Annotated in this window: 44 protein-coding genes and 2 pseudogenes (1 of these 46 running past the window's edge); 20 read left to right on the top strand and 26 right to left on the bottom strand. The window is 68.4% G+C overall.

Features of this window, described 5'->3' with window-relative positions; all coding sequences use genetic code 11:
* From NM2_RS53385 to NM2_RS11915, 7 genes are all read right to left on the bottom strand, one after another.
* On the bottom strand, positions 1–1528 hold the 5' portion of the coding sequence (locus tag NM2_RS53385; RefSeq protein ID WP_157121043.1) for a DHA2 family efflux MFS transporter permease subunit. Its footprint begins 860 nt before the window's first position; only the first 1528 of its 2388 coding nucleotides appear in the window; it begins with the start codon at positions 1526–1528; its stop codon lies beyond the left edge, outside the window.
* Between the two features lie 86 nt (positions 1529–1614).
* Positions 1615–2307 (bottom strand): PadR family transcriptional regulator, encoded by a 693-nt coding sequence (locus NM2_RS11940; protein WP_067667853.1) that lies wholly within the window; start codon positions 2305–2307, stop codon positions 1615–1617.
* A 254-nt stretch (positions 2308–2561) separates the two neighbouring features.
* Positions 2562–6380, bottom strand: coding sequence for a multifunctional oxoglutarate decarboxylase/oxoglutarate dehydrogenase thiamine pyrophosphate-binding subunit/dihydrolipoyllysine-residue succinyltransferase subunit (locus NM2_RS11935; RefSeq protein WP_084530813.1), 3819 nt, complete (start codon positions 6378–6380; stop codon positions 2562–2564).
* Between the two features lie 244 nt (positions 6381–6624).
* Entirely contained in the window at positions 6625–10482 is a 3858-nt protein-coding gene (locus NM2_RS11930) for an ABC transporter ATP-binding protein (protein ID WP_245717968.1), read from the bottom strand.
* Between the two features lie 77 nt (positions 10483–10559).
* Positions 10560–11378 (bottom strand): hypothetical protein, encoded by an 819-nt coding sequence (locus tag NM2_RS11925; protein WP_084530811.1) that lies wholly within the window; start codon positions 11376–11378, stop codon positions 10560–10562.
* Entirely contained in the window at positions 11375–12298 is a 924-nt protein-coding gene (locus NM2_RS11920; protein ID WP_067667625.1) for an ATP-binding cassette domain-containing protein, read from the bottom strand. Before NM2_RS11920 ends, NM2_RS11925 begins: the two co-directional genes overlap by 4 nt.
* A 43-nt stretch (positions 12299–12341) precedes the next feature.
* A complete protein-coding gene (locus NM2_RS11915; RefSeq protein WP_067667844.1) occupies positions 12342–13055 on the bottom strand; it encodes a hypothetical protein in 714 nt (237 codons plus the stop codon).
* A gap of 285 nt (positions 13056–13340) precedes the next feature.
* Between NM2_RS11915 and NM2_RS11910 the strand changes: the two genes are divergently transcribed.
* Together NM2_RS11910 and NM2_RS11905 are read left to right on the top strand one after the other, a co-directional pair.
* Positions 13341–14228, top strand: coding sequence for an AraC family transcriptional regulator (locus NM2_RS11910; RefSeq protein ID WP_067667841.1), 888 nt, complete (start codon positions 13341–13343; stop codon positions 14226–14228).
* A 5-nt stretch (positions 14229–14233) separates the two neighbouring features.
* Positions 14234–14659 (top strand): VOC family protein, encoded by a 426-nt coding sequence (locus tag NM2_RS11905; RefSeq protein WP_067667838.1) that lies wholly within the window; start codon positions 14234–14236, stop codon positions 14657–14659.
* On the opposite strand, the gene NM2_RS11900 is transcribed toward NM2_RS11905, so the two are convergent.
* A complete protein-coding gene (locus NM2_RS11900; protein ID WP_067667623.1) occupies positions 14660–15928 on the bottom strand; it encodes a class I adenylate-forming enzyme family protein in 1269 nt (422 codons plus the stop codon). It abuts the gene before it with no gap.
* Positions 15929–16023: 95 nt separating this feature from the next.
* Entirely contained in the window at positions 16024–16821 is a 798-nt protein-coding gene (locus NM2_RS11895) for an enoyl-CoA hydratase/isomerase family protein (RefSeq protein WP_067667621.1), read from the bottom strand.
* A 69-nt stretch (positions 16822–16890) separates the two neighbouring features.
* On the opposite strand from NM2_RS11895, the gene NM2_RS11890 reads away from it, so the two are divergent.
* Entirely contained in the window at positions 16891–17910 is a 1020-nt protein-coding gene (locus NM2_RS11890) for a glutathione S-transferase family protein (RefSeq protein ID WP_067667619.1), read from the top strand.
* A 267-nt stretch (positions 17911–18177) separates the two neighbouring features.
* On the opposite strand, the gene NM2_RS11885 is transcribed toward NM2_RS11890, so the two are convergent.
* A complete protein-coding gene (locus NM2_RS11885; RefSeq protein WP_067667617.1) occupies positions 18178–18924 on the bottom strand; it encodes a tyrosine-protein phosphatase in 747 nt (248 codons plus the stop codon).
* 414 nt (positions 18925–19338) lie between these two features.
* Between NM2_RS11885 and NM2_RS11880 the strand changes: the two genes are divergently transcribed.
* Positions 19339–19800, top strand: coding sequence for a TetR family transcriptional regulator (locus NM2_RS11880; RefSeq protein ID WP_067667611.1), 462 nt, complete (start codon positions 19339–19341; stop codon positions 19798–19800).
* A gap of 84 nt (positions 19801–19884) precedes the next feature.
* Positions 19885–21054, top strand: a complete 1170-nt coding sequence (locus NM2_RS11875; RefSeq protein WP_067667609.1) for an alanine racemase — start codon at positions 19885–19887, stop codon at positions 21052–21054.
* 22 nt (positions 21055–21076) lie between these two features.
* Here NM2_RS11875 and NM2_RS11870 read toward each other — a convergent pair whose 3' ends face one another.
* Entirely contained in the window at positions 21077–24892 is a 3816-nt protein-coding gene (locus NM2_RS11870) for a bifunctional RecB family nuclease/DEAD/DEAH box helicase (RefSeq protein WP_067667607.1), read from the bottom strand.
* 290 nt (positions 24893–25182) lie between these two features.
* Here NM2_RS11870 and NM2_RS11865 point away from each other — a divergent pair, with 290 nt between their 5' ends.
* Genes NM2_RS11865 through NM2_RS11850 form a run of 4 tightly spaced genes read left to right on the top strand, consistent with a single transcriptional unit; the run spans position 25183 to position 28366 of the window.
* Positions 25183–25806 (top strand): alpha/beta hydrolase, encoded by a 624-nt coding sequence (locus NM2_RS11865; RefSeq protein ID WP_067667605.1) that lies wholly within the window; start codon positions 25183–25185, stop codon positions 25804–25806.
* Positions 25807–25824: 18 nt separating this feature from the next.
* On the top strand, positions 25825–26235 hold the full coding sequence (locus tag NM2_RS11860; RefSeq protein WP_245717967.1) for a hypothetical protein: 411 nt from the start codon (positions 25825–25827) through the stop codon (positions 26233–26235).
* A complete protein-coding gene (locus tag NM2_RS11855; protein WP_067667604.1) occupies positions 26228–27562 on the top strand; it encodes a PPE domain-containing protein in 1335 nt (444 codons plus the stop codon). Before NM2_RS11860 ends, NM2_RS11855 begins: the two co-directional genes overlap by 8 nt.
* 45 nt (positions 27563–27607) lie before the next feature.
* Complete coding sequence (locus NM2_RS11850; protein WP_067667603.1) at positions 27608–28366, top strand: ESX secretion-associated protein EspG; 759 nt, start codon at positions 27608–27610, stop codon at positions 28364–28366.
* Here NM2_RS11850 and NM2_RS11845 read toward each other — a convergent pair.
* Together NM2_RS11845 and NM2_RS11840 are read right to left on the bottom strand one after the other, a co-directional pair.
* On the bottom strand, positions 28310–29008 hold the full coding sequence (locus NM2_RS11845; RefSeq protein WP_067667602.1) for a phosphoribosyltransferase: 699 nt from the start codon (positions 29006–29008) through the stop codon (positions 28310–28312). The genes NM2_RS11850 and NM2_RS11845 overlap by 57 nt on opposite strands.
* Before the next feature lie 8 nt (positions 29009–29016).
* Positions 29017–29916, bottom strand: a complete 900-nt coding sequence (locus NM2_RS11840; RefSeq protein ID WP_084530805.1) for a carbon-nitrogen hydrolase family protein — start codon at positions 29914–29916, stop codon at positions 29017–29019.
* A gap of 62 nt (positions 29917–29978) precedes the next feature.
* Between NM2_RS11840 and NM2_RS11835 the strand changes: the two genes are divergently transcribed.
* From NM2_RS11835 to NM2_RS11830, 3 genes are all read left to right on the top strand, one after another.
* On the top strand, positions 29979–31766 hold the full coding sequence (locus NM2_RS11835) for a DEAD/DEAH box helicase (RefSeq protein ID WP_067667600.1): 1788 nt from the start codon (positions 29979–29981) through the stop codon (positions 31764–31766).
* 301 nt (positions 31767–32067) lie between these two features.
* The gene (locus tag NM2_RS47415) at positions 32068–32379 is read left to right on the top strand and encodes a hypothetical protein (protein WP_169816162.1); all 312 of its coding nucleotides are present in this window, start codon (positions 32068–32070) and stop codon (positions 32377–32379) included.
* A gap of 105 nt (positions 32380–32484) precedes the next feature.
* Positions 32485–33717, top strand: a complete 1233-nt coding sequence (locus NM2_RS11830; protein WP_067667598.1) for an FAD-dependent monooxygenase — start codon at positions 32485–32487, stop codon at positions 33715–33717.
* A gap of 17 nt (positions 33718–33734) precedes the next feature.
* On the opposite strand, the gene NM2_RS11825 is transcribed toward NM2_RS11830, so the two are convergent.
* Complete coding sequence (locus tag NM2_RS11825) at positions 33735–34463, bottom strand: hypothetical protein (RefSeq protein WP_067667596.1); 729 nt, start codon at positions 34461–34463, stop codon at positions 33735–33737.
* 228 nt (positions 34464–34691) lie between these two features.
* Here NM2_RS11825 and NM2_RS11820 point away from each other — a divergent pair, with 228 nt between their 5' ends.
* Together NM2_RS11820 and NM2_RS11815 are read left to right on the top strand one after the other, a co-directional pair.
* Positions 34692–35864, top strand: coding sequence for an acyl-CoA dehydrogenase family protein (locus tag NM2_RS11820; RefSeq protein WP_067667595.1), 1173 nt, complete (start codon positions 34692–34694; stop codon positions 35862–35864).
* A 9-nt stretch (positions 35865–35873) separates the two neighbouring features.
* A complete protein-coding gene (locus NM2_RS11815) occupies positions 35874–36995 on the top strand; it encodes an acyl-CoA dehydrogenase family protein (protein ID WP_067667594.1) in 1122 nt (373 codons plus the stop codon).
* Between the two features lie 27 nt (positions 36996–37022).
* On the opposite strand, the gene NM2_RS11810 is transcribed toward NM2_RS11815, so the two are convergent.
* The gene (locus NM2_RS11810) at positions 37023–37514 is read right to left on the bottom strand and encodes a hypothetical protein (protein WP_067667592.1); all 492 of its coding nucleotides are present in this window, start codon (positions 37512–37514) and stop codon (positions 37023–37025) included.
* Positions 37515–37793: 279 nt separating this feature from the next.
* Between NM2_RS11810 and NM2_RS11805 the strand changes: the two genes are divergently transcribed.
* Positions 37794–38045 (top strand): hypothetical protein, encoded by a 252-nt coding sequence (locus NM2_RS11805; RefSeq protein WP_067667590.1) that lies wholly within the window; start codon positions 37794–37796, stop codon positions 38043–38045.
* Between the two features lie 284 nt (positions 38046–38329).
* Here NM2_RS11805 and NM2_RS11800 read toward each other — a convergent pair whose 3' ends face one another.
* Positions 38330–39856, bottom strand: coding sequence for an FAD-dependent monooxygenase (locus tag NM2_RS11800; protein WP_245717966.1), 1527 nt, complete (start codon positions 39854–39856; stop codon positions 38330–38332).
* Positions 39857–39916: 60 nt separating this feature from the next.
* On the opposite strand from NM2_RS11800, the gene NM2_RS11795 reads away from it, so the two are divergent.
* Positions 39917–40642 (top strand): TetR/AcrR family transcriptional regulator, encoded by a 726-nt coding sequence (locus NM2_RS11795; RefSeq protein WP_067667588.1) that lies wholly within the window; start codon positions 39917–39919, stop codon positions 40640–40642.
* Positions 40643–40764: 122 nt separating this feature from the next.
* Here NM2_RS11795 and NM2_RS11790 read toward each other — a convergent pair whose 3' ends face one another.
* From NM2_RS11790 to NM2_RS11780, 3 genes and pseudogenes are all read right to left on the bottom strand, one after another.
* Positions 40765–41676 (bottom strand): hydroxymethylglutaryl-CoA lyase, encoded by a 912-nt coding sequence (locus NM2_RS11790; protein WP_084530801.1) that lies wholly within the window; start codon positions 41674–41676, stop codon positions 40765–40767.
* Positions 41676–42887 carry a CaiB/BaiF CoA transferase family protein gene (locus NM2_RS11785; protein ID WP_067667586.1) on the bottom strand — a complete coding sequence of 404 codons (1212 nt, stop codon included), beginning with the start codon at positions 42885–42887 and terminating at the stop codon, positions 41676–41678. The genes NM2_RS11790 and NM2_RS11785 overlap by 1 nt, the downstream gene beginning before the upstream one ends.
* A 369-nt stretch (positions 42888–43256) precedes the next feature.
* Positions 43257–44110 (bottom strand): annotated as a pseudogene (locus NM2_RS11780) (TauD/TfdA dioxygenase family protein).
* On the opposite strand from NM2_RS11780, the gene NM2_RS51520 reads away from it, so the two are divergent.
* Positions 44006–44245, top strand: a complete 240-nt coding sequence (locus NM2_RS51520) for a hypothetical protein (RefSeq protein WP_245717987.1) — start codon at positions 44006–44008, stop codon at positions 44243–44245. The pseudogene NM2_RS11780 and the gene NM2_RS51520 overlap by 105 nt on opposite strands.
* Before the next feature lie 82 nt (positions 44246–44327).
* On the opposite strand, the pseudogene NM2_RS51515 reads toward NM2_RS51520, so the two are convergent.
* The 3 genes and pseudogenes from NM2_RS51515 to NM2_RS11765 all read right to left on the bottom strand — a co-directional run.
* Positions 44328–44557 (bottom strand): annotated as a pseudogene (locus NM2_RS51515) (deoxyribonuclease IV); the annotation flags it as partial.
* A gap of 54 nt (positions 44558–44611) precedes the next feature.
* On the bottom strand, positions 44612–45541 hold the full coding sequence (locus tag NM2_RS11770; protein WP_084530799.1) for a TauD/TfdA dioxygenase family protein: 930 nt from the start codon (positions 45539–45541) through the stop codon (positions 44612–44614).
* Positions 45542–45683: 142 nt separating this feature from the next.
* Complete coding sequence (locus NM2_RS11765; RefSeq protein WP_067667581.1) at positions 45684–46454, bottom strand: deoxyribonuclease IV; 771 nt, start codon at positions 46452–46454, stop codon at positions 45684–45686.
* 268 nt (positions 46455–46722) lie between these two features.
* Between NM2_RS11765 and NM2_RS11760 the strand changes: the two genes are divergently transcribed.
* The 3 genes from NM2_RS11760 (at position 46723) to NM2_RS11750 (ending at position 51303) form a co-directional block, all read left to right on the top strand.
* Complete coding sequence (locus NM2_RS11760; protein ID WP_084530839.1) at positions 46723–47937, top strand: serine/threonine-protein kinase; 1215 nt, start codon at positions 46723–46725, stop codon at positions 47935–47937.
* 79 nt (positions 47938–48016) lie between these two features.
* Positions 48017–48784 (top strand): ABC transporter ATP-binding protein, encoded by a 768-nt coding sequence (locus NM2_RS11755; RefSeq protein WP_067667574.1) that lies wholly within the window; start codon positions 48017–48019, stop codon positions 48782–48784.
* Positions 48784–51303 (top strand): ABC transporter permease, encoded by a 2520-nt coding sequence (locus NM2_RS11750; RefSeq protein ID WP_067667573.1) that lies wholly within the window; start codon positions 48784–48786, stop codon positions 51301–51303. The genes NM2_RS11755 and NM2_RS11750 overlap by 1 nt, the downstream gene beginning before the upstream one ends.
* A gap of 405 nt (positions 51304–51708) precedes the next feature.
* Here the strand turns inward: NM2_RS11750 and NM2_RS11745 are convergent, their stop codons facing one another.
* The 4 genes from NM2_RS11745 to NM2_RS50190 form a co-directional block, all read right to left on the bottom strand.
* Positions 51709–52866, bottom strand: a complete 1158-nt coding sequence (locus NM2_RS11745; protein WP_067667572.1) for a VWA domain-containing protein — start codon at positions 52864–52866, stop codon at positions 51709–51711.
* Between the two features lie 100 nt (positions 52867–52966).
* A complete protein-coding gene (locus tag NM2_RS11740; RefSeq protein ID WP_067667570.1) occupies positions 52967–55528 on the bottom strand; it encodes a DUF5682 family protein in 2562 nt (853 codons plus the stop codon).
* A complete protein-coding gene (locus tag NM2_RS11735; RefSeq protein ID WP_067667568.1) occupies positions 55525–56646 on the bottom strand; it encodes an ATP-binding protein in 1122 nt (373 codons plus the stop codon). The genes NM2_RS11740 and NM2_RS11735 overlap by 4 nt, the downstream gene beginning before the upstream one ends.
* On the bottom strand, positions 56643–57671 hold a 1029-nt coding region (locus NM2_RS50190; protein ID WP_245717965.1), incomplete at its 5' end, for a DUF5691 domain-containing protein. The genes NM2_RS50190 and NM2_RS11735, both read right to left, overlap by 4 nt.

The raw sequence follows: 57671 nt of genomic DNA, 5'->3' as shown, positions 1-57671 counted from the left end.
CCGGGGCGAGCAGTGCGGTCGTGGCGACGGCCCCCGCCGCCTCGTTGACCGGCAGCGCCGCGGCGCCCTCGGTTTCGGTGGATCCGGATGTGGGCGCGGGCGCGTTGTGCCTGGTTCTGACGAACAGGGCCGAGGCGACGACGCCGATGAGCAGGATCGCGGCCGGGAGATACATCGACTGGCTCAGTGCGGTGCTGAACGGGTGCACGATGAACGACGGCAGTTTGGCCGTACTGGAGCCCTCGGAGAACTGGCCGCCACCGAGATGCTGGGCGGCCATCCGGTTGGAGACCAGGGCGGCGATCACCGCGCTGCCCAGGACCGAGCCGATCTGCCGGGTCGTGTTGTACACCCCGGCGCCCGCTCCGGCCTGCGCCATCGGCAGGTCGTGAGTTGCGGTCGAGGCCAGCGGAGCCCAGATGCAGGAGTTGGACAGACCGGCGACGCCGCCGAGCACGATGAACGCCACGATCGAGCCGTCCGGCTTCATCAACGTCGCGAATCCGAAGATCGACGCCGCGAACAGCGCGAAACCGATGGTCGGGATGATCCGCGGCGGCATCCGGTCGGAGATCTTGCCGATGATCGGCGCGCTGAAACCGGTGACGATCGCCATCGGCGCGAAGACCAGCGCCGCCCTGGTCGGCGAATACCCGCGCACCGCTTCGAGATAGAAGTAGGCGGGCACCATCAGGGCGGTGATCGCCGCCCCCATCGCCGCGATCGCCACACTGGACAATGCGAAGTTCCGGTTGCGGAACAGGCTCATCGGCACCAGCGGCTCGCCCTTGTTGAGCGCCTGGTTGACCACGAACAGGGCCAGTACCACGACACCCGCGATGATCATGGTCCAGATCCAGGCGTTCCAGTTGTGGGCGTTGCCCTCCTGAACACCGAAGACCAGCAAGAACAAGCCGATGGCCGACAGTGCCACGCCGACGAAGTCGAACCGGTGCTCATGAGTCTCCAGCGCCGGCACCAGCCACATCGCCAGGGCGAAGGCCACGACGCCGACCGGGACGTTGATGTAGAAGATCCAGTTCCAGCCCAGCTGGTCGACCAGGACACCGCCCAGGATCGGCCCGACCAGGGTGGCCAGACCGGCGACGCCGCCCCACACGCCCATCGCCGCACCACGCTTGTCCGGCGGGAAGGTGCGGGTGATCACGGCCATGGTCTGCGGGGTCATCAGCGCCGCGCCCAGGCCCTGCACGGCACGCGCCGCGATGAGCATCTCGATGCTGCCGGACAGGCCGCACCACAGCGAGGCGAGAGTGAAGACCACCAGGCCGATCAGATAGATGTTCTTGGGGCCGAAGCGATCTCCGAGCCGCCCGGTCACCAGCAGCGGCACCGCGTAGGTGAGCAGATATGCGCTGGTAACCCAGATGACCTTGGTGATGTCGGTGTTCAGGTCGCGCATGATGGTCGGATTGGCCACCGCGACGATGGTCATATCCAGCAGAATCATGAAGAAGCCCACGACCAGCGCGGACAGCGCCAGCCAGGGATTGCGTCGGGTGGTCATGCTCGTATTCCTATCCAGCAGGTATCGATCGGGGTGAACGACCGGTATGGCGTCGGGTGGATCGCGCACATCGCGGGAGATGCGGCTCATTGGTCGGCAGGGAGTACACCGCCCTCCCGCAGTTGGGCGAGCATGTCGTCGGTGACGGTCGCGCCCCAGTCGGGACCTGGATCCTCGGTATCGATTCGTTCGCCGTCGGGGGTGAACTGCTCCCACTCGAGCGTGCCGTCCCGTAGTTCGGTGGTGATGCGGTGTAGCCAGGTGATCTCGGCATGGGTCTGCCCCCGGATGTATTCGATCACCATCCAATAGCGGCGCGGTACCCGATTCGCGGGGAGCCACTTCATGAGGGCGTCGAGTTCGGCGATGTCGTTGTTCAGTCGGCCGATGCGCTCGGTGATCAGCTCGATCACCTGTTCCGCGGGCAAGTTGTGCGCCTCGGAGACGGCCAGCGGGAAGATCGGATACTCGCGGACGGGTTGACGGATGATGTCGGTGATCCGGATGCGCAGGGCCCTTCTACCGGCGGGATTGATCCGGTAGATGGTGCGCTCGGGCCGGTTACCGGCCCGGTCGATGCCCTCGGCGTGTACCAGGTCCTGCTCGGCCAGGCGGGTGATCGTGTGATAGAGCGAGCCCGGACGGACCTTGACCAGGTAGTCCTCGCGGCGCTGTATGAGCAGTTGATACATCTCGTACGGATGCATCGGCCGCTCCTCGAGCAGCGCGAGCACCGCGAGCGCCAATGGCGTCAACGTGGTACCCGGCTGCTTGGTCATCGTGATCACTCCTATTCGTCGATCGGGACTCTATTGGAGACCTACGACATCTTCCGCATCGAATATTCCACGCCGAATATACGACGCGGGAGAGGGGCAGACAAGGGAAATGATCGCCGTCACAGTCCGATCGTCTTCCGGCGAGCGGCTCGCATTCGCCGCACGCGACAGCGCCGGGCCGGAGCCGCTCGGAGGGAGCGATTCCGGCCCGGCGCTGCGGCGGACCGTATTCGGGTGAGCCCTAAGGCATTCGGTCAGGCCGTCGGGGCGAAGGCCTCGGCCAGGATCTCCGCCTGCTCGACCGCGTGCACCTTGGACGAACCCGAGGACGGGGCCGACATCGCGCGACGCGAGATCCGGCGCAGCTTGGTGAACCGGTCCGGCAGGATCTCCGGCAGGTTCAGCCCGAAGAACGGCCAGGCGCCCTGGTTGGCCGGCTCCTCCTGCACCCACGCGATATCGGTCGCGTTGGGGTAGGTCGAGAGCTTGTCGTTGAGCCGGTAGGACGGAATCGGGTACAGCTGCTCGATGCGCACGATGGCGACGTCGTCGCGCCCCTTCTTGGCCTTCTCCGCGACCAGCTCGTGATAGAGCTTGCCGCTGGTCAGCAGGATCCGCTTGACCTTGCTGCGATCACCGTCGCCGCTCTCGTAGGTGGGCTCCTCGAGCACCGAGCGGAACTTGTTGTCGGTGAAGTCCTCGACGTTGGAAACCACGGCCTTGTTGCGCAGCATCGACTTCGGGGTGAAGACGATCAGCGGGCGGCGGATGCCGTCCAGCGCGTGCCGGCGTAGGAGGTGGAAGTAGTTCGACGGGGTGGACGGAACCGCCACCGTCATCGAACCTTCGGCGCACAGCTGCAGGAACCGCTCGATACGACCGGAGGTGTGGTCCGGGCCCTGACCCTCGTGACCGTGCGGCAGCAGCAGCACGACCTCGGACAGCTGGCCCCACTTGGCCTCACCGGAGGAGATGAACTCGTCGATGATCGACTGCGCGCCGTTGACGAAGTCGCCGAACTGCGCCTCCCACAGCACCAGTGCGTCCGGATTGCCCAGCGAGTAGCCGTACTCGAAGCCGACCGCGGCGTACTCCGACAGCGCGGAGTCGTGCACCGCGAACCAGCCCGGGTTCGCACTGCCGATGTTGTGCAGCGGGGTGTACTCCGCACCGGTCTTGCGGTCTATGACCACCGAGTGCCGCTGGGTGAAGGTGCCGCGGCGGGAGTCCTGACCGGTCAGGCGCACCGCGCGACCCTCGTCGATCAGTGTGCCGAAGGCCAGCAACTCGGCGAACGCCCAGTCGACCTTGCCCTCGTAGGCCATCTCACGACGACGCTCCAGCACCGGCTTGACGCGCGGGTGCACGTTGAAGCCCTCGGGAACGTTGAGGAACGCGTCGCCGATGCGCTGCAGCACGGTCTTGTCCACCGCCGTGACGACGGTGCCCGGGACCTGCTCCTCCTCGACCGATTCGCTCGGCTCCGGCGGATACTTCTCCAGTTCCCGCACCTCGTTGAAGACCCGCTCGAGCTGGCCCTGGAAGTCGCGCAGTGCGTCCTCGGCCTCCTTCATCGAGATGTCGCCACGACCGATCAGCGCTTCGGTGTAGGACTTGCGGACGCTGCGCTTGGTGTCGATGACGTCGTACATGTACGGCTGGGTCATCGACGGGTCGTCGCCCTCGTTGTGGCCGCGACGGCGGTAGCAGATCAGGTCGATGACCACGTCCTTGTGGAACTTCTCCCGGAAGTCGGTCGCCAGGCGGGAGACCCAGGTGCACGCCTCGGGATCGTCGCCGTTGACGTGGAAGATCGGCGCGCCGATCGACTTGGCGATATCGGTGGAGTACTCGGTGGAACGGCTGTTCTCCGGCGCGGTGGTGAAACCGATCTGGTTGTTCACCACGATGTGCACCGTGCCGCCGACGCGGTAACCGCGCAGGCCCGACATGTTCAGCGTCTCCGCGACCACGCCCTGACCGGCGAAGGCGGCGTCACCGTGCAGCATCAGCGGCACGACCGAGAAGGTGCGCGCCTCCTCGCCCCTGGTGACCAGATCCTCCTTGGTGAGCAGGTCCTGCTTGGCGCGGACCAGACCCTCGAGCACCGGGTCGACGGCCTCGAGGTGCGACGGGTTGGCCGTCAGCGAGACCTCGATGTCGTTGTCGCCGAACATCTGGATGTAGGTGCCGTGCGCGCCGAGGTGGTACTTCACATCGCCCGAGCCGTGCGTGGCGGCCGGGTTCATATTGCCCTCGAACTCGGTGAAGATCTGCGAGTACGGCTTGCCGACGATATTGGCCAGCACGTTCAGGCGGCCGCGGTGCGGCATACCGATGACGACTTCGTCCAGGCCGTGCTCGGCGCACTGGTCGATGACCGCGTCCATCATCGGGATGGTGGACTCCGCGCCCTCGAGCGAGAACCGCTTCTGGCCGACGTACTTGGTCTGCAGGAAGGTCTCGAAGGCCTCGGCCGCGTTCAGACGGGACAGGATGTACTTCTGCTGGGCGACGGTCGGCTTCTCGTGCTTCTGCTCGACCCGGTCCTGAATCCATTGCAGCTGTTCGGTTTCCAGGATGTGGGTGTACTCCACGCCGACGTGGCGGCAGTACGCGTCACGCAGCACCGACAGCACATCGCGCAGCTTCATGCGCTCCTGGCCGTGGAAGCCCGCGACGTTGAATTCGCGGTCCAGATCCCACAGGGTCAGCCCGTGCTGGGTGACGTCCAGGTCGGGGTGGCTACGGAACTTGTCCTTGACCAGCCGCAGCGGATCGGTGTCGGCCATCAGGTGGCCGCGCGCACGGTAGGCGGAGATCAGCTCCTGGACGCGCACGCTCTTGTCGACACCGCGCTCTTTGATGTCCTTGCGCCAGCGGATCGGCTCGTAGGGCACACCCATGCCGTGGAAGATCTCGTCGAAGAACTCGTCGGAGATCAGCAGGTTGTGCACGGTGCGCAGGAAGTCGCCGGACTCCGCGCCCTGGATTATGCGGTGATCGTAGGTCGAGGTCAGGGTCATCAGCTTGCCGATACCCATCTCGGCGAGCTGCTGATCGCTCATGCCCTGGAATTCGGCCGGGTACTCCATCGCGCCCGCACCGATGATCGCGCCCTGGCCCGGCATCAGCCGCGGTACCGAGTGCACGGTGCCGATGGTGCCCGGGTTGGTCAGCGAGATGGTGACGCCGGTGAAGTCGTCGGTGGTCAGCTTGCCGTCGCGGGCGCGGCGCACGATGTCCTCGTACGCGTTGTGGAACTGCGCGAAGTTCATCGTCTCGCAGTTCTTGATGGCCGCGACGACGAGGGTGCGTGCGCCGTTCTTGCCCGGAAGGTCGATGGCCAGGCCCAGGTTGGTGTGCGCGGGGGTGACCGAATTGGGCTTCCCGTCGACCTCGGCGAAGTGCCGGTTCATGTTCGGGAACGCCTTGACGCCCTGCACGATCGCGTAACCCAGCAGGTGGGTGAAGGAGATCTTGCCGCCGCGGGTACGGGCCAGATGGTTGTTGATGACCAGGCGGTTGTCGACCATCAGCTTGGCGGGGATGGCGCGCACGCTGGTCGCGGTCGGGATGGTCAGCGAGGCCGACATGTTCTTGACGATCGCGGCGGCGGGACCGCGCAGCACCTGCGAGGCGTCGGCCGATTCGGCGGACTTGGGTGCGCCCGCGGCGGCGGCGTTGGAGGCCGGGGCCGGGGTGGTCTGCGGGGTGCGCGCCTGCGGCGGGGCGGCTGCGGCGGAGGTTGCGACGGCGACCTTCGGGGCGACCGGGTTCGGCGCTGCCGCGGGGGCGGCGGCCGGGGAGGGTGCGACCTCGGGGGCCGGGTTCGCAGCGGGAGCGGGCGCGGGGGCCGCGGCTGTGGTCGCGGTGGCGGCGGCAGTCGGGGTGCCGGCGTTGCTGGCACCGTTGTCGGACGGACTCTCCGGCGTGTAGTCGGCGAGGAACTCGTGCCAGCTCTCATCGACCGACGACGGATCTTGCTTGTACTTCTGGTACATCTCGTCGACGAGCCACTGGTTCTGTCCGAACTGGGATGTTGAGCTGCTCACAGCAGGTGTTCGCCTCATTTCGTTCTTCGCGCTGCGACGTTTGTGACGTGCTGGCACGGGTACCGGCTAATGCGCGCCGATGCGCCCTTTCTGAGGATAGGCCCAGCCCTGAACCGAGGCTTCATGGCGGTGCCCACCGGTCGCTGCCTGATTACCCAAGCTGCCTCCTTCGGGCCCGTCCCGACCTCCGCACCCCGCTGGCGCGAATCCACGCTGCCAGGAAATCTGCCGGACGTACCGACCTCATAGTTGACGACCCGTCCTATGTCGAGAATATTCCCTCACCAGCCCCTGCCGCTTCCCATAGTCGGCTGTAGATGCCGTTCGCCGCGACGAGTTCGGCATGGGTGCCGATCTCCGTGATCCGGCCGTCGGCCACGACGGCGATCCGGTCGGCCCGCGCCGCGGTGGCGAGCCGATGCGCGACGATCACCGCGGTTCGTCCCTCGGTCATCGCGGCGCTGGCGGCCAGGACCTTCTCTTCGCTGACCGGGTCCAGTACGGCGGTCGCCTCGTCCAGGAGCAGCAGATCCGGGTCGACCAGTTCGGCGCGGGCCAGCGCGATCAACTGCCGTTGCCCGGCCGACAGTCCGCGCCCGCCCTCACCGACCGGCTGCCGCATGCCGCGTGGCATGGACGCGATCATGTCCAGTGCGCCGACGGTTTCCGCGGCCCGCTCGATCTGCGCGGTTGTCGCGAATGGTCTGCCGAAGGCGATATTGGCGGCGATGTCACCGGTGAACAGGTGCGCCTCCTGGGGGACCACGCCAAGGCGGGCGCGGAAGTCCGCCAGGCGGTAGTCGCGCACGTCCGCGCCGTCGACCAGGATCGCGCCCGTGGGGCCGGATTGTGCGACGCCGTTGCCGCCCTCGTGGGTCGGCCCGGGTATCGCGGCCTGCTCGGGCGGCAGGTCGTAGAGGCGGGCGAGGAGTTTGACGATGGTGGACTTGCCCGCGCCGGTCTCGCCGACCAGTGCCAGGCTCGAACCGGCCGGGATGTGCAGGCGCAAGCCGTCCAGGGCGGTGGCGGCTGCCCCCGGATATCGGAAGCGCACCGTGTCGAATACCACATCAGCGGCTCTGCCTGTGCCTGCCGGGACCGGATCGGCCGGATCGGGTGCGATGGACGACGGTGTGTGCAAGAGCGTTTCGATGCGGCGTAGCCCCACTCGGGCCTGCTGGTAGCCGTCGAACACCTGGGACAGCTGCACGATCGGGTTGATCAGCAGGCTCAGGTACAGCACGAAGGCGACCAGCGTTCCGGGAGTGGTCACGCCGTGCGCGATATCACGGGCGCCGACGAAGACCACCGCGGCCTGGGCCAGGTCGGCCCAGGCGACGATGAAGCCGAAATACACCGCGATCGCCTTCTGCGCTCGCATCCGAGTCTTGCGGTAGGCGTCGGAGTAGTCGGTGAATCGCACCGCGGCGTGTGGCTCGGAGCGGTACGCCTGGGTGGTGCGCAATCCGGCGATGTTCTCCTGGAAATCCGCGTTCACCGTGGCCACTCGCTCGCGGGAGGCCGAATACGCCGAGGCGGAGATCTTCCGGAACACCAGCGTCGCGATGGCAAGCGGCGGCAGCGCCGCGAAGATCACCAGCGCGAGTCCGGCATCGCAGATCACCAGCGCCACCATGACTCCGGCGACGGTGGCGATGCCGATCAGCGCGGTGCCGAGCCCGGTCTGCAGGAAGGTCGACATCGCGTCTATGTCGGTGGTCATCCTGGTCATGATCCGGCCGGACAGTTCGCGTTCGTAGAAGTCGAGCCCGAGTCGCTGCAGATGCGCATAGCTGCGGATGCGCAGTCCGTAGAGGATCCGCTCGCCGCCGCGGGCGGAGAGCATCGTGCCCACGGCCTCGTCCAGCCAGCTCAGCAGGGCGAGAACCAGCGCACCCAGCGCCGCGGCCACCAGTGCGGCACCGCTGTGCGCGGCCACCCCGTGGTCCAGCGCGTAGCGGGTCAGCATCGGGAAGGCGACGCCGATGGCGCCATCCAGGGCCAGCAGCGTCACCACGGCCGCCAACAGCCACCGCACGGGCCGCAACAGTCCCAGCAACCGGAAATTCGGGTCGGGACGTTCGTGTTCACCCGGGTCGATGCTCGGCGGCTCATCGGCCGCGGGCAACCGCGCGAGCGACTCCCGCAGCTCCGGCGGCACATCGACAGCGGCGACGCCGGTCTCTTGCGACCAGCCCACCGCGGATTCGCCGGCCCGCGCAGGTTGCCCCGGCTGATCTGCGGTGTATTCGGTTGGCGCCGGCAGCTTTCGCGGTTGGCTCACGTCGGAGTCGTTGCGTGGCGGGAGCTGTCGTGCGGTGCCCGGGAATGCGTCGGCCGAGTGCGCGGTCGGGTCGGTGCTTGCTCCGGAAGCTGTTGCAGCAGTGGCTATCTCGTCCGGATTCGACCAGAGGTCCGGGATCTCGTGGCGGGCCGGTGCCGGTAGGCGGATGACGCGGTCTGCGTGGGCGAGGGTGGATTCGCGGTGGGCCAGGATGACGGTGGTGCGGCCGGTGTCGTCGGCGAGGCCGTCGAAGATGGCCGCCTCGGTGACGGCGTCGACGGCTGAGGTCGCGTCGTCGAGGACCAGGATGCGCGGGTCGGCCAGCAGGGCGCGGGCCAGGGCCAGACGCTGACGTTGACCACCGGACAGGGTCAGGCCTCGCTCGCCGACGACGGTGTCGTAGCCCTCGGGCAGGGCTGTGATGAACTCGTGCGCCGCGGCCCGTTCGGCGGCGCGCCGGATCTCCTCGGCGGTCGCCCTGGGACGTCCGAGTCCGATATTGGCCGCGACGGTGTCGGAGTACAGGAACGGTTCGTCGAAGACGACGCCGATCGCCGCGCGCAGGTCGGCGGCTCGCAGATGCTCCACATCGGCCCCGCCGTTCGTGCCGTGCAGGACGATATGTCCGCCATCGGGGTGATAGAAGCGCGGCAGCAGCATGGCCAGGGTGGATTTTCCCGAACCGGCGGGCCCGATGATCGCGACGGTCTCGCCTGGACGCACCGTCAGGTCGAAATCGTGCAGCACCGGGCGGTCGGGCTCGAATCCGAAAGTGAGGGAATCGATCTCGATCCCCAGCGGTCCTTCGGGCAGTGGCCGCGGCTCGGGCTCGTCGACGGTGTCGGGCGCGTCGTCGATCACGGCGAAGACCCGTTCGGCGGCGGCGCGGGTGAGCTGCGCCATCACGACGACGCTGGCCACCACCCGGGTGCTGCCCGCGAGCATGGTGACGTAGGCGGCGAAGGCCAGGAAGGTGCCGATGCCGATCGAGCCGCGCAGGGCGAGCATGCCGCCGAGCGCGATCACCGCGACCATGCCGATCTGCGGGATCGCCGCCACGGTGGGTGCGAACCGGGAGTCGATGCGCGCTGCGCGCATCCGCTCGCCGAACAACCGGCGCGCATGCCCCTCGAGCACGCCCACCATCCGGGCCTCCTGCCCGAACCCCTTGACCACCCGCACACCGGTGACCGTCTCCTCGACGTGCTGCGCCAGATCGGCCGCGCGCTGCTGGGCCGACCAGGTGGCCGCGTGCAGGCGCGGGCGGGTGCGATACACCACGAGCATGAGTGCCGGCACGGTCAACAGCGAGACCAGCGCCAACGGTGGCGACAGCACGATCATCACGATCGCGGCCAGCACGGCGAGCAGCAATTGCATCGCCGACATCGGCGCCATCGCCAGGAACCCCTGCACTAGTTGCAGATCCGAGATCGACCGGGACACCACCTGGCCGGTGCTCAGCCCGTCCTGACCGCGCCCGTCATAGCGGTGCAGCGCTGTCAGCAGCGATACCCGCACCTCGTGCTGCACGTCCAGCGCCATCCGCCCGGCCAGCCACCGCCGCCCGACCGAGGTGCCGAACCGCACGATCGCCAACGCCACCAGAACCGCCGTGACGCCGGTGATGGCCCGCATATCGCCGACCCGGGCGCTGTCCAGCGCCTGTTTGGCCGCCACCGGCACCGCCGCCTCGGCCACCGCGCCCAACGCCAATATGAGAATTACCGCGAACAGCAACCGCGGCCGCGCCCAACACGCCGCCCACAACCGGCGTAACCACCCGATCTCACCGTTCCGCACCGCACCCGCCCCCATTTCTACCGAGCTCCTCATCGGCCTCCGACATTACCGACCGGAACCGACAACCCCTCCCGCCCGCGAATCCTTCCCCGGTGAAGCCTGTGTGCGGACTACATGTCGCGCTCGCGCAGCTTCCACCAGGACAGCGCGCCGCCGGCGGCGGTCCAGATGATCAGCACGACGGCGGAGACGGCGCCGGGAGACAGGAACGAGCTGTGCGAGAAGGAGCCGACGGCGGCCGTGCCGATGGTGGCCGAGTCGGGGAGCAGAACCGCGATGCCGGGGATCCCGATACCGCGGACGATCAGCCACAGCAGCGGTTCGGCGACCAGGCACCAGCCGAGCATCGCGGTCACGGCGAGTCCCGTGGAGCGCAGCAGCAGCCCCAGACTCGCGCCGATCACTCCCCAGCAGACGGCCGCGAGCAGACCGCCCAGCAGAACTCCGGTCAGGCGCAGGCCGAACTGGACCTCCGAGTGCCCCAGTATCGCCAGCCCGATGCCCGCGCCGATTTCGGCGGCGAGTCCGAGCGCCAGCGAATACAACGCCGCCACACCGAGTTTCGCGCCGAACCGCAGATCGCGGTCGGGGACGAACAGCGCCGTCAGCGGCATGCTCTCGTAACGGTATTCCGCACCGGTCGCCGACGCGCCGCTCACCGCCGCGGCAACGACCGCCACCAGGACGGCCAGATACAGCCCGACCGTGACGGTTCCGGTGGCGATCTGCCCGCCGTCCTGCGGTGCGCTACCGGTTCCCGCGCTCACCAGGCCGGTGACCAGGCCGATCGCCGCGCAGAACGCCGGGAGCAGCCACCCCGAACGCTGGGTGGTCACCCGGCGGATCTCCGAGTACGCGGCCCGGCGCACGGGGAGCGGAATCTGCGACAGGGACGGCAGTTTCGGCAGCGTGGGCATGGTCAGGTTCATTGCGGCATCCCGTACGGTGTCGGCGCGGTCCTGGTCAGAGCGGTCAGCACCCGGTCCGGATGTACGGGCTCGGGGATCATCTCGGTCAGGCGCACTCGGGCGCGACCGGCGGCGGCCTCGATCTCGGCGCGTCCGGCCTCGGCGATCGCCAGCCGCCCGTCCGAACGCATGACCGCATCGGTGAAGCCGTCCGCGGCCAGCATCGTGGCCAGCGCGATCGGGCTCGAAGCCGCGACCACGAGGCGGTCGGGATGGCTGCGCCGCAGCGAGCGCGGACTGCCTTGATACACCACCGAACCGGCGCTGAGCACGACCAGATTGTCCGCGACCGCCAGCACGGCGGACAGACTCTGCGAGGTCAGCAGCGTGGTGCCGCCGCGGCGGGCGTGCCCCCGCAGGCGGTCGAGCAGCCAGGCCCGTTCGGGGCCGTCGAGTCCGGTGAGCGGATCGTCGAGGATCAACAGCGGCGGATCGCCCAGCAGCGCGATCGCCAACGCCAGCCGCGTGGTCATATTCGGCGGCAGTTTCTGTATCTTGCTTCCGGCTACCGAATCCAGGCGGGTCAGGGCAAGAATTCCGTCCACCTCGGCGTCGGGGACGCCCGCGGCCGCGGCGTAGACGAGCAGCTGCCCGCGCACGGTCCGCCCCGGCTGCAGCCCGTGCGGCTGCAACATCGCGCCCACCGGCCGGTTCCCGCGCACGCCGGAGCCGGGGCCGCCGACCGACGCGGTTCCGGACGAGGGCTTCAGCTGACCCAGTAGAACCTGCGTGACCAGCGACTTCCCGGCCCCGGACGGTCCGACCAGGGCCGCGGTCGTCCCGGCGGGCACCGAGAAACTCACCTCGCGCAAGACCGTGACGCCGTCGAATTTCACAGTCAGCCCGGTGACGCCGAGGGCAAGCGGTCGTGCCGCGTTCATCGTTCGCTCCTACGGGCCGTGGTGGTCGGTCGGGGCGGAAGGGTCACTGCTGCTCCTCCCGGTCCGGGGAGGGCAGGGGATCCGCGTCGATCACCACCGGAGTGTGCCAGACCAGCGGTGCCGGGCCGAATGCCCGGTGCGCGTTGGCGATCGTCTGTTTACCCAGCGCCCGGTTGCCGAATCCGCCGATGGCCGCGCCGATTCCGGCGGGCAGCACTTTGCCGAACATCAGCGGACTGCGCTTGGCCAGGAAACGCAGGATGAAGCGTCGCATGAGCGTGTCGTTGAGACTGCGGATTCCGGGAATCCGCTCGGTCAGCAAGGTGGCCCAGTTCTGCGCCGAGCGGCCGATGTTCTTCTCCACGATCTCCATCCCGCTCTCGCCGAGCACGACCGCCAGCACCAGTGCGCGGCGGCGTTCGGCGTCTTCGGGCGCGATACCGTGCACGGCCGCGACCGCGAGGGTGTAGACCGCGGAGGCCTCCAGGAAGAACGTGGTCTCCGCGCTGACGGCCGCGAGCGCGGCGAGCGTGCCGACCGCCGGTACCGCGGCGGTCGCGCCGACGGCGGTGCCGCTGCCGGTGACGGTGGTGAGAAACAGCGTCTCGATCCGCCCGATGATCTGTGCCGGGGACTCGGTGGGATGTGCGCGCCGGAAGCGGTCCACGTACTTGGCGACCGCGGGAGCCTGCAGCTGCGCGCCGTTGTCGAGCATGGACCGGATCGCCTTCTCCACCCCGGCCTTGAATATCGGCATATCACCCCTCTCGTTCGCGCCGAGTCTAGTGTGGCCGATCCCGGCGCCGCCGTTCCGTGAAACCGGTTCGCCGGGATTGTGCCGGTAGATCGGCACTTCCCGAAATTGTCGGTGGTCCGGCCTACCGTGGAGGCGTAAGTGAGCTCACGGAACTGTTCAGGGGGTGGACGCGTGACTGCGATATCCGTGGTGGAGCCGACCGAGGGTGGAACCGGCCGCACCGGATTGGGGCGGAATGCGAGCGTGGGCGAACTCGTGGACGAGTTGCTGGCCCGGCAGCGAGCGGTGGGCAGTGCGTTCGAACCGGATGGTGCAGGCGTCTCCGAGGGGGCTCGGGCCGCACCCGATCCGCGGTTGCGGCCTTATCTGGGGGATTACGCCGGTTATCGGCTGCGCGGTTTTCCACCCGGAGTGCATATCGGGATGCCGTCCACGGCGCTGACGGTGATCGTGACGATCGATGAGCCGATCGAGCTGCCCGTCAGCTGTCACCCCGCTCAGCCCGGCGGCCGGTGGGACGCGCTGGCCAGTGGGCTCACCGTGCGACCGTGCCTGATCGGGCACCACGGATATCAGCACGGCGTCCAGCTCGCGTTGACGCCACTGGGCGCGCGGGTGTTGTTCGGCGTGCCGACCGCCGATCTGGGGTCCTGGCTGGTCGACCTGACCGACCTGCTGGGGCCGCGGGCCGCGGAGCTGCGGGAACGCATGGCGGCCACCGCCGACTGGTCCCGCCGGTTCGCGATTCTGGACCAGGTCCTACTGGACCTGATGCGCGAGGCCACGATCGAACCGGAGCTGCGGCGGGCGTGGCAGTTGCTGACCGGATCGGCCGGGCGCGCCCGCGTGGCCGCGGTGGCCGAGGAGATCGGTTGGAGCAGAAGACATCTGGGCTCTCGATTCGCCGCGGAGTTCGGGATCACTCCCAAGGACGCCGCGCGGCTGGCGCGTTTCGAGTCCTCGCACAGACTGCTGCGTACGGTGGCCACCGAAGCCACCGAGCCCGGCACGGGCGCATCCCTCGCCGAGGTGGCCGCCGCGACCGGGTACTACGACCAGGCGCACATGGCCCGCGAATGGCGGGAGTTGGCCGGGCTGCCGCCCTCGCGGTGGCTGGAGTGCGAGGTGTTCCCATTCGTCCAAGGCCCGGTACCCGAACTGTTGGAAGGGTGATGAGCATGACAGATACAACCAGTGAAATCAGCACCCGCATCGCGACCCCGCTGTGGCCGTGCTTCGCCTATCGCGATGCTCCCGCGGCGATCGAGTTCCTGTGCCGCGCATTCGGTTTCGTCGAACGCGCCCGCTACGGCGAGGGTGATGTCATCCAGCACGCCGAACTCGGCTGGCCCGGTGGCGGCGGCATCATGCTCGGTTCGATCCGCGAGGACTCGGTGCACAGCGCGATGCCGACCGGCAGCGGGTCCGTGTACGTCGTCGTCGACAATCCCGACGAGCTGTTCGCCCGTGCCGAGGCCGCCGGAGCCACGATCATCCGCGGCCTGCGCGACGAGGATTACGGTTCCCGCGGTTTCACTTGCAGTGATCCCGAGGGCGTGATGTGGAGTTTCGGTACCTATGCCGGAGCCCCGGAAGGCGAGTGATCATTCGGCGTGGTGAACCAGGCCGTCCGCATCGATGTCGACCTGGTTGCCGGTGTGGAACCAGCTTCCGGTGAAACGGGATTCGGTGGTCTGCGGGTCGTTCCAGTAGCGCGGCGAGACATTCGGCCCGCGGCAGAGCAGCTCGCCGTGGCCGGATTCGGCCCGCGGACCCCACAGGGCCAATTCCGTTCCGCCGAAAGGAAGTCCGAGCAGATCGCGGCAGTGCGGTTCGCCGCTGTCGGCCAATGCCAATCCGATTCCGCTGGTCTCGGTGGCGCCCCAGACCGACCACTGGCGCGCCAGCGGGAACACCTCGCGTAGCGCGTCGGCCACGACCGCGCGGGTGCCGGGGTCGGTGGCGGCCAGTTCGGCGCGATGTCCGGCGCTGCACACCTGCCGCACCCCGTCGGCATGTAGTCCGGCCAGGTCGGGCAGGAGTCCGGCGAAGATGCGCGGCGTCGCGCAAACCGTGTCGATGCGTTCGGCCACAATGGTTTCCGCGATGAGCGCCGGATCCGGGGACAGGACGAGGGTGCCGCCGACCGCGAAGGTCGGCAGCATCTGATCCACACATCCGCTGGCATGGGCGAGGGGGAGCAGGACGAGATTGCGCATCCCGTCGGTGGGCAGATCGAGCGCGCCCACCATGGAACGAACCGCCGAGAGCAGATTCTCGTTGGTCAGTTCCACACCTTTGGGATAGCCGTGTGCGGGCGAATCGTCCGGGCAGAGCGCGCCGCTGGTGTAGCACAGCACCGCCAGCTCGCTCAGGGACGCGCCGTCGTCGATGAAGGCCGCGCCGTCGGGCAGATCCGCGTAGTGCGCCTCGGCCCCGCCGCCGTCCAGCACGAAATCCGCGGAGCTGTCCGAGAGCAGTTGGGCGGCAAGCGCATCGGGCAGCGAGTCGGGTACCAGCACCGGTACCGCGCCGGACAACAGCGCCCCCAGAAAGGCCTGCACCCAGCGCGCGCCGACGGGCATGCGCACCGCGACCCGGTCGCCGTAGCCGATGCCGTGCTCCTGGAGCCCGCCGGCGATCCTGGCGGCGCTGTGCCACAGCTGCCGGTAGGTCAGGCGGATCTCGCGTCCGCTCGCACCGCCGATCTCCACCACGGCCTCGCGGTTGGAGAATGCGTGTACCTGCACGTCGAGCAGTTCGGTGAGAGCCGGGTTGAGGTTGCCGTATCGCAGAACGCCATCGGCTCCGCGGGCAAGAGGGTTGGTACACCACGGATTTCGTGTTTGTGGATATTCGACGAGCTGTGGCATACATCCCTCCGAGTGCCTCGTATCCGGCAGGCACCTGTGACTATATGACTCAGCTCACAATCGTGGGTTGATTGTGGGCAAACGTGTCTCCGCTGTCACCGTCCGGAGTAGCTCGCCTTGCCCGGTCCGACGTCCAGGAAGCTGCGCACCGCACCGCGCAGATCCTCGGTCGCGAACAGTTCGCCCGAGACCCGCGGAGTACCCGAATCCGCGTGCGCGACGCCGCCGGACCGCCAGGCTTCGATGATCTGCTTGGTCGCCGCGTGCGCGCGGGTCGGGCCGTCGGCCAGCCTGGCGGCCAGGGCGCGGGCGGCGGTGTCCACGTCCTCGTGCACCGCGTTGACCACGCCCCAGTCGGCCATGGTGGCCGCGTCGTACAGATCGCCGGTCATGACGAATTCGCGGGCACGGCCCGAACCGGCGCGTTCGGCCAGTCGCTGCGGGCCGCCCATCGACGGTGTCAGCCCGACGACCGTCTCGACCAGTCCGAATTTCGCCTTCGGCGCGGCGAGAATGATGTCGCAGGCCAGCGCGATCTCGAAGGCGGCGGTGAGGGTCAGCCCGTGCGCGGCGAACACAACGGGGCACGGCAGCGCCTCGATCGGATGGATGATGCGGCTGAACAGGTTCTCCCACAGCTCGGTGCCCTGTTCGACCGACAGCCCCTCGAAGACGTGCACGTCCACGCCCCCGGAGACGACCTTGCCCTCCGCGCGCAGCAGCACCGCGCGCGGCGGCGCGGCGGTCAGCTCGGCCACATTCGCGGCCAGGGAGTCCAGTAGGGCCTGGTCGAATAGGTTCAGCGGCGGATGGTCGATGGTGATGGTCGCCAGCTGAGCCCCGGCGTCCGTATCGGTGCGGTTCAGGCGGGTGGGTTCGGGGAGCTCACTCATGGGCCGAATCTAGCCATCCGAGGCCGCGAAGAGGACAGCGACCCGGTCCGATCTGCCAGACTCGGAGATATGAGCGGCACTTCGAAGACGGCCGGTTATGTCGAGCCCGGCGAATACGAACGGGACACCAACTACATCACCACCCGCATCACGGCCGACGGCCGCGACGGGTATCCGGTCGAGCCGGGGCGCTATCGGCTGGTTGCGGCGCGGGCGTGCCCGTGGGCGAATCGGACGTTGATCGCGCGGCGGCTGCTCGGCCTCGAGGATGTGCTTTCCCTGGGGTTGTGCGGTCCCACGCACGACCAGCGCAGCTGGACCTTCGACCTGGATCCCGGCGGCGTCGATCCGGTGCTGGGCATTCACTTCCTGCGCGATGCGTATCTGGCCCGTTTCCCGGACTATCCGCGCGGTATCACCGTCCCCGCGGTGGTGGACGTACCGACCGGGCAGGTCGTCACCAACGACTACGCGCAGATCACCCTCGATTTCTCCACCGAGTGGGCGCGGTATCACCGCCCGGGTGCGCCGCAGCTTTATCCCGAACCGCTGCGCGCCGAGATCGACGAGGTGAACCGGCGCGTCTACACCGAGGTCAACAACGGTGTCTACCGCTGCGGATTCGCCGGTGACCAGGGCGCTTACGATGCGGCCTACGATCGGCTGTTCACCGCTCTGGACTGGCTCTCCGAGCGGCTGTCCGACCGGCGTTACCTGGTCGGGGAGACGATCACCGAGGCGGATGTGCGGTTGTTCACCACACTGGCCCGCTTCGACGCGGTCTATCACGGCCATTTCAAATGCAATCGGACCAAGCTGGCCGAGATGCCGGTGCTGTGGGCGTACGCGCGCGATCTGTTCCAGACTCCGGGCTTCGGCGACACCATCGACTTCACCCAGATCAAACAGCACTACTACATGGTCCACACCGACATCAATCCCACCCGGCTCGTGCCCAAGGGCCCCGAACTGTCCGGCTGGCTGACCCCGCACGGCCGCGAAACCCTACCGGGCACTCCCTTCGGCGAGGGCGCTCCGCCGCCCCCGCCCCGCCCAGCCGAACAGGTCCCCGACCAGTTCGCAGGTTGAGCCGCTCGGTCGGCCCGGCATGCGGTTACCTGCTCGGATCACGAGTCCGATCCGCGGCCGACCGAACCCGGTGACCGCGAGCGGAGTCGTACGCTCGCGCGCGCTGGTGGCCGCGCAGTGTTCTCGGGTTCGGATCACAGTGCGAGCCGTCCGGTCCCCGCGCTCGCAGCTGGGTTGTCGGCGGTGCGGATTTACCCGGTATCGGATAGCGGGCCCGGGTCATCCGGTGGGCCGGCACCCGGGCGTCGGGTCCGGCGTGCGCCGGACTCACTCGAGCAGGCGATCCCGCAGCCGGGCACGCAGATCCTCGGTGAGGCCGATGGCGGTGAAGTAGCCGTTCAGATCCGTGTGCAGGTCGTGCATCGAATCCGTTCCGGCGGCGAGGTATTCGGGCCGGACGCCGAGCACCTCGGGCGGCAGGCGGAGGCGGCCGCCGGAATTGCGTTCGACGTCGGCGGCCAGGGCCTCGGCTGCGTGATTGCTGAGCAGGAACTCTGCCAGGATGTCGGCCTCGGACACGCCGATCGCGCGCAGCAGGGTCGCGATCGCCCAGCCCGTGCGGTCCTTGCCCGCGGCACAGTGCACCAGCACCGCGCCGTCGCCGCGCAGGATCGATTCGGCGATGGCCAGCAGGGCCGCATGCGCCTCGGACATGCCGGGGAACGATCGGTAGACCGCGAGCATCTCGGCGAGCCCGTCGCGCTCCGCGGCCGCCTCGTGCGGCGGCTGTCCGCCGATGGCCGAGTCGAACGGGGTCAGCCGCAGGCGCACGTCCGCGGGCAGGGCATCCGCGCCCAGGTGATCGATCTCCCGCGGTCCGCGCAGATCGTGCACGGTGCGTACGCCGAGCTCGCGCAGCGTTTCCTGGCCTCGTGCGTCGATCCGGCACAGATGCGCCGAGCGCAACAGCACTCCGCTGCGCAGGTTGCGTCCGCGCGAGGTGTGTAGCTGCCCCACGTCGCGGTAGTTGAAGGTGCCGGAGATCAGAAAGTGGTCTGCACGCACGGTGTTCATCTATCAAGGCTACGGTCGCGCTGGTTTCCCCCGGGTGTCGTTGGTCGATCGAACCGGCGAATCTCCGGCGGCATGTGGGATCCGCCACAGGGATTCGGTGACGATTCCGTGGTTCACTGGAACTTCGGCCCGATCACCGAGCCGTCTCATATTTCGGCGGGGATGATGGGACGGATGTCTGTTGGATCGCAGCGTGGTTCCAAGGGGGTAACAAAACATTCCTTCAGTCCGTAAACCCGCACTGAACTCGGTCACCATTCCTGGAAACCTTCTATATTGAGGATTGTTGAACGGGTCGACCGGGCGCATGTTCGGTCCGATCAGCGAGGATCTGCAACCCGTTGAGCGGCCCGCGCAGGCGAGGTGCGTGTTCAGTTTGCCCAAAGGGAGTCTTCGTTGAGCGCTAGTGGAGAGATGACCGAGCTCCGGCCGAGGCCGGCGCTCGCCGACGCGGTGGAACAGGCATATGCCGAGCTCGATTTTTCGGGTACGCGTGCGTTGCGGGTGCTGTTACATGCCGGGGTGAGCGTGCTGTGGCCCGCGATCAGGGACACGCCGAACCGTCAGGTGCGCATCTACGAGGCGACCATCAGGGCATTGCGCCGCAGGTGGGACGGGCAGGGCGAATGCGCGGCCGATCAGTCGGCGATCGCGCTGTTCCGGCATCAGGAAGCGGAGGTCACGGCGTTTCTGCGGCTGTGCGCGGAGCGGTCCGGGACCGAGTGGCTCGAGCCGGTGGAGGCGATCGCCGCCTATGCGGTCGCGGTCGTGCAGGGTACGGTGCTGCGCTGGCTGGCCGACTGCGATGACGAGACGACGCTCGTGGTGCTCGACGATCTGGTCTCGAGTCTGTCGACCAAGGCCGTCGACAAGTAGTCCCGCGGCGAGGGCCCGGCGTGTGGGCCGCCGCGAAACTGGACGTATGACCAACTTCATGGTTCAGTGGAGGGTGTGACAGACGTGTCGTCCATCGCCGGCCTGCACGCGGCCACCGCCGACCTGGATCCGCCGCTGGCCGCCCTGGATCTGGCGGCGCTTCGCGCCAACGCCGCGGATCTGGTCCGCCGAGCCGCGGGTCTGCCGATCCGCGTGGCGAGTAAGTCGGTGCGCTGCCGCGCGGTCCTCGAGGAGGTACTCGGCTCCGGTCTGACCGCGTCCGGCGGATTCGCCGGGATCATGGGCTACTCACTGCCCGAGGCGATCTGGCTGGTCCGCCAGGGCGCCCGGGACGTTCTGCTGGGTTATCCGAGCGTGCATCGCGCCGCGCTGGCCGAACTGGGCGAGGACGAGGTCCTGCGCGAATCGGTCACGCTCATGGTCGACGACACCGCACAACTCGACCTGATAAAGACCGCCGTCGGCGCCGATCGGGTGCGCCCGCGCATCTGCCTGGACGCGGACGCCTCGCTGCGGATCGGCCCGCTGCATCTGGGAGTGCGCCGCTCGCCGATCCGCACCCCCGACCAGGCCGCCCGGCTCGCCCGCGCCGCACTCGATCGCGGTTTCGAGGTCGTGGGGGTGATGACCTACGAGGCGCAGATCGCGGGTCTGCCCGATACCAATCCCGCGGTGCGGCTGGTGAAACAGCTCTCGGCAGCGGAGATCGCCACGCGCCGGGTGCAGGTGCTGGACGCGGTCCGATCGGTGGTCGGTGAATTGCGGATCGTGAACAGCGGCGGCAGCGGTTCGATCGAGGTGAGCGTCTCCTCGCCCGGGGTCACCGAGGTCACCTCCGGTTCGGGGCTGTACGTGCCGACGCTGTTCGACGGATATCGCAGTTTCACTCCGCGTCCCGCCCTGTACTTCGCCGAGCCCGTCCTGCGCCGTCCCGCGCGCGATATCGCCACGGTGTTCTCCGGCGGATATATCGCCTCCGGACCGGCCGGTAAATCCCGTGTGCCGAAACCGGTGTGGCCCAGAGGTTTACGTCTGATCGGCACCGAGGGCGCGGGCGAGGTGCAGACCCCGCTCACCGGAGCGGGTGACCTGGCGATCGGCGACCGTGTCTGGTTCCGCCATGCCAAGGCGGGCGAGTTGTTCGAACGTTTCGACAGCGTGCAGATCGTCGCACCCGACGGCACCCGCACCACGGTCCCCACCTATCGCGGTGAGGGGAAGAACTTCGGCTGACGCCGGACCGGGACGGATTCCGTTACGGCTCGGCCAGTTCCAGGAATGCGGCCAAATCGGTGAGCTGCTCGGTGGTGTCGGGGAGGTACTCGGTGAGCAGGGCCGAGTGGACGATGACGGCGGTCCACATGGCTCGGGATACCGCCGTGGTGATCCAGTGCCGGGACAGCAGCGTATGGATCCCGTGGGGCGCGTCGGCGGGGGAGGAGGTGGTCATGGAGACCAGCACCACCGCGGCCTCCCGCCCGGCCAGGCGTTCGGGGGTCCCGACCAGGACGTCCTCGATGCGGGCCCGGGACAGCAGCGTGCGGATGCGCGCGACCTGGGCGTGATACGGGGTGACGACCAGGATGTCGTGCGGATGCAGGCGGCGGGTCACCGCGCCCTGATGCCAGGGCAGACCCAGCAGATTCCGCACCCGCCGGACGATCTCGCGGGCCTCCTCGGCGGATTCGGTGCTGTTGCCGTGATGTTCGATCGGCTTGGTCCGCACGCCCGGCGGGACGCCTTCGAGATCGCGTGCGAGAGTGACGGTTTCGCTCGAGCGGAGTCGTCCGGCGTAACGCAGCCGGGAGACCGGCCCGCACAGCTGCGGATGCATACGCCAGGTGCGATCCAGGAAGTAGCCGAATTCGATTGGCAGCGTGGGTAATTCGCCGAGCAGGCGGCCCAGTGTCGAATCGTGCACCGGCTCGGGGTGAATACCGTGTCCGGGCAGCGGGGCCGGATCGCCGAACAGCAGCAGATTGTGCGCGCTGCCCGCGACCGAGATCGCGTCGGCGAGCGAGAAATGCCCGGCGTCGGCGATCAGCAGCAGATCCAGCGCGCCCGGCGGCACCTGCGCGGCGTCGGCGAAATCGCCCGGCAGACCGCCGATCACGCAGCCGTTGACGGCATTGTCCAGGAAACGCGGGTAGCGGCCCGGCTCGATGGTCAGCCATTCCGGGGCTACCGCGTGGGTGTCGGATTTGGCGACCAGTTCCGGCAGCACCCCGACTCGCACGAGCGCGTCGAGAACCTGCTCGACCGCCCAGTGTGACCGGGCGACCACCCCGACACGCCACTTGTACCGGGTGACCAGCCGTTCCACCACGCGGGCGGCGGTGTCGGTCTTGCCGGTCCCCGACGGACCCTGTACCGCGACATAGGAATCGTCCAGGTCCAGCACCGCCGCGGTCACGGCCGCGGCGTGATCACCGAACACCTCGGGCAGCGCCGCCCCCGAACGCAGCCGCGGCGGACGCCGCAGCAGCAGGTCGAACGCGGCCGTCGCGGGCACCTCCGGCAGGCTCACCAGCAACTCGTGCGCCGCGGATTCGAGTGCGTCCGCGATGTTCTCGTCCTGGCCGGGCGGACCCGGCACGATCGCGACGGGCAGTTCGTCATAGGGTTCGCAGCCCTGCGGAAGCAACTCCTCGACGCGTACGGCGTCGTCGAAATTGACGTCCAGCGCGCAACCCAGGATGGTGGCGTGCCCGGTCGCGCGTCGGCCGGGTCTGCTGGTCATACCGGGTACCGGCCGGTCGTAGACGGTGAGCACCGGCGTCCCGGGACGTGGTGCGCCGCCGGTGCCCAGACGTCCGGTCAGCGTGAGATAGCGGCGCATCGGCGACTCGCCGGTGCTGTGCCACTTGGTGTCCACGGTGCCCCAGTCCGCGATGAGCACACCCGGGGCGTCCTCCCATTCGGCGATCGGCCGTCGCAGGCGATCCTCGTGCGCCCAGTGCAACGGCTGCCGCTCGCGCCGGTGATAGGCAAGGGTCGCGGCCGTCAGCGCCGCGGCCCGCTGTGCGGCGCTGCGGGATTCGTCGAAGTCGAAGGCGAATTCGCGCAGCGCGGCCTCTACCGCGGGCAGCGGTTCGGTCTCCGGGCGCGGGGTCTCCGGGGCGGGGCGGACATCGTGTTCGGCGGCCAGGTCGCGCAGCCACTCTCGCAGCCGCAGGGTGTGTGCGCACTCCGATTCCAGGTCCTCGCAAGGGATTTCGGTCCTCGTGTCGAACAGTCCGGCCAGATCGGACAGGCGATAGGAACGTTGCCCGATGATCAGCGCGGACCGCAGGATCGGGTACAGGTCCACCAGGGATCCGAGCAGATCGTCGATGATCTGCTCATCCGCGCCGTACCGGACGCACAGTCGCGCCAGCAGCTGCCGAACCGGCGAACGATAGTGGTAGATCCGCATGCCGGGGTGGTGCTCCTGGCGATCCAGGAGATATTCCAGGAGGTCGGGCGTTTCGTCTGCGGCGTCGAAACCCTCGTCGGCCGAATCGGTTCCGGCGATGGCGAAGGCGTGGAACAGCATCACCGGGTCCTCGCCGGCCTCGGCGTGATGCGCCGGGGCCACGCCGACGCCGACCGCCGTGGCGGGCGTGTCCGTCACGGCGAGGAAGACGTCCCCGGGCGAGGGCAGCGGCAGCGCACCCAGCGCGCCCGCATCGGTCACCGTATAGACCGCCGCCCCCGTGCGCTCGTGCTGCAACTGCACCTCGGCCTGCCGGGACAGCGCCGAAAAGGTATGTGCCGCAACGCCGGTGACCGCGGAGTCGGCGGCCGCGAGGCGATCGACGGTGGTGATACCGGCATCGCGCAGCTGCGCCCGCACCCCCGGGCGCATACCGGCCACCAGCAGCAGATCGCGACCGGCCACCAGCTCCGCGGTGCAGATCGGGCAGTGTCCGCAGGCCAGATAGCGGCGATCGCCCCACTGCACCGGCAGCAGTTCGTTCTGTTTCGCGGCCAGAATCGTGGTCAGGCGCTCGCGCCGGGCCCGGTACACCGCGCTCGCCGTCGCCAGGTCGTGGATCAGCTCCGAGCCGTCGGGCAGCCGCAGCCGCAGCCGCGGATCCACCCGGAATCCGCGCTGCCGCATCATGTGTGCGCAACCCGCCAGTTCGATCAACGCGCCGATCGGCGACCCCGAACCAGCCACACCGTGAATCGAGTACTTCGGAGCCTGCTCGGCCATCGCGCCGTGCGTCGAACTCTCCGGCAGTCGGTCGGGCGTCGCGTGGTGTGCGGAGTGCTCCGGAGTCCGGTCCTCGGCCGCAGCGTGTATCGAGTGCCGCGAGGCTCGGTCGGTCGTCGTGGCATGCGTCGAATGCTCGGACCGTTGGTCGTGTGTCACGCCCTGTATCCAATGGCCCGATGAATGGTTGGCTGCCGCACGGTGTATCGAGTGCGGCGCCATCAGGTCGGTTGTCGCGCCGTGTGGCGGGCCCTTGGCGGCGGGTGCGGAATTCGGATCCATGCTCGGTGAGAATTGCCCGGCCTGCCCGGAGGAGAACATGTTCGTGTGCGGGGGAAGCCGCTCGGCTGGTCCGGACGTGCTCGCGTGCGGGGAAAGCTGCCCGGCCGGTCCGGTGGCCATGTTCGCGCCCAGGGTGTCGCCGTCGACTATGGCGTCGCTGTCGTCGAATGCCGGGGTGGATTCGGTAGGGCGGGGCTCGTCGGGTTCGGCGCGGACCAGCAGGGCGCAACCGGTGGTGAAGTCGCCGTCGAAGAATCGTGCGCCGGCGATCACCGGCTCCCCGGCGCGCAGGGCGGCGAAGGTCCGGCGATCGGCGCGATCCAGGGCGGCGACGATCGCGGCGGGATCGTCGCCGTCGGGCGGATCGATGCGGACCGCCGCGTCGGCGAGATGGGCCGGGAGGGTGTCGAGTTCGGCGTCCACGTCATCCGCGCTGGTCGTGGACAGGGAATCGGGTGCGGACCCGGTACCCGCGACCGGCGGCACCAGGCCCAGTTCGGCATCGAGCGCGCGCAGCAGCGCGAACTCGCAGCGCGCCGCCTCCACCAGGTCACCGGTGCTGCACACGACACGATCACCGAACAGAATCAATCGTGGCCCTCCTGCTGTCTCGGGACACCCGAATCCCGGGCGAACGCACCGTTGCGTGCCGAGTCGCGCAACAGCGTAATCATTCGAGGTCGCACGGCGTGGCGTACGCGGCGCGTGTCGGCACGTGAAGTGAAACGCAGCCAGCCGAGTGGACCCGGCCCGCACCCCCGCGTGCCGGTAGGCCCGGAACCGAGTGTATGGGACGCGGGCCGTCGCGGGTGGTCAGGTGGGCAATCGGCCGGTGCAGGGGGTGCGGCGCGGCCGGGCGCGCTCGGTGAAAGGATTGCGGCATGCCGTTTTTCGAGGGCGCGCGCGGGCGGCTGCACTATCGGCGCTGGCCGGCGCGGCAACCGCTGGCCGTACTGGAATGGCTGCCCGGTTCGGGGCAGCACACCGGGCACTATCACCGATTCGCCCGCGCACTGGGTGCGCAGCGCATCGAGGTGTGGGGGCTGGACACCGCCGGGCAGGGACTGAGCGAAGGCGATCCGGACGCTCCAGGCGCCCCCGACGAACTCGCCGCCGACGCACTGCGACTGGCCAGCCTGATACGCGGCGAACTGCCCGGTGTGCCGCTGATCGTGGCGGGGCACTCACTCGGCGCGGCCACCGCGTTGACCGCGCTCTCCGCTCTGCCCGACTGCGCCGGACTCGTGCTCACCGGCACCCCGGCGCGGGCGGCGACCCCCGATGCGCTTGTGCCCGAAGGACTACCGGTTCTGGCCCTGCACGGCGTCGACGATCGTCGCGCGCCCATCGATCCGATTCGCGACTGGACCGGGCGTCAACAATCTGTAGGGTTGCGCGAGTACACCGATGCCGGGCACGATTTGCTCCACGAACCGGTGCACGCGCGGGTCACCGCCGACATCGCGGAGTGGATACGGGGTGTGGTTCCGGCCGGACTCCATTGAGGCGAGAAAGGGGGACCGGTGCAATCACAAGAGACCGGGGACCTGCGCAGTGATGTGGCAGCCCTGACGCAAGCGGTCGACGACGGCGAACTGTGGATGGACGGTGTACTCGTCACCGAGGGCGTCCACGAACGCTGTGCGCGCCGTTACGAGACTCTGGCCGAGCAGGTGGAACAGCAGATGACGGTGTTGCACGCGGCCACCGCGCTGCCCGGCTTCGGCGGTTTCGAATCCGGCGGCTCGCTACAGCGCGGATTCGAGGGCAAGGCCACCGACGCACTCGAACATCTGCGGCAGTACGCCGACGCGGCTCGCCAGCTCGCGCAGACGCTGCGGATCGCGGGCGCGGCCTACACCCAGCACGACGCCGATATCGCCGCGGCCATCGGCAAGACCAACAGTGACGTGGTGGGGGCCGGGCATGCATAGGATCAGCGGTGACGGCACCACCGTCGAAACCTCGCACCCCGACCCGGATTACGCGCCGAACGTCGAGGTCTTCGACCATCTCACCTACGGCGAGATCTACCGCGGCGTCATGGCGCTCGAGCCGGAAGTGCTCACCGCGGGCCGCCAGACCTGGCAGAGTTCGGGCAGCGCGATGGGCGAGGCGGTGCAGCAGGCGCACGCGGAGATTCGCGCCGCCATCGCCGACGGCTGGCGCGGCAGCGCGGCACAGCTGGCCTCGAATGCCGTGCAGGCGTTCGAATCGCTGGGGCAGAATCTGGCCGATGTGATGTCCGACGTGGGCCGACGTCTCGGGCAGGCCAATGACGCAGCCGAGACGTTGCGTTCCTCGGTATCGCACCCGGTTTCGGTCTCCATGGATCTCGATGCGGCACTGCTGGATCCCAAGCACGCCACCGTGAATGCCGAAACGGCGAAGACGGCAGAGAACGTCCGCCTGGACATCGTGCGGGTGATGAATTCGGTCTACGTCGGGGCCTTCATCCCGACCGGCAACAACGTGCCGGGCTTCCCCGTCGGCGGCATGTACCCGACTCAGCAGCAGACCGCACCGCAACCCGGCGTGGCCGCCCCGGGCACCAGCGTGGACACCGCGAGCCCGAACGCGTCGCATGCGCCGACTTCGAATCTTGCTGCGACACCGTCGGATACGAGCATCCACCAGCCGACCCAGCAGCAGCCCGCCCAGCCGGACCACGCTCGCACCGATGCCGCCGCCTCGGTGACACCGGCCTCGGTGACCACCCCGGCGACCGTGCCCGCCACGTCCACTACCCCCGCGGCCGTGCACACCGCGTCCACCGTCGCGCCGGTGAATGCCGTTGCGCCGCAAGCCGATCGGGTCGCCCCGGTTGCCTCGGCGGCCGCTCCCGCGGTGGCGCCCGCTCCGGCTGCCGCGAAGCCGCGGAGCGCCTCGGCCAAGCCGCAGAACACGTCCACGAAGCCGCAGAGCGCCGACGGCGACGGCAAGCGCAAGGACCAGGCCGACGGATCCGCCGGCGGTGACGGTTCCGGCGGTGCCGACGTCTCGTCCGGGATGGGTGCGGGGATCGTCGGCGGCCTCGCGGGCGGCGCGTTCGCCGTGGGCGACACGACCCGGCCCGGCAACACCGTCCCGGTCCCGCCGCGGCGTTCGCCGGAGGACGAGTACGAGGACGACGAGGACTACTACCCCGACTTCGACGATCCGACCTTCCTGGAGCCCGCCGAACCCGAGACCGATCTGGTCGGGCATCTGGAGCCGACGACGCCGGCCGTCGTCGGCGAGTGGGTCGACGATGAGGAGTGAGCCGACGACCGGTCCGGTTGTCGAGTGTGTGGTGGGCCGCCGCCGGTGAAATGGACGCTCACACCCGACCAGTTCGCGCTGGCCTGGGAGCGCACCGACGGCGACCGGATCCCGTATCCGCTCGCGGTCCGACTGTCCGCCCGCGACAGTGGTGAACGTACCGCACAGCTACCCGAGTTGAACGAATGGTGTTCGCGCACACTCGATCCCGATCTGGAAGCGGCGTTGCGGGTGCTCGCCCGCCCCGACGTGCGGGTGGAGGTCTTCGGCAGGCAGGGGCCGGGCGAGGACGCGCCGCCCGTGCGAGTGCTCGGCGCGGGGTCGGGGCATGTCACCGTGGTGGCCGCGCAGCGCGCGGGCGTGACGCCGGATCGCGGTTCGGATGTGCGATTGTTCGTCGGAAATGCGAAATCCCTTGCGCCCCGCGTGATCTCGATGCTCCCGGAGAACGTCGCGGGGACCGGGCCGCGCTACAGCGCCCCGGTCGACCGCGTCCGTGAGGACAGCCGCGACCTGGTCACCGTGCCGATCTCCGGCCCGACCGCCGCGGCTCGCATCAGACGCCTGCTCAAACAGCCTCGTGACGGGATCGGGCAGATCATCGTCTCCGCGCGCCGAGGCAACGGCGAATTGCGCCCGCTGGGCGTGCTGTGCTGGATCGATGTCGCCGGTGACGGCCGCTACACCGTGCACACCCGCACGGAGGTGGATATCGTCCCGGTGACCGCGGAAGCCTTCACCGCCGCGCTACGCCCCATGCTCACCGCGGCCGATCGCATCGTCGCCGAGGCCGGGGCCTGGTGATTCGTCCGTCGCGGCCGAGGAACGCAGCAGATCGACGACCTCTTCGTCGGAGAGCTGATGGAAATCCCGGTAAGCCCCGCCGACGCCACCGAGGACGCGGGGGACCAGCGGACAGATGAGCTCGTCGGCCAGCTCGTCGACGCGGCGCAGCGCCTCCACCGAGGAGACCGGCACCGCCACCGTGAGCCGCCGCGGCGCACAGGTATTCGCGACCTGGCAGGCGACCGCGACCGTCGCACCCGTGGCCATCCCGTCGTCCACGATCACAACGCAGCGGTCGGTCAGCGGGACGGGCGGCTGTCCGCCGCGCAGAATCCGTTGCCGCCGTGCGAGTTCCGCGCGTTCGTGGTCCTCGATGGCGGCCAGCTCATCGGGACCGACGCCGGTGTGTTCCAGGACGTCGTCGTTGATCACCCGTGCCCCGCCCTCGCCGATCGCGCCCATCGCCAGCTCCGGCTGCCACGGCACGCCGAGCTTGCGGACCAGCAGGATGTCGACGTGACCGCCGATCACCGCGTGCACGCCCGCGGCGACCGGGACCCCTCCGCGTGGCAGTCCCAGCACCAGCGGATTCGACGCTCGCAGGTGCATCAGCGACCCACCCAGCGAGCGACCGGCGGCGATCCGATCGGGATAGATCATGGTGATTGTCAGTCTAGTTCGCCGACACCGAATCTCCGCAGGTTCAGGCTGGGGTTCGCCGTGCGGACCTTGTCCAGGTGATCGGGTTCGATGCGGGCGGTGGCGATGCCGGTGCCCTCGCCCAGTTCGGCGAGCACCATGCCCGTCGGATCCACGATCATCGACCAGCCCGCACCTCGCGGCGCGGCATGGTCGGCGGCCGCGACGTAGGCGGTGTTCTCGATGGCACGCGCCCGCAGCAGCGTCGACCACTGCTCGACCTTGTCCGGGCCCGGAATCCATTGCGCGGGAAGGAGTAATACCTGCGCACCGGCCGTGGCCAAGCGGCGGAAACCCTCCGGGAAGCGCAGATCGAAACAGGTCTGCATGCCGAAGACGACACCGTCCGCGGTGAACGTCGCAGGTGCGGTGATCGGGCCCGGCAGCACGATATCCGATTCGCGGAAGCCGAACGCGTCGTAGAGGTGCGCCTTGCGGTAGACGGCCGCGAATTCGGCGTCGGGTGCGGCGGCGACCAGCGTGTTGTAGACCAGGCCGGACGGCCCGCCCGCCTCGACCACGCCCGCGACCAGGTGCACCCCGAACTCGGCGGCCAGTCCGCGCAGTCCGGTGACGTAATGTCCGGTGAGCGGTTCGGCGGCGTCGATCACCCGCTGGTCCAGACGGGTCACCGCGAACATCGAATATTCCGGGGCGACCACGACCCGCGCACCGCGTTCGGCGGCCGCGCGTACGTGCTCGCGCAGCATCACCAGGTTGGCGTCCTTGTCGGTGTACGGATCGAACTGCACCACCGCGACGTCGAGAGCCTTCGCGGGCGGCGAGGCATCGGAGCTGCTGGTCGGTCGCGTCGAGGAGGTTCCGGCGGTGACGGTGACGGGCGGCACGGGCGGCTGCTGCGGTTGCATACGTCTCACCGTATTGGGCCGATGGTCGGGGTGACCACCAGCACGCAGTAAACTGCTGGTCAATGAATACCTCAGAGGTCGACAGCGATTCCCGGTCCGACGAGAGGGACGCCGCCGACCCGTCCTTCGCCGATCTCGGCATCGATGACCGCATTCTGTCGGCCATCGCCGACGTCGGCTACGAGTCGCCGTCGCCGATCCAGGCCGCCACGATTCCCCCGCTGATCGCGGGGGCCGACGTCGTGGGCCTGGCACAGACCGGCACCGGTAAGACCGCGGCCTTCGCGATCCCGATCCTGATGGGTCTGGCCAACGCCGAGGGACGTCCGTCCAAGAGCCCGCGCGCACTGGTGCTGGCCCCGACTCGTGAGCTGGCGATCCAGGTGGCCGAGGCGTTCGGTAAGTACTCCGCGCACCTGCCGGGTGTGCACGTGCTGCCGATCTACGGCGGTCAGAACTACGCGGTGCAGCTGTCCGGGCTGCGGCGTGGCGCGCAGGTCGTCGTCGGTACGCCGGGCCGTGTCATCGATCACCTCGAGCGCGGCACGCTGGATCTGTCGCAGCTGCAGTATCTGGTGCTCGACGAGGCCGACGAGATGCTGAAGATGGGCTTCCAGGAGGATGTGGAACGCATCCTGCGCGATACGCCCGCCGAAAAGCAGGTGGCGCTGTTCTCGGCGACCATGCCGACCGTGATCCGCAAGATCTCCAAGCAGTATCTGCACGATCCGGTGGAGATCACGGTCAAGGCCAAGACGACCACCGCCAGCAACATCACCCAGCGCTGGGTGCACGTGTCCTATCAGCGCAAGCTCGACGCGCTGACGCGGATCCTCGAGGTCGAATCCTTCGAGGCGATGATCATCTTCGTGCGCACCAAGCAGGCCACCGAGGAACTGGCCGAGAAACTGCGCTCACGCGGTTATTCGGCCGCCGCGATCAACGGTGACATCGCGCAGAACCAGCGCGAGCGCACCATCGGTCAGCTCAAATCCGGTGCGGTGGACATCCTGGTCGCCACGGATGTGGCCGCGCGCGGGCTGGACGTGGATCGCATCTCGCATGTGCTCAACTACGACATCCCGCACGACACCGAGTCCTATGTGCACCGGATCGGCCGCACCGGTCGCGCGGGTCGTACGGGTGAGGCGCTGCTGTTCGTCGCGCCGCGCGAACGCCGCCTGCTCGATGCGATCGAGCGCGCCACCCGCCAGCCGCTGACCGAGATGCAACTGCCCAGCGTGGACGATGTGAACGCGCAGCGGGTGGTGAAATTCCAGGACGCGATCACCGAGAATCTGTCCTCGGACAATTTGGCGCTGTTCCGCAAGCTGATCGAGGATTACGAGGCCGAGCACAACATTCCGCTGGTCGATATCGCCGCCGCGCTGGCGGTCGGCTCGAACGACGGCGACAACTTCTTCATGGAAGCCGAGCCGGAGCCGGACAGGCAACGGCGCGAACGGGCTCCGCGCAAGTTCGATGAGCGCGAGGACCGCCGCCCGGCCGGGCCGAGTAAACATCGCGGCACCGACGCGGATATGGCGACGTACCGCATCGCCGTGGGCAAACGCCACCGGGTGGTGCCCGGCGCGATCGTCGGCGCCATCGCCAACGAGGGCGGCCTGCGCCGCAGCGATTTCGGCCACATCAGCATCCGCCCGGACCACAGTCTCGTCGAGCTACCGGCGGACTTACCCCCGGAGACGCTGGAAGCGTTGCGCCGCACCAGAATCAGCGGCGTCCTGATCCAACTCCAGCTCGACCAGGGCCCGCCCGGACACCGCCCCCTGGGCCGCGGCCCCCGCCGCGAGCCGAAGCGTTTCGACCGCCGCAAACCCCGCACCTGAGTTCCCCCGCCCCTGCGCGAGCTGGAACCGCCGCCGTCGGCGCGGGCTCGCGTGCGATAGGGGTTCGTTGACCGATCGCGGTCGCGGAATGGATGGCTTCGGGCCGCTCCGTCGACGCTCATTCGTCGCACCTTTGCGACCTTTGCCACCGGTTCTCCGCCACGAGTACGCGAGCGATCCTCGGATCGGGCGTCGGCGCGGAATGTCGCGGCATTATAGACGGGTTAACACGCCAACTACTGGAGTTCGGCGAAACCGCGTAGAATTCGGGCAGGTCGGGACTGGTATCTGGAGCCCAATCATGTTCGAGAGAAAGAATTCACACACGAAGTTCGCTCGGTTGGCGGCTGCTGCCGGTATAGCCGCGGTTGCCGCGATTCCGGTCGTCGCAGCCACGGTGCAAGCGCCCGGCGCGCAAGCGACGACGTCCACGTCCGCGACCCAACTCGTCGACAAACCCGGCGGTGGCTGGGGGCATGGGGGCGGTTGGGGCCATGGCGGTGGCTGGGGACACGGCGGCTGGGGACACGGCGGTGGCTGGGGACACGGCGGCTGGGGATGGAATCCCGGCTGGTGGAACCTACCCGGCTGGCATGGCTGGGGCAGCTTCTAGCGCCGGTGACCGAGCCCGGACACGCACAGCGTGCCGGGCTCGGTCGTATCGAGTACAGATCATGTCGAGCCAGGTCCGACCAACCGGGTTGCAGCTGGTGACGAAATGAAGATCGTGTGTATCGGCGGCGGCCCGGGCGGGTTGTACTTCGCTATTTCGATGAAGCGGCGCGACCCGGCCCATGAAATCACGGTGATCGACCGCGATCCCGTCGGGTCGACCTACGGCTGGGGCGTCGCGTATTGGGACGACCTGCTCGATATTCTGTATCGGAACGACCCCGACAGCGCGCGGGCGGTGCGTGCCGGGTCGGTCGTATGGCGTGAACAGGCAATCCATGTGCGCGACCAGACCGCGTATTTCGGGGGCTACGGATTCAGTACGGGCCGCGCGGCATTACTCGACGTGCTTTCCCGTCGCGCGCGCGATCTGGGCGTCGATGTCCGGCACGGGCGAGAGGTCGACAACTTGTGCGGCTTCGACGACACCGATCTCATCGTGGTCTCCGACGGCGCGAACAGCCGGGTACGGCAGTTGGGTAATCACTATTTCGATACGTCGGTCACACTCGGCGAGAATCGATATATCTGGCTCGGAACGGACAAGGTCTTCACCCGATTCACGTTCGCCTTCGAACACACTCCGGCCGGTTGGATCTGGTTCCATGCCTACCCGTCGATCGCCGAGAAGATCAGCACCTGCATCGTCGAGTGCCAACCGCAGACCTGGCACGCCTTGGGATTTGATTCCCTGGAGAACCCGGAGAGCCTGCGTGTTCTGGAGAACATATTCGCTCGCCTTCTCGACGGCCACTCCCTGATCACCAAGACGCGAGGCGCACTCGCGAGGTGGAGCCGCTTTCCCGAGGTAACCAACAAAACCTGGTATCACGACAATGTGGTGCTGCTCGGCGATGCGGCGCACACGACGCACTTCACCATCGGTTCGGGCACCCGGTTGGCCATCGCCGACGCCGTCGCGCTCGCACAGAACCTGTACGAGCATGCCGAGGTCGCCGACGCGCTGGAGAACTACGATGCGCAGCGGCGCGCCACGCTACGCCCGATACAGGCCGCCGCCCGTACCAGCATGACCTGGTTCGAACACGCCGACCGGTATCTCGACCGCGATGCCGTGCAGTTCGCCTATGCCATGGCGGCCCGGCACGGGCAACAAATGCCGTGGCAATATCAGCAACACCTGCTCACCCAGGTACCCGCTGTGCGCAAGATCCGGCATGCCGCCGACTCCGGACGCCGGTGGTGGCGGGCTGTGCGACGGGGGGAACTCGCAATCGCACCGCCCTCCCTCGGGGTTCGCGTTTCGAGTTGGCGCTGAGCCGACGCCTACCCCGGTTACCGGGCGCTGTGGGGACCCGAGGGGACGCCGCCGGGTACGGCTTGGTTCGGGGCGGGCTTGGGCGCCGGCGGGGTGGTGGCGTCGGGGATGGGCGCGTTGAAGTTGGGGGCGGGAGCGTTGTAGACGGTGAAGGCGCCGACGGTGGGGGTGATGACACAGGTGCCGCCGGGGAAGGTGATGGTGCCCCAGAGCGCGGCCACGACGGTACCGGGGCCGGTCGCGATCGTCTTGGACAGGCCGGGCAGGTGATACTGGGTCATGTCGTTGAGCGGAGTGACGCCGCTGCGGCCGTTGCCGGTGTTGAGCCAGGCGACGTTCAGACCCGAACCCGTGGCGTAACCGGGGTTGGCGGTCGTGGCCTGGAAACGCAGGGTGCCGTAGCCGCCGTGCAGACCGTTGACGGCCCCGTTGGATCCCGCGACGCCCGATCCCACCGTCATGGTGACCGGGTTGCCGGGGCACCCGAATGTCGGTGAGGAGAACCAGAACGGCTGGAACGCGCCCGCGATGTGATCGAGTTTGGCGGCGGTGACCAGACGCGCGGCCTTACCAACCGTGCGCACCGCGTTCTTCGCCGCCGCATCGGTGCCCGCGGCCGTGGTGAGGTGATCGATCGCGGTGTCGGTCGCGCTCGGCGCGGCAACGGCGGTTCCGAATGCGGTCGCGGTACCGATTGCGGCACAGGCCGAAACCGCGAACAGACGCGCGATGATCCTGCCGTTCACTCGTCGTACTCCTAGATCGTGAACCGATGGGCCGCCGGGCTTCGTCCGGTTTTTCGGGCGGCGGCAGCCTGCTTCCGGAGCAACTTACCAGTTGGAAGCCGGTCGAGTGAGGTCGACCGGAACCGCCCGGCCGATCGGCACGAATCCGCTGGTGTGATCCATCCGACAGCACCGGATTACCGGGGAGTAGGTTGAGTCCGGAAAACCAAAACACGGTGGGAGACGCCCATGAAACTTGCTTTGGCACCCGATGCGGTGGCCTTCCGGGACGAACTGCGTGAGTTCTATCGGACCGAGATTCCGGCCGAGATCCGGGACAAGGTGAAATACGGCCGGGAGCTCTCCCGCGACGAAATCGTGACCGCGCACAAGACCCTGCACGCGAAGGGGCTCGCGGTGCCGAACTGGCCCACCGAGTGGGGTGGCAAGGATTGGACGCCACTGCAGCGTCATATCTACGAAGACGAGATGCAGCTGGCCTGCGTGCCCGAGCCGCTGACCTTCAACGTCAACATGATCGGCCCGGTGATCGCCCAGTTCGGCTCACCCGAGCTGAAGCAGCGTTTCCTGCCGCCGACCGCGGCCATGGACATCTGGTGGTGTCAGGGCTTCTCCGAGCCCGACGCCGGTTCGGACCTGGCCTCGCTGCGCACGACCGCGGTGCGCGACGGCGACTCCTACATCGTCAACGGCCAGAAGATCTGGACCACCCTGGCCCAGTACGCCGACTGGATCTTCTGCCTGGTGCGCACCAACCCGGACGCGCCCAAGAAGCAGGCGGGCATCTCGCTGCTGCTGTTCGATGTGAACACTCCCGGCGTGACGATCCGCCCGATCAAGCTGATCGACGGACATCACGAGGTCAACGAGGTCTTCTTCGAGAACGTCCGGGTGCCCGCCGATCAGCTGGTCGGCGAGGAGAACATGGGCTGGACCTACGCGAAGTTCCTGCTCGGCAACGAGCGCACCGGCATCACCGGTGTCGGCCGCACCAAGGTCAAGCTCTCGGTCGCGAAAGAGTATGCCGCGCAGACGAAGATCGGTTCGGGCACGCTGCTCGAGGATCCGGTGTTCGGCGCGCGGGTGGCCGAGCTGGAGAACGAACTGCTGGCCCTGGAGGTGACCCTGCTGCGCGTGGTGGCCAATTCGGCCGAGGGCAAACCGAATCCGGTCTCCTCGGTACTCAAGCTGCGTGGTTCGGAACTTCAGCAGGCCGCGACCGAACTGCTGCTGGACGTCGCGGGCCCGGATTCCCTGCCGGTGAACGCCGAGGGCATCGCCTCGCCCGGTTGGGCGCAGCGCAGCGGCCCGGGGTATCTGAACTTCCGCAAGACCACCATCTACGGAGGATCGAGCGAGGTGCAACGCACCATCATCGCCTCCACCATTCTCGGATTGTGAGGCGCCGCCATGGATTTCGAACTCACCGATGAACAGGGCATGCTGCGCGACACGGTCCGCGACCTGCTGGCCCGCAGCTACGACCCGGAGTCCCGGCTGAAGGTGATCGACACCGAACTGGGCTGGAACCGCCAGGTGTGGGGTCAGCTGGCCGAATTGGGTGTGCTGGGACTGAGTTTCAGCGAGGAGGACGGCGGCGTCGGCGCCGGTCCGGTGGAGACCATGGTGGTCATGGAGGAGATCGGACGTCGGCTTGCACCCGAACCGCTGCTGGACGCGGTGCTGCTGCCCGGCGGGCTGATCGCCCGGGTGGGCACCCCGGAACAGCGCGCTCGCGTGCTGCCCGAGGTCGTCTCCGGTACGACACTTCTCGCCTTCGCCCACGACGAGCCCGGGACGCGCTGGCCCGCAACCGGTTCGGCGGTCACGGCGGCGGCCGATGGTGACGGCTACCGGATCACGGGCGTGAAGAACCCGGTGCCGCACGGTGATTGCGCCGACCTACTGGTCGTCAGCGCGACGTTGCCCGGCGGTGGCATCGGCCTGTTCCTGGTCACGGCCGATGCCGCGACCCGCACGCCGTATCGCACCTTCGACGGACTGCGCGGCGCGCAGATCGAATTCGACTCGGCCCCGGCCGAATTGCTCGGCGAGCCCGGTGACGCCTCGGCGGCGATCGCGGCGCAGATCGTGCAGGCGCAGGCGAGCCTGTGCGCGGAGTCGGTCGGCGCGATGGCCGAGGCGTTGCGGCTGACCACCGAATATCTGAAGACCCGCAAGCAGTTCGGGGTCACGTTGTCGAAGTTCCAGACGCTCACCCAGCGTGCGGCGAACATGTACGTCTCGCTGGAACTGGCCCGGAGTATGAGCGTGTACGCCACCGCGTCGCTCACCGAGGGGGAGCCCGATCCGACGGTGGCCTCGCGGGCTCGCCTGCAGGTGAGCCGGTCGGCCCGGCACATCGGCCAGGAGGCCATCCAGATGCACGGCGGTATCGGCGTCACCACCGAATATCCGGTCAGCCACTACACGGCCCGGCTCACCGCCATCGAGCACACTTTCGGCGGCGGATTCGAGCATCTGCGCGTGCTGACCGATCATGTCGGCGAATACGACCTGGTCGAGCTGTAGTGCGACCTCGGTGACGGCCGTTCCGCGTCAGTTGCCGTCGTCTTCGGACGGCGACCGATGGTGGGGGTATTGCGGATCGGTCGTCACCTCGGTGGTCGTGTCCTCGTCGAACGGGGCGGTGGCGCTCGTCGGCGGGGGATCGAAGCTCTGCTCGTCGAACGGGTCCGTGGTGTAGGCGGGTTCCGTGGTCGGCGTATCGGCCGGGTAGGTGGGGAACGGCGACGTCGTCGAGGTGGAGCGGGGCGTGGTCTTCGCCGCGATGCGCCAGGACGGCGACGGCGGGATGACCACGACATAGGACGTCGCACTCGCCGCGCGGGTTCCCGTGGTGACCTGTCCGTCCGTGCTCAGTGGCGGCGGGGCGACGTAGACGTCGTGATGTCCGAGTCCGCAGGCCCCGATCAGGACCAGCCCCAACGAGATCGCGCCCGCCGCGATCGCCGGGCCTGCTACCTTGGCGGTCAGACGGTGTGGGATGTCCTCGGCGTTATCCCCCAACTCCGCCTTACTGCCGTGCATTGATGACTAGCTCCTCAAACTGTTCCCGAGACGGCCTCACATTATCCGAGCGCCCCGGTCGGAGGCCAGACGAGCGTGCTGGTCGCAAGATACCGACCCGTCTTGTCAAACGGATATGAGCCAGATAACGGATCGATAACTTCAGCGTGTCGCGCGCGTGTCGGGTGGAGATTTGGCAACGGAGACGTAGCGTGTGGGCAAAGTTACACGTGAGACGCCTCCAATATGCCGGGGGAACCGTGAGATTCACGGCTCCGGCGGCGTCATCGAGGAGTAGTGATGGGAGCTTTCTCGACGACCCCCCTGGGCGCGGCGCCCCAGAGTGATTCGGCCGCAGCCGAATCCTCGCGTTCCGCCTGGACGATCGTCGCGCGCCTCGTGGCCTGGGTGATCTTCGCAGGCGGCATGGCGGGAGCGGTGATGGGCATTGTCGACCTACGCGTCCTGGTTACTGTCGCGGGCCTGATCCTCGCCAGCACCGCAGGACTGGTGCTGTTGAAGCTCCGAGCCGATGCGCACGGATCGGCCTGAACGCCCGGATCGGTGAACGCCTGCGGAAATCCGCTGGGCGATAAGGGATTACGCGCTCAGCGTCGGCGGCCGTGCGGACCGAGTCGACCATCGAGCTGGCGCACTTCCTGTGGCCTCTGGTGGCGCATCGAGTGATCCATTGCGGCACAAGGCAATTACGGCCGGTTTCAGTGCGCTGCGATGATCCGGCTGGCTCGTGTCGAGCGAAATGCTCCGGGACATGGGTTGTGAACGAGTGTGGATTCGTGCGCTGCTGGCTTCTGCCGCTGCCGAATCCGTGACACTCAGTGCTGATGCGCTCGGGCCAGGACTCGATCGAGTGCCGAGTCGAGTGCCGCTGGGTACACAGGGGCGATCGGGGTGCGCCAGGCGACGATTTGATCGGGACGTAGCAGTAGTGCGCCCGAGGAGGTGATACCCGCTGCTGCGCACCATTTTTCATCCAGAGGGTGAACCGGAACGGGCAGCCGATCCGGTTGCGGCCAACGGTCTGCCCGCGGGCCGGTGAGCAGGGCGAATCCGGGGCCGGGGAGGTCGAGGGTGGAGCGCCCGCCGGGCAGCGGGAGGTGGGGTACTCGGGTGCCGGGCTGTCCGGTGAGGTCCAGGCGAGTCAGGGTGTGCGGGCTGTTGTCGTCGATGAAGGCTCCGGACGGGTATCGCTGGCCGAGGATCATCGCGATGGGGTCGGCCGGCGCGGTGCCGTCGGTCGAGCGGTGGGCCATGGTGCGCAGGTCGGCGGTGCGGACGCTGGATTGGTCGGCGGTGAACCAGCCGATCGGGTGACGTTCGGTGTGGTAGGTGTCCAGTAGGGCGGGCCCGGCCTCGCCACGCAGTACCGCGGCCAGTTTCCAGGCGAGGTTGTGCACGTCCTGGATGCCGGTGTTCGCGCCGGCGGCCGCGTACGGCGGCATGACGTGGGCGGCGTCCCCGGCCAGGAAGGCCCTGCCGTCGCGATACCGGTCGGCGACGAACATCCCTGGTTCCCAGGGCAATACGCTCATCACCTCGACATCGACGTGCGGTTCGCCGATCGCGATGCGCAGGGCCCGCGGCCAGTCCCGCGCCGGGCGATCGATATCGCGCGAGGTGCTGAAGATCCATCGGCGAGCGCCGTCCACGGACATGAATGCGCCTGGTACACGGTCGTTCTCGATCTGGCAGAGATTGAATTCCCTGCCCCGCACCAGATTCGACAATTCGGCGCGGAAGTAGACGTTCACCGCCCGGCCCAGCGTGCCGCGGCCACTGCGCGGGATGCCCAGTCGCTCCCGGATCGGGCTCGCGGCGCCGTCGGCGGCGATCAGATAGCTCACCCGCATCCGTCGGGTATCGCCCTCGGCGCCGCGCAGCGTTGCCGCGACTCCCGTTGCGTCCTGGGTGAATTCGGTGCATTCGACGCCGAAGCGGATATCGCAGCCGCGTTCGGTGGCCAGGGCGCGCAGGGTCGGCTCCAGCAGATCCTGCGCGCACAGACAGGCCGTGGACGGGGTGATGGCGGCCCAGTCGGGCATGCCGCCCGGAAGTGTGAAGGGCAGTCGGGTGGCATCGGCCAGCGTCGGCCCGGCGGCCATGGCCTGGTGGGCCGACAGATCGCGCGCCGCGTCCAGGACCGCCTCGCCGATGCCGATCTGGTCGAACAATTCCATCGTGCGGATGTTGATCCGCCGGGCCTTGGGCTGCGGGGAGGTGGTCGCACGCCGCTCCACCAGTAGTGACGGCACTCCGTGGTACCGCAGGAACAGCGCCGCCGTCAGGCCGACGAGCCCGCCGCCGACGATCAGCACCTCGGGTTCGTGTACGTCGTACATCATATGTACGTTGTACACCAATGGTTGAATGCCCGGCAAGGGACGGATTTTCGAGGAGGTGCAATGGCCGAGGAGGCTCCGGGCCCGCTGATCTGGACCCTGCCCGAACCGCCCGGACGGCCCACGACCAGCCTGAGCCGGGCGGGCATCCTGCGCGCGGCCCTGACGATCGCCGACGCCGAGGGCGCCCCGGCGCTGACCATGCGGCGCGTCGCCGCGGCCGTGGGCGCGTCGACGCCGATGTCGCTGTATCGCTACGTCGGCAGCAAGGACGGTCTGGTGGATCTGATGATCGACGCCGTCTACGGTGAGATACCGCTGCCCGACGAGCCTGCGGCACACTGGCGTTCGGGCCTGGAAAGCCTCGCGCGGGACACCTGGGCAGTACTGCTGCGCCACCTCTGGTTCGGCGAGCTCGTGCACACCCGCCCGCCGCTGGGGCCGAATGCGCTGCGCTACTTCGATTTCCGGTTCGCCATGCTGGAGACCCTGGGCCGCACCGCCGACGAGCTGTCGCTGATCACCGGCGCGGTGGACGGCCATCTCTTCGGCGCGGCACTGCAATTGGCGCACGAGCGACGCATGCGCATGCGCGTCGGCCTGCACACCGACGACCAGCTGGCCGCCGCCGCCCGCCCCTTCGTGGAACCCATCCTCGCCGAGGGCAACTACCCGGCCTTCGCCCGCTGGTTCCAGGGCCGCACCGGCGCGGGCCCCGCCGAACCGGTCGAATGGACCCTCGCCTGCATCCTCGACGGCCTGACCATCCGGCTCGGGCTACCGGAGTGAGCAGTCCGCAGGGGGAATCGCCCGGGTGCAGGGCCGTCCATCCGTTGTGGAATGCCTTCGAAGGATCGAACTCGGGCAGAAGGTTCCCGCGGAGCAAACCTGATGTATGCGTCGCCGACCGTTCAGTTCTCCTCGCGCACAACCCATTCGAAGGCTTCGGCCTTGGATCTCGCACCCTCGGCGGTGCGGGAGCGATTCGGTTCGCCGAGATCGCCGAGCAGATCGCGGGACAGGCCGACCAGGGTGGCCAGTGTATCCGGGGTGAACCAGTCCGGGCGGGTGGCGAACAGCAGATCCTCGCTCGAGGTGTTGCCGCTCGCGCCCGGGGCGAACGGGCAGCCGCCCAGTCCGCCGAGCGAACCGTCCACCATGGTGGCGCCGGCATCGAGTGCGGCGAGTGAGTTCGCCACCCCCATACCCCAGGTGTCGTGGCCGTGAAAGATGATGCGGCGCTCGGGAGTCCGGGTGCGCACGGCGGCGATCAGATCGCTCACCTGCTGCGGATACGCCTGGCCGAGCGTGTCGGCGATGACGATATCGGTCGCGCCCTCCGCGCGAGGATCGTTCGCGATGTCCAGCACTCGGCGCGGATCCACCGGACCGTCGAAGGGGCAGGTGAACGCCGTTGCCAGGCACAGCTGAATCGATCCACCGGCCTCGTGTGCCAGGGCGATCGCCTCGGGCATGGCCGCCAGGCTCTCCTGCGTGGTACGGCCGATATTGGCCTTGTTGTGCGCGTCGGATGCCGAGAAGCAGTACTGGAAATTGCGCACACCGGCTTCGGCGGCCCGGCGCACGTGTCGCGGCGTGGCCACCCACACCCAACAATGTTGCAGCTCTTCGGGTTCCAGGGCGGCGATCAGATCCATGGTGTTGGCCATCGGCGGCACCAGAACCGGGCGGGCCATCGAACCGATCTCCAGCGTCGGCACGCCCAGTCCGAGCAGGGTGCGCACGAGTTCGGCCTTGCGGTCGGTGGGCAGCACCTTGCCGGTCAGTTGCAGGCCGTCGCGCAGGGTGACATCGCGCAGCATCAGTCCACCTCCAGAGCGCGGACCTGCTCGTCCGACATGCCGAGCAGCCCGGAGAGCACCTCTTGGGTGTGCTCGCCCAGATCCGGGCCGACGTTGCGGATGGGCAGGGATGTCTCGCCGATCACCGGCACGATGCCCGGAAAGCCCACCTGCTTCGGCTCGGATTCGCCGACGTCCACCGGGAAGTGCTGAATCATGTTGCGCGACAGGTATTGTGCGTCGGTGGTGATATCGGCCGCGGTGTAGATCGGGCCGGACGGGATGCCCGCGGTCTCCAGAATCGACAGCGCCTCGTCGCGAGTGCGGGCGCGCGTCCACTCGGCGATGGCGGCGTCGAGGCGTTCGCGGTGTTTCCAGCGACCGGCGTTGTCGGCCAGTTCCGGATCGGCGGCCAGATCGGGCCGCTCGATGACCTGCATATAACGCTGGAAGATGGCATCGCCGTTACCGCCGATGATGATGCTGAACCCGTCCGAGCAGGGGTAGGCGTTACTGGGGGCGATGCCCTCCATCCGGCCGCCGACCCGTTCTCGGGCGATGCCGTAGGCGTAGTAGTCGGGTACCAGCGATTCCATCACAGACAGGATCGACTCGTTCAACGCGACGTCGATCATGCGGTGCGGCAACGGAATCGACTCGCTGGACCGCTCCCGCTGGAACAGCGCCATCACGGTGCCGAAGGCGGCGTAGATCCCGGCGATCGAATCGCCGATGGACACGCCCACCCGCACCGGCGGCCGGTCCGGGTCGCCGACCAACTCGCGCAGGCCGCCCACCGCCTCGGCCACCGCCGCGAATCCGGGCCGCTGGGACAGCGGCCCGGTCTGACCGTAGGCCGAGATCCGGGTGAGGATCAGATCCGGATTGGCCGCGTTCAATTCCTCCGGGCCCAGCCCCCACTTCTCCAGCATGCCCGGCCGGAAATTCTCCAGTAGCACATCGGACCGGGAGACCAGATCCAGCACGATCGCCCGGCCCGCCTCGGACCGCAGATCCAGCGTGATGGACTTCTTGTTCCGATTCACCGTCCGGTACAACATCGAGGTGTCCCCGCCGTACAACCGCCAATTACGCAGTTCGTCACCGGTTTTCGGCCGCTCGACCTTGATCACCTCGGCCCCGAAGTCCCCGAGAATCCGTCCCGCGGTCGGTGCCGCGATGTAATTGCCCAGCTCCAGTACCCGCACTCCGTCCAGCGGCCGAATCTCCATGCGATCGATTCAACCAGTCGCGGGGTGAGCACCACAGTCCCGACCTCCGGTGTGGGGTAGTGGCCGCGCCGCAGGCCCGGGTGGTGCGGGAGCAGATGGCCCGACCGGTTCCGGAAGTGATGCCGGGCGAGGGAGCGCGTGGGTTTGCTCGCCCGGTGGTGCCCTGTGTTCGTGGCCGGATCGGTCGCAACCGAATGGTCGCGGTCGTCCGTGCGGTAGCTGTCCGCGCTGCCGGGTGGCGTGCCGCGCAGGGACTCCGCCCCGCCGCTGTGATTTGTGCCCACAGAGTACCGAGCGGACCCGGATTTGGCCGAAAGTCGCAGCTGCCGAGTGGAATTCGCGGCTGCGACCTCCGGCCGTACCGAGCGATCAGGCGGCCTGTTCGACCACCGAGTAGTGCTCGGCGTTACCGGCGATCACCGTGCTGGTCCGGCCGTCGACGCCGACCGGGATGTCACCCGCGAGGGTGATGCGGGTGAGCTTGCGGTGCTGGGCGCCGTCGAAATCGTCGATGGCGTAGTGCTGGGTGGCGCGGTTGTCCCAGATCGCGACATCGCCGAGGGACCAGTTCCACCGGGTGGTGTGCTCGAGCCGGGTGACGCGGTCCTGGAACAGCCGGAACAGCGCCTGGGATTCCGAGCTGTTCAGGCCGACGAACTGCTTCACGAAATGGCCCAGCAGCAGCGCGCGTTCGCCGGTTTCGGGATGTACGCGCACCACCGGGTGCTCGGTCTCGTAGTAGGTCGAGACGAACTCGTCACGGTACGACTGGTACTTCGGGTCCGACTCCTTGCCGTGACCGGCGGCGTAGTCGTAGGTGTTGGTGTGCAGTGCGCGCAGGCTCTCCGCGAGCCGCTTGAGCGGGTCGGGCAGCGAATCGTAGGCCGCGACGGTGGAGGCCCAGGTGGTCGAGCCGCCGTAGCTGGCAGGGTGACCGCGCGCAGGATCGAGGCCTTGGGCACGCGGTCCACGAAGGTCACGTCGGTGTGCCAGCTGTTGGCCCGCCCGGTCTCGGAGTCGATGGCCAGCGAGCGGACGCCGCGCGAGGTGACCGTGGGGTGCGGTGTGGTCGGGCTGCCCAGCAGTTCCGCGAAGGCGTACTGGCCGTCCTCGGTGAGGTGGTCCTGACCGCGGAAGAAGATCACCTTGTGCTCGTTGAGCGCCGCCCGGATCGCCTCGACGGCCGGCGCGGACAGATCACCGCCGAGCCGGACGCCTTCGATACGCGCGCCGATGTGGGTGCCGAGCTTCACGACCTGCACGGCGGTGTCGGTTTCTACTACCTGATCGACGGACATGAGGGGCCTTTCGCTCGGATCTGTGATGCACGAGCAGCACATCACCGGCGAGTGGGATGAACCAGATTTGCGGTCAGGGGGATCCAAACGCTGGTCCGGCCGGGCCGAATTCGACCCGGGCACAGGCGATGTCGAGCCGGGCTCAGCCGAGATGTTCGCGCAGGTACGCCAGATCTTCGGCGACGCCCTCGGCGGGGGTCTCCAGAACCACCGGCGCACCAGCGGTGCGGCAGACCTCTGCCAGCAGTTCCGGATCGATGGTGCCCTCGGCGAAATTCGCGTGCCGATCCGCGCCCGAATCGAACTCGTCGCGGGCGAAATTCAGATGAACCAGATCTATGCGGCCGGTGGTGCCTTGATCCGATCCACGCCGAAAGTCACAGTTCCGGAGTGGAATTCGTGGCTGTGACCTCCGGCGGCGAGCGATCAGGCGGCTTGTTCGACTATCGAGTAGTGCTCGGCGTTACCGGTGACCACCGTGCTGGTCCGGCCGTCGACGCCGACCGGAATATCGCCGGCGAGGGTGATCCGGGTCAGCTGGCGGCGCTCGGCGCCGTCGTAGTCGCCGACGGCGTAGTGCTGGGTGGCCCGGTTGTCCCAGATCGCGACATCGCCGAGCGACCAGTTCCAGCGGGTGGTGTGCTCGAGCCGGGTGACGCGGTCCTGGAACAGCCGGAACAGCGCCTGCGACTCGGAGGCGTTCAGGCCGACGAACTGCTTCACGAAAAGTCCCAGCAGCAGGGCACGTTCGCCGGTCTCGGGGTGCACGCGCACCACCGGGTGCTCGGTTTCATAGTAGGTCGACACGAATTCGTCGCGATACGCCTGGCGAAATTGGTCCGAATCCTTGCCGTGATCGCCAGCGTAGTCGTAGGCGTTGGTGTGCAGTGCGCGCAGGCTCTCCGCGAGCCGCTTGAGCGGGTCGGGCAGCGAATCGTAGGCCGCGACGGTGGAGGCCCAGGTGGTCGAGCCGCCGTAGCTGGGCAGGGTGACCGCGCGCAGGATCGAGGCCTTGGGCACGCGGTCCACGAAGGTCACATCGGTGTGCCAGGCGCCGCCGCGCCCGGTCTCGGAGTCGATCGTCAGGGTTCGCGCCCCGCGGGAGGTGATCGTGGGATGCGGTGTGGTCGGGGTGCCCAGCAGCTGTGCGAACTCGTACTGGCCGTCCTCGGTCAGATGGTCCTGGCCCTGGAAGAAGATCACCTTGTGCTCGTTGAGGGCGGCGCGGATCGCCGCGACGGTCTCCGCGGACAGATCACCGCCGAGCCGGACGCCTTCGATCCGTGCACCGATGTGTTCGCCAAGCTTGACCACCTGCACGGCGGTATCGGTTCCTACTGCGTAATCGACGGACATGGGAGCCTTTCGCTCGGATATGTGATGCAACGAGCAGCACATCACCGGCGGGCGCGGCGAAAGAGGTTTGCAGTCAGCAGGATTGAAACGGTGGCGCTGCGGAGGGCAGATCCCCCGCGCCGAGCCGGCATTCCCGCCCGGCTCAGCCGAGATGTTCGCGTAGGTAGGCCAGGTCGTCGGCGACGCCCTCGGCGGGGGTTTCCAGGACCACCGGTGCGCCTGCGGTGCGGCAGACCTCGGCCAGTAGTTGCGGGTCGATCGTGCCCTCGGCGAAGTTGGCATGCCGGTCGGCGCCCGAATTGAATTCGTCGCGTGAGGAATTCAGGTGGACCAGGTCGATACGGCCGGTGATGGCCTTGATGCGGTCCACCACGCCGACGAGCTCCTCGCCGCCGGCCCAGGCGTGACAGGTGTCCAGGCAGAACCCGGCGCCGAAATCGCCGACCACCTCCCAGAGCCTGGCGATGGAGTCGAAATACCGGGCCATGGCGTGATTTCCGCCCGCGGTGTTCTCGATCAGGATGGGCACAGCGAAACCGCCCTTGTCCTTCTGACGTTCGAACAGCTTGCCCCAGTTGGTGATTCCGGCCTCGATCTCCGCATCCGAGCGCACGTGCCCGCCGTGCACGACGAGACCGAACGCGCCCAGGTCGGCCGCCGCCTGCGCCTGTAGCGCCACCGCCTGCCGCGAGGGCATGCGCAGGCGATTGTTGGTGCTGGCCACGTTGATCTGATACGAGGAGTGCACCACCACATCGATCGGGCTGGCCTTGATCTGCTCGGCCTGCGGATGCGGCTGGGGTTTGTCCCAGCTCTGCGGATCCACCACGAACATCTGGATGACCTCGGCCCCGAGTTTCTCGCCGAAGCCGATCGGATCACTGTCTTGTCTGACGTGTGCTCCAATGCGCATGGGTCGAGCGTATCGGTACCCACCGACAGGTTCTGCCGGGGCGCGGCAGCGGCCGTTTTCGCCCGTTCTTCCGGGGCGATCAACCCGCATCGCAGCCGTGCGATGCGGCCCCGCGGCCTTCGCGCCACCGCGGCGTGCGGATTCGCCCGGGCTGCTATGGTTTCGGTGTTTCCCGTGGTCGGCCCGAAACCGGCGGCGGAGTTCATGCGGTACACGGCCGTGCGCTGGCGGGTCCCGGTGCGCGGCACGGGAAGTGGGAGCGGACATCATGGTGGCCAACGGTGAGGTCTTCGCCGGTTATCTCGTCGAGCAACTGCTCGGCCGCGGCGGCATGGGTTCGGTATATCTGGCCAAACACCCGCGTCTGCCGCGCAAGACCGCGCTCAAACTGCTCAACCGTGAAATGGTATCCGATCAGGAGATCCGCGCCCGCTTCGAGCGTGAGGCCGACCTGGTCGCCCAGCTGGACCACCCCAATATCGTGACCGTCTACGACCGCGGTCTCGAGGACGGTCAGCTGTGGATCTCGATGCAGTACATCGACGGCATCGACGCGGCCAGCGTGGACCCGACCAAACTCCCGCCCGAACGCGCGGTGCAGATCATCGGCGAGGTCGCCGAGGCGCTGGACTACGCGCACGGCAACGGCGTGATGCATCGCGACGTCAAGCCCGCGAACATGCTGCTGGCCCGCTCCACCGGCGGTAAGGGCGAGCGCGTCTACCTCACCGACTTCGGCATCGCCCGGCTGCGTGACGACGGCGGCCACCTCACCCAGACCGGCACGTTCACCGCGACGCTGGCCTACGCCTCGCCCGAACAGCTCACCGGCGCCAACCTGGACGGCCGGGCGGATCAGTACTCCCTGGCTTGCAGCCTGTTCTGGTTGTTCACCGGCACCGGGCCGTTCGCCGCGTCGAATCCGGCCGCGGTGATCCGCGGACATCTGCAGGAGCCCGCGCCGCCGCTGAGCAAGATCCGGCCCGGATTCCCGCCGGCGATGGACGCCGTGCTGGCCAAGGCCATGGCCAAGCGCCCGGACGACCGTTTCGTCTCGTGTGCGGAATTCGCCGCCGCAGCTCGTCGCGCCCTCGCCACGCCCAGCTCACCGGGCGTTCCGGTGACGCCGCGGCAGTACACCGGCCCGGGAATGCAGACCGTCGGCCCGCAGCTGGGCCTCACCGGCACCGGCCCGGGCAATCCGGTGGCGCCACACGGCACCGGCCCCGGAATGCTCAATGCCGGACCCATGCCCACCATGGGCCCGGCGCCCGTGCCGATGCCGGTGCGCTCGGCGCCGCCGCACCCGCAGCAGCAGATGTATCCGCAGAATTCGCCGTACCCGCAGCAGACCGGCTACGGATATCAGCCCGCGCCGATGCCGCAGCAGCGCAAATCCAATACCGGCCTGATCATCGCCATCATCGTGGGCGCGGTGATCATTCTGCTGGTCGTGCTGGCGATCATCGGTTCACTGGGCTGAGACGGTTCGGTTATACCCCCGAAGTATTGGGGGGCATTCCCGATGGCGCGGACGTGCGGGTCACGCAACACTGGAGAGCATGACTGCCGATGCCCTGGGCACCGAGACCACTACCGAAACGTCGATCGCGGCACGCGCCACCGACCTGGTCAAGCTATACGGAACGGGAGACACCCAGGTCCGGGCACTGGACGGGGTGAGCGCGGAATTCGCCACGGGTGAGTTCACCGCGATCATGGGCCCGTCGGGCTCGGGAAAATCCACGCTGATGCACTGCCTGGCCGGGCTCGATGGGGCCACCTCCGGCGCGGTGCACATCGGGGGCACCGATCTGACCGGGCTCTCGGACAAGGAGATGACCGCCCTGCGGCGCGACCGGATCGGTTTCGTGTTCCAGGCGTTCAATCTGGTGCCGACGTTGACCGCGCTGGAGAACATCACGTTGCCGCTGGACATCGCCGGTCGCCGCGCCGATCGGGAATGGCTCGACACGGTGATCAAACGCCTGGGCCTGAACGACCGGCTCGAACACCGGCCCAGCGAACTGTCCGGCGGACAGCAGCAGCGGGTGGCGTGCGCGCGTGCCCTGGCCGGAAAGCCCGACATCATCTTCGGTGACGAGCCCACCGGAAATCTGGACTCGCGTTCCTCCGAGGAGGTGCTGTCGATCCTGCGCGCGGCCGTCGACGAATTCGGGCAGACCGTCGTGATCGTCACCCACGAGCCGCACGCCGCCTCCTTTGCCGACCGGGTGATCTTCCTCGCCGACGGGCGCATCGTGGACGAACTGCGCGACCCCACAGCCGAATCCGTGCTGGACCGGATGAAAAAGCTGGAGAACGCCTGATGGCCGGGAGTCCGATGCGCAAGGTGGCCTTGCGTAATCTGGCCGCGCACAAGCTGCGCCTGGCGCTGACAGTGCTGTCGGTGATCCTCGGAACCGCTTTCATCGCAGGGTCTTTCGTGTTCACCGACACCCTGCAGAGCACCTTCAACGGCATCTTCGCCGACCAGGCCAAGGGCGTCGACGTGCGGGTGCAGCCCAAGGAGCGTGTCTCGCTTGGTGTTCCGCTCGACGTCGTCGACAAGATCACCGCGACTCCCGGCGTGCGGACGGTCGCCCCGGCGGTGCAGGGGCCGGTCGTCCTGCTGAAGGACGGTCACGCGGTGCAGACCGGCGGTGCGCCGAGTATCGGGCAGTCCTATCTGCCGCCCGACAGGGCCGTGGCCGAATCGCAGAAGATCGTGGCGGGCGTCGCGCCCACCCAGCCCGGCGAGGTCGCGATCAATTCCGGTGGGGCGCAACGTGCCGGGCTGTCGGTCGGGGATCGCACGGAGGTCCTGGTGCCGTCCAAGGGCAATATCGTGGTGACCGTCAGCGGGATCTACACGATGGCATCGGATTCCGGCGGATTGGTCAACATCCTGTTCGACGATGGGCAGGCGCGTGAGCTGTTCACCGACGGGCAGCACGTGGGCTACGTCGACGTGGCCACGAAACCGGGCGTCTCGGCGGATATCGTGCGCGACAGGTTGTCCCGGATCCTGCCGGACTACAAGGTGCTCAACGGTGATCAGGTGCGCGAGGATCTGAAGGCCCAGGTCGGCAACGCGCTCAAATTCGTGAACTACTTCCTGCTCGCCTTCGGTGCGATCGCGCTGCTGGTGGGTACGTTCATCATCTACAACACCTTCTCGATGATCGTGGCGCAGCGGCTGCGTGAACTGGCGTTGCTGCGGGCAGTGGGTGCGAGCAGGCGGCAGGTGGGGCTGTCGGTGGTGGCCGAGGCGGCGATCATCGGATTGATCGGCAGCGCACTGGGGCTGGCCTGCGGTATCGCGCTGGCGTTCGGGCTGTCCGGGCTGCTCAATGCCTTCGACCTGGGACTGCCCACCGGCGCCATGCAGGTGCAGCCGCGCACGGTGTTGGTCGCCCTGGGCATCGGTCTGGTGGTGACGGTGGGCAGTGCCTACGCGCCCGCGCGCCGGGCCGCCAGGATTCCGCCCGTGGAGGCCATGCGCGAGGAGTTCGCCTCGACCGGCGAATCGCTGCGGGTGCGCACGGGTATCGGCGTGGCGCTGGCGGTCGTCGGTGTCGTACTGGTCGTCCTCGGGGCTCGTCACACCGGCGGGCATGCCGCGCTGACCGTCGGAATCGGCGCCGCGGCACTGATTTTCGCGGTGCTGTTCGCCTCGCCCTCACTGTCGCGGCCAGTGCTGGCGGCGCTCGGCGTGCTGGTGTGGCCGTTCGGGTCGATCGGGCACATGGCGCGCAACAACGCGGTCCGCAATCCGCGGCGCACCGCCGCGACCGCCTTCGCGCTCACCCTCGGGCTGATGCTGGTCTCGGCGATCGGCATGCTCGGCTCCTCGGCGAAGGCGAGTGTGAGCGATGTGGTCGACCGGGGCGTCAAGGCCGACTACATCCTGTCCGGTCCGCAGTTGACCGGGGTGCCCCTCGGCGCGGGGCCGTCCGCGAGATCCGTTGCGGGAGTGCGGGATGTGGTGGCCTTCCGCGGTGTGCAGTTGAGGACCGGCGAGGATCCGGTGTACGGCGTCTCGCCCGATGCGCCGATCAGCCCGGTGCTGAACTACGACATTCGCAGTGGCGGGTACGCACTAGGCGCCAACGACATCCAGGTCTCGGAAACCGAAGCCGGGAAACACAATTGGCACGCCGGTGAGCAAGTGCAGCTGACCAGCATGGACAACAGGAAGTTCACCGCCACGGTGTCCGGAATCTACAAGGACACTCAGCTGCTCGGGGCCGTGGTGGTTCCACCGGCGCTGTACGACCAGCTGATGCCCGTCGCGTACCGCAGCGATGTGGTCGTGCTGATCACCGCGGCGCCGGGGGCCGACCTGACGCTCATGCGGGAGAACCTGATCAAGGCTACCGCGCAGTACGTCGTGGTGCAGGTGGAGGATCGGGAAGAGTTCAAGGGCACGCAGGGCAAGCAGATCGACACCATGCTCGCGATCCTGTACGGGTTGCTGGCCCTGGCGGTGGTGATCGCGGTGCTCGGCATCGTCAACACGCTGGCGCTGTCGGTGGTCGAACGACGTCGCGAGATCGGCATGTTGCGCGCGGTCGGCATGCAGCGACCACAGGTCCGCCGAAGTATCTATCTGGAGTCGATGCTGATCGCGGTGTTCGGTGCGCTCGTGGGCGTGATACTCGGGCTCGGGCTCGGCGTCGGTTTCCTGCGGACCCTGAGCGACCTGGGCATCAGCACGATCACCGTCCCGTGGATCCAGATCGTGCTCATGCTCGTCGGCTCCGGCGTCGTCGGCGTGCTGGCCGCCCTGTGGCCCGGCATTCGCGCCGCGCGCACCCCGCCCCTGGCCGCTATCGCGGATCTGTGACGTCGTCGGGTCCGGTTGCCGCGGATGATCACCGAGGCGACCGGACCCGGGTATCGCGATTGCGGCGGTTCAGCCCGGGGATCGGCTCAGCCAGGACATGGGCCCCCGCCGAATAAGTCGCCCGGTGGGTTCGGGAGGGTAAACGACCGGGATTGAGCGGCGAGCGAGGTGATTGCCGGGCGACGCGGCTGTGAGGTCCCGGGTTCCGGTGGTGTTGGGCCGTACTATCGGGCTCTGTCCGCTTCCCCCGCTGTTCTGCACGGTCCGTGAAGGAGTCTGGAGATGGATCTCTTCGGCACACTCGGTAGCGCGTCGGGAGTTCTGAACGCAGGTGTGGGTTTTGCGCAAGCGCTGATGGGCTTCCTGACCGCGCTCGGTAGCAGCGCACCGGGGAGATAGCTCGGCTCAGCCCGCATTGCTGTTCGCCCAGCTGCGCACGTCGCCGCGGTCGAGGGCCACCGCCAGCAGGTCCGGGAATTTGTCCGGGGTGCAGGCGAAGGCCGGGACGCCGAGTCCGGCCAGTGCCGCGGCGTTCTCGTGGTCGTACGCGGGTGCGCCGTCGTCGGACAGGGCCAGCAGCACCAGCACCTGGACGCCGGATTCACGCATCGCGGCGATCCGGCGCAGCATCTCGTCGCGGATCCCGCCCTCGTACAGGTCGGAGATCAGGACGAACAGCGTGTCGGCCGGACGCGTGATCAGCTGCTGGCTGTAGGCGATGGCGCGATTGATGTCGGTGCCGCCGCCGAGCTGGGTGCCGAACAGGACGTCGACCGGATCCGAGAGCTGGTCGGTGAGATCGACCACGGCCGTATCGAATACGACCATCGAGGTCTTCAGCGAACGCATCGAGGCCAGCACCGCGCCGAACACCGAGGCGTACACCACGCTCGAGGCCATCGATCCGGATTGGTCTATCGCCAGCACCACATCGCGCCGCACCGCCTGCGATCTGCGGCCGTAGCCGATGAGCTGTTCGGGCACCACCGTGCGGTGTTCGGGCAGGTAGTGCGCGAGATTGCGGCGGATGGTGCGATCCCAGTCGATATCGCGCAGTCGCGGGCGGGTGGTGCGCGCGGCGCGGTTCAGCGCGCCGGATACCGCGGCGACGGTGCGCGCGGCGATGCGCCGCTCGATCTCGCGCACCACCTTCTCCACGACCATGCGCGCCGTGGACCGGGTGGTCTCGGGCATCACCCGGTTCAGGCTCAGCAGGGTGCCGACCAGGTGCACATCGGGCTCGACGGCCTCGAGCAGTTCCGGTTCCAGCAGCAGTTGGGTCAGATCGAGCCGCTCGACCGCATCGCGCTGCATCACCTCCACCACCGTGGACGGGAAATAGCCGCGGATATCGCCCAGCCATCTGGCCACCTTGGGCGCCGATCCGCCCAGCCCACCCGTCCGCTTCTCCGTCGGAGTCAGCTCCTCGGCGTTGTACAGCGCCGACAGCGCCCGATCCATTGCCGCGTCGCCGCCGGAACCGAGCCCGCCCAAGCAGGCCTCCGCGGGCGCACCCAGCACCAGACGCCAACGGCGGGACTGTGTTCGATCGAGTTCGGTCATCGGTGATGCCTTTCCATACCGCTGCGGGTGAATCCGTATCCTCCGGTTCTCGTCGTGGTCTGGTTGCGGTTCGGCGCTGTCCGGTGAGGGTGCGGCGGCATCATACGACCGCCAGGATTCGGGTGACGGCTTGCAGGGCGAGCACGCCGCGGTCGGGGTCGAAGCCGCCGGTTCGGGTAGGGGTTGTCGTGACGGGTCCGCCGTCGCGGACCGCCTGAGCGATTGCCTGGCGCTCACCGGATTCGAAGGCGCCGAAGGTTCTGCGGAGCAGGGGCAGGGTGGCGACGAACTGGTCTTCGTCGAGGCCCCGGAGCCAGGTGTCTATGCGGTGCAACAGATTTCGGTCGTGGACCAGGAGCAGACCGCGGCCGCCGAGAAATCCGTCGATCCACGCGGCCTTCTCGGCGGGATCGTGGCCGACCGACAGTGCCGCGGACAGACGGCGGGCGGATTCGGCGTCGTCCAGGATGCCCGCGTCGGACAGCAGCCGGACCACACGGCCGACCAGGCTGCCGTGCACATCGCCCCGGTCGGCGAGTTTGCCCAGGGCGCTGTGCCATTCGCGGGTCGCCCACTCGTCGTCGCGGGTGGCCAGGGCCACGTGCGCGACGTCCAGCAGGGCGCGCAGGGCGGCCGCGGCGTCCGCGTCCAATCCAATTACGGCACTGGGCAATCCGGCGCAGATGCGCACCAGCATCCCGTCGGCCACCCGAGTGAGCGCCGCGACGTCGGTGCCGCGCACATCGCCGTACCGCAGCGTGCGGATCAGGGCCGGCAGCGCGGCGAGCAGACGAGTGACGTCGTGATCCACCGCGGCCGCGGATTCGAGGCGGGCCACCAGGCCCGGCACGGCCCCGCCGAGGTCGGCCAGCAGAGCCTGTTCGAGGGCGCCGCCCAGGTCGGCGACGGTGGCCTCGGGTGCGGCGGCGGAGTCCAGGATCTTCGCCTCCGCGGCGGACCGCAGAGTGGTGCCCCAGCGGGAGGCCTCGATGACGGCGATGGCGAGTTCGGGTTCCCAGACCAGCGTCCACGTCTCCCGGAAGGTGCCGGTATTGCGGACCTCGCTCGATGTCGGTGTGCCCCAACGGATCGCGAGCAGTCGCAGCCGGTGCAGCAGGTGTGAGCGCGCGACGTCGCGTTCCTTGCGCAGGTCCAGGTCCAGCTGCCGGGACAGGGCCTGGCGCGTCAGCCGCAGCGAACGCGCCTGCGCGCGTAGATCCGCCTCGAGCGGAACCGCCGGGGCGTCCTCCGGTACGGAACCGAGCGCCTCGCCGACGACCAGTTCTCCGGTGACCAGACGCAACATGGTCTCATCGCCCTCGCACAGCACCGCGCGGGTGGCCTCGGTGACCTCCGACAGTCCCGGCAGCGGTCGCTCACGAAGGGCCGCAAGGATATTCGCGAGCCGCACCGATTCGATGATGTGCGCACTGGATACCGGCAGGTCGTGCGCCCGCAATGTGCCCGCGACCTTGGTGAGCCAGCGCGCGATCGGCTGATCGGTCTCGGTGAACAGATGGTGATACCACCCCGGCGAGGTGACTCCCGCGCCGTAGCCCGAGGAACCCGCCAGCCGTGAATGCGTCCAGGGCACCCACGTCAACGTCGCCTTCACTTTCGGCAATCCCTTGAGCAGCCGCGCGTCGGCCGCCGCGGGCCCGAGTGCCCCCACCAGCGCCGGAGCGTGAAACGCCCCGCACACGACCGCCAGCCGCCGTGCCCCGCCCTTCAACGTCTTACGCATCACCTGTCGCATATACGCCTCACGTCGCAACGTCTGCGGATCCACCGGAGACCCGATCAGCTCGTCGTCATCGCCCACCGGACCGATCGGCATACCCTCCCGCGGTGAGACGAGCGCCTGCGACCCGGAATTACCTTGTGCGGCAACGGACTCGGCGGCGATGTCCTGGTGCGGCGCACCGCTGAGCAGTGCGTTGGGGCTGTCTTGTCCGGCAGCGGTTCTGGCTGCTATCCGATGGGTCTCGTGTGCGGCATCGGCGATCTCGTCCGCGGTGGTGCTCCTGCCGGGAGCGCCGACGGTGGTCGGGCAGGGATCATCTTGTGCCTCGGCAGTTTCCGCCGCAGGTCGGCTGGATTCGCCTGCGGCGGTGTTCCCCTGGGGTGCGGATTCGCGCAGGACGGCCATGGCCTCGGTGATGGCATCGAAAACGTCTGCGTCGGCGCTGGACTCGATGACGGCGTCCCACCAGCGTTCCGGGTCGTCGTAGCCCGCGGCGGCGGCGAGGACGGCGAGGGGGTCGGTGCGGTCGCCGGGGTCGTCCGTCGCGGCAAGCGCGTGTGTGGCGGGCAGGTCGCAGAAGCCGACGGCGACGTCGTGCTCGTGGGCGTAGCGCAGGGCCTGCCATTCGGGGGAGAACACCGCGAAGGGCCAGAACGCCGCGCGGGAGGGCGTATCTGGGACATAGGCCAGCAGTGCGACCGGAGGTGTCATGCTCTCGGCGGCGATATGGGTGATCAGTGGATCGGCATCGGCCGGACCCTCGATCAGGATGGCGTCCGGCCGGAATTTCTCCAGCGCCAGGCGAAGTGAGCGCGCCGATCCGGGGCCGTGATGGCGGATGCCGAACACCCGGGTCTGCGGCGGTTCGGGAGCCGGGACGGATTCCGGTGGTGAGTCGGATGTTCGGGGCGAGTTCATGCGTGGACCTCGCGGCAGGCCCGATAGAAGTCGGCCCAGTCCTCGCGCTCGCGCACCACCGCTTCCAGATATTCGGTCCACACCACCCCGTCGGCCACCGGATCCTTCACGACCGCGCCGAGCACCGCGCCCGCGATATCGGCGGCACGCAGCACTCCGTCGCCGAAATGCGCCGCGAGCGCGAGTCCGTTGGTGATCACCGAGATCGCCTCGGCGGTGGACAGTGTGCCGGAGGGGGATTTGAGTTTGGTCCGGCCGTCGGCGGTGATGCCGGAGCGCAGCTCGCGGAAGACCCGGACCACCCGGCGCACCTCCTGCGCGGCGGCGGGCACCGCGGGCAGTTCCAGTGCGGCGCCGAGCTGTTCGACGCGGCGGGTCACGATCGCGACCTCTTCGTCCTCGTCGGCGGGCAGCGGCAGGACGACGGTGTTGAAGCGTCGCCGCAGCGCCGAGGACAGTTCGTTGACCCCGCGGTCGCGGTCGTTGGCGGTGGCGATGACGTTGAAGCCCTTGGCGGCCTGCACCTCCATCCCCAATTCGGGGACCGGCAGCGTCTTCTCCGACAGCACTGTGATCAGCGCGTCCTGCACGTCCGAGGGGATCCGGGTGAGTTCCTCGACGCGGGCGATGGAGCCCAGGCGCATGGCCGTCATCACCGGGGAGGGCACCAGCGCGCCCTCGCTGGGCCCCTCGGCGAGCAGCCGGGCGTAGTTCCAGCCGTATCGGATCGCCTCCTCCGCAGTGCCGGAGGTGCCCTGCACCAGCAGCGTCGACGCACCGCACACGGCAGCCGAAAGATGTTCGGACACCCAGGTTTTCGCGGTGCCGGGCACACCGAGCAGCAGCAGCGCGCGGTCGGTCGCGAGCGTGGCGACCGCGACCTCCATCAGCCTGCGCGGTCCGACGTACTTGGGGCTCACCACGGTGCCGTCGGGCAGAGTGCCGCCGAGCAGATAGGTCACTACGCCCCACGGCGAGAGCCGCCACGAGGGCGGGCGGGGGCGGTCGTCGGCCGCGGCCAGTGCCCGCAGCTCGTCGGCGAACGCCTGTTCGGCGTGCGGACGCAGCAGACTGTTGCCGGTCGAATCGGTCGTGTCGGTGGTATTCGTAGTGGTCACTGCAACTCCTCGAGCATGGTCGTGCGCTGGATCAGGTCGTGGGCCAGTTCGTTGAAACAGGTTTCCCAGTAGGGATCAGCGCAGCGGCGGGCGGCGATCTCGACCGCGGCGACGGCCTCGACCGGGAAGTGCACCGCGGCCGTGCGGAACAGGGTGCGATACGAGGCCGGGGACAGGCCCGGCGCACCGGGACGGGCCGCGGCCAGTTTTGCGCGATCCAGCAACAGCCGGATCAGGTACTGGGCCAGCGGTACGGGCCACGGCCGCGGCACCGCCTGCACCAGCAGTTCGATCTCGGCCAGCCAGCTGCTGTCGAGCGTGCGCAGATACGACACCCGCCGGTCGAGTGGAATCAGGGCGAACAGCTGCCGCCGCACATCGGGGTCGGCGCCGAGTGTCGGGGTTCCGGTCAGTACCTCGAACAACGTTGCGGCCCAACGGCTGTCGTGCTGAGCCAGTGCCGCATCAGCCCATCCGGCGGTGACCGGACCGAGCAGATCGGCGCGCATACCCACCCGTGCGGCCGATCCGGGGGCGCCCAGCAACTCGTCCCAATGACGCAGCGGAGTCGCGGCGATCACTCGGCGCAGCCACTCCGCCCCGACGTGCGGCGCCCCGTCCAGACGGTAGGCGGTATTCGCGGTGCGGTCGGCGATACCGTCGCGGCGGGCCGAATCCTCCAGGCGCCGAGGCAGATCGGCGATCAGCTGCTTGCCGTCGAAGGTCAGCCAGCGCGAGGCCCGTTCGGTCATGCGTCCGGCGAAGGCCGAATCCGGAAGTCCGGCGAGCAGGTCCGCCGCGACGCGGCGGACCTCGGCGCGTGAATCGTCGAGTGCGGACTCCAGGAGCGGCTCGTCGGCGAGGGTGAGACCCTCGGCGAGGATTGCCAGCAGATCCGCGCGCGCGGGGCCGGGCTCGGAACGCCAGGTGCCCGTGAGGGTTTCGCGTGCAGCCTGGGGATCGTGTGCCCGCAGCCGCGCCAGCCAGGCGCGCCGCTCGGCGGGGCGGCCGTGCGACCAGACGCT

The sequence above is a fragment of the Nocardia miyunensis NBRC 108239 genome (genome assembly GCF_001613065.1).
Classification (GTDB): domain Bacteria; phylum Actinomycetota; class Actinomycetes; order Mycobacteriales; family Mycobacteriaceae; genus Nocardia; species Nocardia miyunensis.
Note: the sequence above shows the minus strand (reverse complement) of the source record. Positions and strands in the feature narration are given on the sequence as shown.

What these genes read in the sequence shown, in the direction of transcription:
- NM2_RS11940 (WP_067667853.1), bottom strand. Translation starts at nt 2,307, where the DNA reads ATGACCAAGCAGCCGGGTACCACGTTGACGCCATTGGCGCTCGCGGTG.
- NM2_RS11935 (WP_084530813.1), bottom strand. Translation starts at nt 6,380, where the DNA reads ATGAGGCGAACACCTGCTGTGAGCAGCTCAACATCCCAGTTCGGACAG.
- NM2_RS11930 (WP_245717968.1), bottom strand. Translation starts at nt 10,482, where the DNA reads ATGAGGAGCTCGGTAGAAATGGGGGCGGGTGCGGTGCGGAACGGTGAG.
- NM2_RS11925 (WP_084530811.1), bottom strand. Translation starts at nt 11,378, where the DNA reads ATGAACCTGACCATGCCCACGCTGCCGAAACTGCCGTCCCTGTCGCAG.
- NM2_RS11920 (WP_067667625.1), bottom strand. Translation starts at nt 12,298, where the DNA reads ATGAACGCGGCACGACCGCTTGCCCTCGGCGTCACCGGGCTGACTGTG.
- NM2_RS11915 (WP_067667844.1), bottom strand. Translation starts at nt 13,055, where the DNA reads ATGCCGATATTCAAGGCCGGGGTGGAGAAGGCGATCCGGTCCATGCTC.
- NM2_RS11905 (WP_067667838.1), top strand. Translation starts at nt 14,234, where the DNA reads ATGACAGATACAACCAGTGAAATCAGCACCCGCATCGCGACCCCGCTG.
- NM2_RS11900 (WP_067667623.1), bottom strand. Translation starts at nt 15,928, where the DNA reads ATGCCACAGCTCGTCGAATATCCACAAACACGAAATCCGTGGTGTACC.
- NM2_RS11895 (WP_067667621.1), bottom strand. Translation starts at nt 16,821, where the DNA reads ATGAGTGAGCTCCCCGAACCCACCCGCCTGAACCGCACCGATACGGAC.
- NM2_RS11890 (WP_067667619.1), top strand. Translation starts at nt 16,891, where the DNA reads ATGAGCGGCACTTCGAAGACGGCCGGTTATGTCGAGCCCGGCGAATAC.
- NM2_RS11885 (WP_067667617.1), bottom strand. Translation starts at nt 18,924, where the DNA reads ATGAACACCGTGCGTGCAGACCACTTTCTGATCTCCGGCACCTTCAAC.
- NM2_RS11880 (WP_067667611.1), top strand. Translation starts at nt 19,339, where the DNA reads ATGACCGAGCTCCGGCCGAGGCCGGCGCTCGCCGACGCGGTGGAACAG.
- NM2_RS11865 (WP_067667605.1), top strand. Translation starts at nt 25,183, where the DNA reads ATGCCGTTTTTCGAGGGCGCGCGCGGGCGGCTGCACTATCGGCGCTGG.
- NM2_RS11855 (WP_067667604.1), top strand. Translation starts at nt 26,228, where the DNA reads ATGCATAGGATCAGCGGTGACGGCACCACCGTCGAAACCTCGCACCCC.
- NM2_RS11845 (WP_067667602.1), bottom strand. Translation starts at nt 29,008, where the DNA reads ATGATCTATCCCGATCGGATCGCCGCCGGTCGCTCGCTGGGTGGGTCG.
- NM2_RS11840 (WP_084530805.1), bottom strand. Translation starts at nt 29,916, where the DNA reads ATGCAACCGCAGCAGCCGCCCGTGCCGCCCGTCACCGTCACCGCCGGA.
- NM2_RS11835 (WP_067667600.1), top strand. Translation starts at nt 29,979, where the DNA reads ATGAATACCTCAGAGGTCGACAGCGATTCCCGGTCCGACGAGAGGGAC.
- NM2_RS47415 (WP_169816162.1), top strand. Translation starts at nt 32,068, where the DNA reads ATGTTCGAGAGAAAGAATTCACACACGAAGTTCGCTCGGTTGGCGGCT.
- NM2_RS11830 (WP_067667598.1), top strand. Translation starts at nt 32,485, where the DNA reads ATGAAGATCGTGTGTATCGGCGGCGGCCCGGGCGGGTTGTACTTCGCT.
- NM2_RS11820 (WP_067667595.1), top strand. Translation starts at nt 34,692, where the DNA reads ATGAAACTTGCTTTGGCACCCGATGCGGTGGCCTTCCGGGACGAACTG.
- NM2_RS11815 (WP_067667594.1), top strand. Translation starts at nt 35,874, where the DNA reads ATGGATTTCGAACTCACCGATGAACAGGGCATGCTGCGCGACACGGTC.
- NM2_RS11810 (WP_067667592.1), bottom strand. Translation starts at nt 37,514, where the DNA reads ATGCACGGCAGTAAGGCGGAGTTGGGGGATAACGCCGAGGACATCCCA.
- NM2_RS11805 (WP_067667590.1), top strand. Translation starts at nt 37,794, where the DNA reads ATGGGAGCTTTCTCGACGACCCCCCTGGGCGCGGCGCCCCAGAGTGAT.
- NM2_RS11800 (WP_245717966.1), bottom strand. Translation starts at nt 39,856, where the DNA reads ATGATGTACGACGTACACGAACCCGAGGTGCTGATCGTCGGCGGCGGG.
- NM2_RS11795 (WP_067667588.1), top strand. Translation starts at nt 39,917, where the DNA reads ATGGCCGAGGAGGCTCCGGGCCCGCTGATCTGGACCCTGCCCGAACCG.
- NM2_RS11790 (WP_084530801.1), bottom strand. Translation starts at nt 41,676, where the DNA reads ATGCTGCGCGATGTCACCCTGCGCGACGGCCTGCAACTGACCGGCAAG.
- NM2_RS11785 (WP_067667586.1), bottom strand. Translation starts at nt 42,887, where the DNA reads ATGGAGATTCGGCCGCTGGACGGAGTGCGGGTACTGGAGCTGGGCAAT.
- NM2_RS11770 (WP_084530799.1), bottom strand. Translation starts at nt 45,541, where the DNA reads ATGTCCGTCGATTACGCAGTAGGAACCGATACCGCCGTGCAGGTGGTC.
- NM2_RS11765 (WP_067667581.1), bottom strand. Translation starts at nt 46,454, where the DNA reads ATGCGCATTGGAGCACACGTCAGACAAGACAGTGATCCGATCGGCTTC.
- NM2_RS11760 (WP_084530839.1), top strand. Translation starts at nt 46,723, where the DNA reads ATGGTGGCCAACGGTGAGGTCTTCGCCGGTTATCTCGTCGAGCAACTG.
- NM2_RS11755 (WP_067667574.1), top strand. Translation starts at nt 48,017, where the DNA reads ATGACTGCCGATGCCCTGGGCACCGAGACCACTACCGAAACGTCGATC.
- NM2_RS11750 (WP_067667573.1), top strand. Translation starts at nt 48,784, where the DNA reads ATGGCCGGGAGTCCGATGCGCAAGGTGGCCTTGCGTAATCTGGCCGCG.
- NM2_RS11745 (WP_067667572.1), bottom strand. Translation starts at nt 52,866, where the DNA reads ATGACCGAACTCGATCGAACACAGTCCCGCCGTTGGCGTCTGGTGCTG.
- NM2_RS11740 (WP_067667570.1), bottom strand. Translation starts at nt 55,528, where the DNA reads ATGAACTCGCCCCGAACATCCGACTCACCACCGGAATCCGTCCCGGCT.